The sequence below is a fragment of the Pseudomonas asplenii genome (genome assembly GCF_001293465.1).
Classification (GTDB): domain Bacteria; phylum Pseudomonadota; class Gammaproteobacteria; order Pseudomonadales; family Pseudomonadaceae; genus Aquipseudomonas; species Aquipseudomonas fuscovaginae_B.
The window spans coordinates 399359-456946 of sequence record NZ_JSYZ01000004.1 but is presented as its reverse complement, the minus strand read 5'-3'; the positions used below and the strand labels follow the sequence as shown (position 1 = coordinate 456946).

At 61.2% G+C, this 57588-nt stretch carries 51 protein-coding genes and 2 pseudogenes (1 of these 53 running past the window's edge); 35 read left to right on the top strand and 18 right to left on the bottom strand.

Annotated features, from left to right (window positions below; translation table 11 throughout):
* Positions 1-110: 110 nt before the first annotated feature.
* Together PF66_RS08460 and PF66_RS33660 are read right to left on the bottom strand one after the other, a co-directional pair.
* The gene (locus PF66_RS08460) at positions 111-476 is read right to left on the bottom strand and encodes a DUF6124 family protein (RefSeq protein WP_054062421.1); all 366 of its coding nucleotides are present in this window, start codon (positions 474-476) and stop codon (positions 111-113) included.
* 397 nt (positions 477-873) lie between these two features.
* The gene (locus PF66_RS33660; RefSeq protein ID WP_152972984.1) at positions 874-1560 is read right to left on the bottom strand and encodes a TolC family protein; all 687 of its coding nucleotides are present in this window, start codon (positions 1558-1560) and stop codon (positions 874-876) included.
* Positions 1561-1835: 275 nt separating this feature from the next.
* Between PF66_RS33660 and PF66_RS08450 the strand changes: the two genes are divergently transcribed.
* The 25 genes from PF66_RS08450 (at position 1836) to PF66_RS08330 (ending at position 28948) form a co-directional block, all read left to right on the top strand.
* Positions 1836-3335 (top strand): alkaline phosphatase family protein, encoded by a 1500-nt coding sequence (locus tag PF66_RS08450; protein WP_054057958.1) that lies wholly within the window; start codon positions 1836-1838, stop codon positions 3333-3335.
* Complete coding sequence (locus tag PF66_RS08445) at positions 3336-5150, top strand: B12-binding domain-containing radical SAM protein (RefSeq protein ID WP_081005934.1); 1815 nt, start codon at positions 3336-3338, stop codon at positions 5148-5150.
* Between the two features lie 3 nt (positions 5151-5153).
* Positions 5154-6281, top strand: a complete 1128-nt coding sequence (locus PF66_RS08440) for a radical SAM protein (protein ID WP_054062418.1) — start codon at positions 5154-5156, stop codon at positions 6279-6281.
* Positions 6250-8484, top strand: coding sequence for a class I adenylate-forming enzyme family protein (locus PF66_RS08435; protein ID WP_160320655.1), 2235 nt, complete (start codon positions 6250-6252; stop codon positions 8482-8484). Before PF66_RS08440 ends, PF66_RS08435 begins: the two co-directional genes overlap by 32 nt.
* Before the next feature lie 2 nt (positions 8485-8486).
* A complete protein-coding gene (locus PF66_RS08430) occupies positions 8487-8741 on the top strand; it encodes an acyl carrier protein (protein WP_054057962.1) in 255 nt (84 codons plus the stop codon).
* A 70-nt stretch (positions 8742-8811) separates the two neighbouring features.
* On the top strand, positions 8812-10137 hold the full coding sequence (locus PF66_RS08425) for a trans-sulfuration enzyme family protein (protein WP_204375729.1): 1326 nt from the start codon (positions 8812-8814) through the stop codon (positions 10135-10137).
* Positions 10134-11192: an OsmC family protein gene (locus PF66_RS08420; protein ID WP_054057964.1), complete on the top strand. Its 1059-nt coding sequence runs from the start codon at positions 10134-10136 to the stop codon at positions 11190-11192. Before PF66_RS08425 ends, PF66_RS08420 begins: the two co-directional genes overlap by 4 nt.
* Positions 11182-11547 (top strand): VOC family protein, encoded by a 366-nt coding sequence (locus PF66_RS08415; RefSeq protein ID WP_054057965.1) that lies wholly within the window; start codon positions 11182-11184, stop codon positions 11545-11547. Before PF66_RS08420 ends, PF66_RS08415 begins: the two co-directional genes overlap by 11 nt.
* A gap of 40 nt (positions 11548-11587) precedes the next feature.
* The gene (locus PF66_RS08410) at positions 11588-12229 is read left to right on the top strand and encodes a sulfotransferase domain-containing protein (RefSeq protein ID WP_160319832.1); all 642 of its coding nucleotides are present in this window, start codon (positions 11588-11590) and stop codon (positions 12227-12229) included.
* A complete protein-coding gene (locus PF66_RS08405) occupies positions 12222-12893 on the top strand; it encodes an HAD-IA family hydrolase (protein ID WP_081005938.1) in 672 nt (223 codons plus the stop codon). The genes PF66_RS08410 and PF66_RS08405 overlap by 8 nt, the downstream gene beginning before the upstream one ends.
* Complete coding sequence (locus PF66_RS08400) at positions 12871-13305, top strand: type II 3-dehydroquinate dehydratase (protein ID WP_054057968.1); 435 nt, start codon at positions 12871-12873, stop codon at positions 13303-13305. The genes PF66_RS08405 and PF66_RS08400 overlap by 23 nt, the downstream gene beginning before the upstream one ends.
* Positions 13298-13606 carry an acyl carrier protein gene (locus PF66_RS08395; protein WP_054057969.1) on the top strand — a complete coding sequence of 103 codons (309 nt, stop codon included), beginning with the start codon at positions 13298-13300 and terminating at the stop codon, positions 13604-13606. The genes PF66_RS08400 and PF66_RS08395 overlap by 8 nt, the downstream gene beginning before the upstream one ends.
* Complete coding sequence (locus tag PF66_RS08390; protein ID WP_054062416.1) at positions 13603-17634, top strand: non-ribosomal peptide synthetase; 4032 nt, start codon at positions 13603-13605, stop codon at positions 17632-17634. Before PF66_RS08395 ends, PF66_RS08390 begins: the two co-directional genes overlap by 4 nt.
* An 83-nt stretch (positions 17635-17717) precedes the next feature.
* Positions 17718-18452: a 4'-phosphopantetheinyl transferase family protein gene (locus PF66_RS33010; RefSeq protein WP_160319871.1), complete on the top strand. Its 735-nt coding sequence runs from the start codon at positions 17718-17720 to the stop codon at positions 18450-18452.
* Complete coding sequence (locus PF66_RS08380; RefSeq protein WP_054062415.1) at positions 18449-18841, top strand: VOC family protein; 393 nt, start codon at positions 18449-18451, stop codon at positions 18839-18841. The genes PF66_RS33010 and PF66_RS08380 overlap by 4 nt, the downstream gene beginning before the upstream one ends.
* A gap of 43 nt (positions 18842-18884) precedes the next feature.
* On the top strand, positions 18885-19238 hold the full coding sequence (locus tag PF66_RS08375) for a DUF1801 domain-containing protein (protein WP_054059626.1): 354 nt from the start codon (positions 18885-18887) through the stop codon (positions 19236-19238).
* A 105-nt stretch (positions 19239-19343) separates the two neighbouring features.
* Positions 19344-20084, top strand: a complete 741-nt coding sequence (locus tag PF66_RS08370; RefSeq protein WP_054062414.1) for a class I SAM-dependent methyltransferase — start codon at positions 19344-19346, stop codon at positions 20082-20084.
* Between the two features lie 27 nt (positions 20085-20111).
* Positions 20112-20729, top strand: coding sequence for a sugar O-acetyltransferase (locus PF66_RS08365; protein WP_054062413.1), 618 nt, complete (start codon positions 20112-20114; stop codon positions 20727-20729).
* 17 nt (positions 20730-20746) lie between these two features.
* On the top strand, positions 20747-21364 hold the full coding sequence (gene cysC / locus PF66_RS08360; protein ID WP_054059629.1) for an adenylyl-sulfate kinase: 618 nt from the start codon (positions 20747-20749) through the stop codon (positions 21362-21364).
* A 2-nt stretch (positions 21365-21366) separates the two neighbouring features.
* Positions 21367-23691 (top strand): efflux RND transporter permease subunit, encoded by a 2325-nt coding sequence (locus PF66_RS08355; protein ID WP_160320654.1) that lies wholly within the window; start codon positions 21367-21369, stop codon positions 23689-23691.
* A 40-nt stretch (positions 23692-23731) separates the two neighbouring features.
* The gene (locus PF66_RS08350) at positions 23732-24535 is read left to right on the top strand and encodes an outer membrane lipoprotein-sorting protein (RefSeq protein ID WP_054059631.1); all 804 of its coding nucleotides are present in this window, start codon (positions 23732-23734) and stop codon (positions 24533-24535) included.
* Entirely contained in the window at positions 24532-25743 is a 1212-nt protein-coding gene (locus PF66_RS08345) for a hypothetical protein (protein ID WP_054059632.1), read from the top strand. Before PF66_RS08350 ends, PF66_RS08345 begins: the two co-directional genes overlap by 4 nt.
* Positions 25744-25802: 59 nt before the next feature.
* Complete coding sequence (locus PF66_RS08340) at positions 25803-26993, top strand: hypothetical protein (RefSeq protein ID WP_054062411.1); 1191 nt, start codon at positions 25803-25805, stop codon at positions 26991-26993.
* A gap of 33 nt (positions 26994-27026) precedes the next feature.
* On the top strand, positions 27027-28172 hold the full coding sequence (locus PF66_RS08335) for a bis-aminopropyl spermidine synthase family protein (protein ID WP_054062410.1): 1146 nt from the start codon (positions 27027-27029) through the stop codon (positions 28170-28172).
* Between the two features lie 44 nt (positions 28173-28216).
* Positions 28217-28948 (top strand): PIG-L deacetylase family protein, encoded by a 732-nt coding sequence (locus PF66_RS08330; protein ID WP_160320653.1) that lies wholly within the window; start codon positions 28217-28219, stop codon positions 28946-28948.
* On the opposite strand, the gene PF66_RS31860 is transcribed toward PF66_RS08330, so the two are convergent.
* The 4 genes from PF66_RS31860 to PF66_RS08310 are packed head-to-tail and all read right to left on the bottom strand — an operon-like array spanning position 28903 to position 33452.
* Positions 28903-29760 carry a glycosyltransferase family 2 protein gene (locus tag PF66_RS31860; protein ID WP_160319873.1) on the bottom strand — a complete coding sequence of 286 codons (858 nt, stop codon included), beginning with the start codon at positions 29758-29760 and terminating at the stop codon, positions 28903-28905. The two genes, PF66_RS08330 and PF66_RS31860, sit on opposite strands and share 46 nt — an antisense overlap.
* A gap of 16 nt (positions 29761-29776) precedes the next feature.
* A complete protein-coding gene (locus PF66_RS08320; RefSeq protein WP_054059637.1) occupies positions 29777-31132 on the bottom strand; it encodes an MATE family efflux transporter in 1356 nt (451 codons plus the stop codon).
* A 50-nt stretch (positions 31133-31182) separates the two neighbouring features.
* Positions 31183-32244, bottom strand: coding sequence for a Gfo/Idh/MocA family protein (locus PF66_RS08315; protein WP_241494298.1), 1062 nt, complete (start codon positions 32242-32244; stop codon positions 31183-31185).
* A complete protein-coding gene (locus PF66_RS08310) occupies positions 32244-33452 on the bottom strand; it encodes a DegT/DnrJ/EryC1/StrS family aminotransferase (protein ID WP_054062407.1) in 1209 nt (402 codons plus the stop codon). The genes PF66_RS08315 and PF66_RS08310 overlap by 1 nt, the downstream gene beginning before the upstream one ends.
* A gap of 510 nt (positions 33453-33962) precedes the next feature.
* Here PF66_RS08310 and PF66_RS08300 point away from each other — a divergent pair.
* Genes PF66_RS08300 through PF66_RS08280 form a run of 5 tightly spaced genes read left to right on the top strand, consistent with a single transcriptional unit; the run spans position 33963 to position 38647 of the window.
* A complete protein-coding gene (locus PF66_RS08300; protein ID WP_081009819.1) occupies positions 33963-35246 on the top strand; it encodes an alkaline phosphatase family protein in 1284 nt (427 codons plus the stop codon).
* The gene (locus PF66_RS08295; protein ID WP_160319874.1) at positions 35246-36205 is read left to right on the top strand and encodes a transglutaminase domain-containing protein; all 960 of its coding nucleotides are present in this window, start codon (positions 35246-35248) and stop codon (positions 36203-36205) included. Before PF66_RS08300 ends, PF66_RS08295 begins: the two co-directional genes overlap by 1 nt.
* A gap of 15 nt (positions 36206-36220) precedes the next feature.
* Positions 36221-36964, top strand: a complete 744-nt coding sequence (locus tag PF66_RS08290) for an SDR family NAD(P)-dependent oxidoreductase (protein WP_081009818.1) — start codon at positions 36221-36223, stop codon at positions 36962-36964.
* Positions 36964-37896 carry an ROK family protein gene (locus tag PF66_RS08285; RefSeq protein ID WP_054059644.1) on the top strand — a complete coding sequence of 311 codons (933 nt, stop codon included), beginning with the start codon at positions 36964-36966 and terminating at the stop codon, positions 37894-37896. Before PF66_RS08290 ends, PF66_RS08285 begins: the two co-directional genes overlap by 1 nt.
* A gap of 49 nt (positions 37897-37945) precedes the next feature.
* On the top strand, positions 37946-38647 hold the full coding sequence (locus PF66_RS08280) for a YczE/YyaS/YitT family protein (protein ID WP_152972981.1): 702 nt from the start codon (positions 37946-37948) through the stop codon (positions 38645-38647).
* A 58-nt stretch (positions 38648-38705) separates the two neighbouring features.
* On the opposite strand, the gene speD is transcribed toward PF66_RS08280, so the two are convergent.
* Both speD and PF66_RS08270 read right to left on the bottom strand, forming a co-directional pair.
* Positions 38706-39068: an adenosylmethionine decarboxylase gene (speD, locus tag PF66_RS08275; protein WP_054059646.1), complete on the bottom strand. Its 363-nt coding sequence runs from the start codon at positions 39066-39068 to the stop codon at positions 38706-38708.
* Between the two features lie 400 nt (positions 39069-39468).
* Entirely contained in the window at positions 39469-39753 is a 285-nt protein-coding gene (locus PF66_RS08270) for a hypothetical protein (protein ID WP_192842750.1), read from the bottom strand.
* A 927-nt stretch (positions 39754-40680) separates the two neighbouring features.
* On the opposite strand from PF66_RS08270, the gene PF66_RS08265 reads away from it, so the two are divergent.
* Positions 40681-41547, top strand: a complete 867-nt coding sequence (locus PF66_RS08265; protein WP_054062403.1) for a hypothetical protein — start codon at positions 40681-40683, stop codon at positions 41545-41547.
* A gap of 87 nt (positions 41548-41634) precedes the next feature.
* On the opposite strand, the gene PF66_RS08260 is transcribed toward PF66_RS08265, so the two are convergent.
* Entirely contained in the window at positions 41635-42171 is a 537-nt protein-coding gene (locus PF66_RS08260) for a hypothetical protein (RefSeq protein ID WP_054062402.1), read from the bottom strand.
* Between the two features lie 147 nt (positions 42172-42318).
* Between PF66_RS08260 and PF66_RS08255 the strand changes: the two genes are divergently transcribed.
* Positions 42319-42870: a hypothetical protein gene (locus tag PF66_RS08255; RefSeq protein ID WP_054062401.1), complete on the top strand. Its 552-nt coding sequence runs from the start codon at positions 42319-42321 to the stop codon at positions 42868-42870.
* A gap of 123 nt (positions 42871-42993) precedes the next feature.
* Here PF66_RS08255 and PF66_RS08250 read toward each other — a convergent pair whose 3' ends face one another.
* The 4 genes and pseudogenes from PF66_RS08250 to PF66_RS08240 form a co-directional block, all read right to left on the bottom strand.
* Positions 42994-44529 carry a diguanylate cyclase gene (locus tag PF66_RS08250; protein ID WP_054062400.1) on the bottom strand — a complete coding sequence of 512 codons (1536 nt, stop codon included), beginning with the start codon at positions 44527-44529 and terminating at the stop codon, positions 42994-42996.
* A 312-nt stretch (positions 44530-44841) separates the two neighbouring features.
* A pseudogene (locus PF66_RS33865) lies at positions 44842-45288 on the bottom strand (methyl-accepting chemotaxis protein); the annotation flags it as partial.
* A gap of 99 nt (positions 45289-45387) precedes the next feature.
* Positions 45388-46074 (bottom strand): annotated as a pseudogene (locus tag PF66_RS33860) (PAS domain-containing protein); the annotation flags it as partial.
* A gap of 234 nt (positions 46075-46308) precedes the next feature.
* Positions 46309-48219 carry an ATP-binding protein gene (locus PF66_RS08240; RefSeq protein ID WP_081009817.1) on the bottom strand — a complete coding sequence of 637 codons (1911 nt, stop codon included), beginning with the start codon at positions 48217-48219 and terminating at the stop codon, positions 46309-46311.
* Between the two features lie 209 nt (positions 48220-48428).
* Here PF66_RS08240 and PF66_RS08235 point away from each other — a divergent pair, with 209 nt between their 5' ends.
* A complete protein-coding gene (locus PF66_RS08235) occupies positions 48429-50198 on the top strand; it encodes a sensor domain-containing phosphodiesterase (RefSeq protein WP_054062397.1) in 1770 nt (589 codons plus the stop codon).
* Between the two features lie 26 nt (positions 50199-50224).
* Here PF66_RS08235 and PF66_RS08230 read toward each other — a convergent pair whose 3' ends face one another.
* A complete protein-coding gene (locus tag PF66_RS08230; RefSeq protein ID WP_054062396.1) occupies positions 50225-50665 on the bottom strand; it encodes a helix-turn-helix domain-containing protein in 441 nt (146 codons plus the stop codon).
* 69 nt (positions 50666-50734) lie between these two features.
* Between PF66_RS08230 and PF66_RS08225 the strand changes: the two genes are divergently transcribed.
* Together PF66_RS08225 and PF66_RS33655 are read left to right on the top strand one after the other, a co-directional pair.
* Positions 50735-51964, top strand: coding sequence for an MFS transporter (locus tag PF66_RS08225; RefSeq protein WP_054062395.1), 1230 nt, complete (start codon positions 50735-50737; stop codon positions 51962-51964).
* Positions 51965-52221: 257 nt separating this feature from the next.
* On the top strand, positions 52222-53127 hold the full coding sequence (locus PF66_RS33655; protein ID WP_054062394.1) for a methyl-accepting chemotaxis protein: 906 nt from the start codon (positions 52222-52224) through the stop codon (positions 53125-53127).
* Positions 53128-53170: 43 nt separating this feature from the next.
* Here PF66_RS33655 and PF66_RS08215 read toward each other — a convergent pair whose 3' ends face one another.
* The 4 genes from PF66_RS08215 to PF66_RS08200 all read right to left on the bottom strand — a co-directional run.
* A complete protein-coding gene (locus PF66_RS08215; protein ID WP_054062393.1) occupies positions 53171-54121 on the bottom strand; it encodes a copper resistance protein B in 951 nt (316 codons plus the stop codon).
* A 125-nt stretch (positions 54122-54246) separates the two neighbouring features.
* Positions 54247-55995 carry a copper resistance system multicopper oxidase gene (locus PF66_RS08210; protein ID WP_054062392.1) on the bottom strand — a complete coding sequence of 583 codons (1749 nt, stop codon included), beginning with the start codon at positions 55993-55995 and terminating at the stop codon, positions 54247-54249.
* A 234-nt stretch (positions 55996-56229) separates the two neighbouring features.
* Complete coding sequence (locus PF66_RS08205) at positions 56230-57294, bottom strand: 2,3-butanediol dehydrogenase (RefSeq protein WP_241494296.1); 1065 nt, start codon at positions 57292-57294, stop codon at positions 56230-56232.
* 64 nt (positions 57295-57358) lie between these two features.
* Positions 57359-57588 carry the 3' portion of an acetoin dehydrogenase dihydrolipoyllysine-residue acetyltransferase subunit gene (locus tag PF66_RS08200; protein ID WP_054062390.1) on the bottom strand. Its footprint extends 883 nt past the window's final position, so only the last 230 of its 1113 coding nucleotides appear in the window; its start codon lies off the right edge, out of view — the gene reads right to left on this strand; it ends in the stop codon at positions 57359-57361.

Here is a 57588-nt window from a genome sequence, read left to right as displayed (position 1 = left end):
CGTGCATGCATTGCTCCAGGAGCTGGTACTGATCTTGATCCGTACCGAGTGCCTCTTGCTGCTGGGCAAAAAACGGGAAGCTGGGCTTCCCGCTCCACGGCAGAATGACGTCAGCCATTGGCACAGACGATCGACTTCTCCAGCATCGAATTCATCCTCAATTGCGCCAGCTCTATCAGGTGCACCACACCCATCGCCACCTTGCGATTCGAGCCGGTCTGGTTGTCGGCGTTCTCGTAGGCCGTGGCTGCGGCTGACTGCAGAATCGAATGCAGGTCGAGAAGAGTAGCCTCGTGGTTCAACGAGAGCGGAGGCTGCCCAGGTGGCGTGGCTGCCGCAGAGACAGCAAACGTCGGTACGGCTTTCGGTGTTGCCTCTGGCCCCAGGTCATAGTGGGACAGTGCCCGGTCGGCGATGCGCGGATCGATGGCTCCGACGTTGGATCTCGCCGGCGGATTGGGGGTAGGTTTGAACATGTGGCGTGACTCCAGTCAGTCAACTGAGAGAGCCGCATCCATCGCTACTAAACGATAGGGTGGCGGCCGAACGCAGGTTAGTAGACCGGTGACTAGGCCCGGCGCGCACGAAGGCGCCCTGCGCACGGCCACCATAAAGCGAAGGCTGAAAAACGAGCCTGGCAGAAGGGGGCACTTCGCGCCTAGTCATATGGCGGGCTACTAAACCCGGTCACTGAATTGGCAGTGACAAGCCGGAGCCTAGCCTCGTGATCAGGCGCAAAACAAGCGCTCGGGATTTTCTAGGAAATTTCACTCAAGGGAAAGGGAGTTGTCTGGTTTGGCGCTGAGTGGGCAAAAGCTGCTGATCGGTGTGTCCGTGGAAATGGGAAGAATCCCGGCTGCCACTACCGACCCACTATTCGCCGCCTCCATCGACGTAGCGTTTGCGCATGTTGGCGGCCAGGGTCTGCAGGTCCCTGGGCATGCAGTCGTCGGGATCGTGGGCAGGAAGGGGCATACGGATCTTCCAGAGGTTGGCGCCTTCGATCAGGGCGAAGGCTTGGCCTTTGGGCAGGCTCACGACATGGGCGGGTTCAATCAACGGCACGCTGGTAGAGCTGATGCGGTCCTGGGTGTTGCTGTTGAAGTCGGTGTTGCCCTCGATATCGGAGCTGGCTTGCGCTGCCTGCACATCGATGATGGTCGCACCGCCCAGTTCGTAGCGTTTGCGTGCGCTGTCACGTTGGAAGCTGGAGGCGATGCGCAGTTGCTCAACCGACTCGACGACATTTTTTGCGGCCAGAACCGCAAAGTAGGCTTGCGCCAAGCGCAGAATCAACGCCTGGTGCTCCTTTTCCAACTGCGCATCGGCCAGCAGCTGTTGTAAGTGACCCTGCTGGTAGGTGATCCAATTCTGCCAGTGCAACAGTGGTTGTACCAATTGCACGCTGTAACTGCGATTGTTCTGGCTTTGGGCGAGATGACCGTAGCTGACTTCGTATTGGGTGTATTGGTACGCAGACCACGCGAGGGTCGCCAACCGGTAAACGAGGCAATCATCGGCCAGGTCGAGGCCGGCCTCGCGCGGTTGCCTGAAGTCCACCACTACGCAAGTGCTAAATAATTGGCCTATCGCCTGGACTGTTTCAGAAAAATCAAACTCTGTATTGATTTCTAAAATATCGAATGATTTTGTTACATGTTCTTGGATTTAAAAAATGTCCCCGTTGACCCTCGGTGTTATTTTCTTTCAGCATGATCAGTCAGGTGTGGTCTGGTTGATCTTGAGTGTGGAAGTTAATTAAATAATTAAGGTCCGGTTATAAGTCGAAAAACTAAGCTCAAGTCGGCCTGGTTTTCGAGAGTTCAAGGTGGACTATGGATAGTCAGAAGTTGAAGCTTTTGTTCTTTGGCGTGGACGGCGCCTCGTACACGGTTATGAAGGACCTCATGACGCGCGGCCTGCTTCCCAACTTCAGTGCTTTGGCTGCCCAAGGCGGCCAGGGTGTCCTGCAATCGACTTTTCCTCCCCATACGGCACCGGGATGGGCCTCCATGTTTACGGGTGTTTCGCCCGGTGAACATGGCATCTACCAGTTTTGGGCGACCCAGTCGCCGGACTACCGCTTCAGGGCCATGAATGCTGCCGATTACGGTCGTGAACCTTGCTGGCTGGCATTGGAACGCCAAGGCTTGAAAGTCGGCGTCTATAACATCCCCATGACACATCCTCCGGTAGAGCCTGCCGGTGGTTACATGATCAGTTGGCCCTTGGCAAAAACCTTGCGCTATACCGCCCCCAGTGAGTTGATGCACGAGCTCATGCAGGCTGATATGCACTATCACTCCGATATCGTAACCATGTATCGCGGGCAGGAAGATTATTGCGAGCAGGCTGCAAAGTTTATTCGTGGTCGTGCGGAAACCTGCAACTTTCTGCAGCGAACTCGTCCGGTGGATGCACTGTTTGTGGTGTTCACGGAAGTTGACAGAGTCAGTCACTACTACTGGGGCGATCAAGAGCGTCCGGGGCAGGAAGTCGAGGACTGTTACATCGAAGTCGATCGCGCACTGGGGCAGGTCATGAGTCTTGCCGATGACGACACCCTGGTGATGGTGGCTTCCGATCATGGGTTTGGCCTGTGCCATGCGGACTTCAGCATGCATGAGTTTCTGCTCGGGCATGACCTGCTTGCCTGCCGGCACGAGCCCGTCGCACCGGCGAGTACCACTGGCTCGGATGATCCAGGCGTGCGTTCCTGGTTCGATGCACCCGGGCTCTACCGTCGGACCGTCGACTGGTCGCGGACCAGCTTCTACATGCCTACCCCGGGTTGCTTCGGGCTCAATGCCAACCTGCAGGGGCGCGAAGCGCAGGGTTACCTGGACCAAGCGCAGTTGCCAGCGGCCGAGGAGCGTTTGCGAGGCGCGTTGGCTGAACTGGTGGACGAGCAGGGGCAGCCCTGGTTCACCTTGGTCAAGCGTGACGAAGTCTATGCCGGCGATAGCCTGGACCAAGCTCCGGACTACCTGCTCATACCGAAGGATTTCACCGTGATGCCGACCCCCTCGCTGAATGGGGCGATCTGGAACGTGCCCGCGCAACGTGGTGTGCACCGGCCGGACGGTGTGCTCTTCGTGCGCGGGCCGAAATTCCCGCCCAATGGCGCCCTCCAGGCGCGTATCGAGGATGTCTTCCCCACGATCCTGGCTCACCTCGGGCTGGCGGTACCCGAAGGTCTTGACGGCCATTGGCTGATCGACCCCGTTCGGGAACCTGTCCGCGAAGACGGGCGTAGGGCCGCGAGCGGACGACGCATGAGCGAGCAGGAGCAGCAATTCATGGATGGCCAACTGCAGCAGATCGGGTATTTCTAAATGCAAAGTGCACAGTTTACTAATGCTGCAGCCGGGTTGATCCCGCTGACCAACCTAGCGCAAGTGGTCGAGGAACCCGCAGCCAACCCGTTGCATTCAGCGGTCGACTTCCGGCATCCGAGGCCAATGCGGGTGTGCTTTCCGGTATTGCTCGATGGTGACCTGGTGATGAGTTCGGAGCACCTGGGGGTCAGCTACCTGGTGGCCATTCTGCGCAACCTGGGAGCCGAGTGTCGGGTGGTGGAGGTCAAGCCGGTGGTCGGTGGCGATGAACTGGCTATCGAAGAGGTCGTGGCGTTCGCTCCCGACCTGATCGGCTTTTCCCTCACGACCGTGACCGTCAGTCACGCTACGGCCTTCGGTTCGGCATTGCGGGCGGCCTTGCCCGAGCAGGTGGCGTTCCTGGCCGGGGGGCCGCTGGCGACGTTCCTGGGTTCGAAGTTGTTGGACAACCCCAACTGGGCGTTTCTCGATGCGTTGGTACGGGGCGAGGGCGATGTACCTCTGGTGCGCTACGTCGAAGCGTTCTGGGATCACAAGGACTACACCACAGTGCCCAGCCTGAGCTGGCGCGAAAGCAGCGGTGTGGTCATCGATAACCCCATCGGCAAGCCGGTCCCGGAGCTTGACATGCTGCCAGAGCCTGCCCGCGACCAGTTCGAGATCAACAGCGGGAAGCTGCCCTACCTGCGGCTGGCGACTACCCGTGGCTGCACGGCGCGCTGCACGTTCTGCAACGCTCCGCATGCGGGCAACAAGGTCAACCCGGGCAAGCTCTGGCGCGCGCGAACGCCGGACAACATCGTCGACGAGATCGAGCGGCTGTACCACCGGTACAACTTCAATACCTTCGACTTTGTCGACTCGACTTTCGAGGATCCGGGTGGCGCACCGTTCGCCAAGCAACGGATCGCCGACATTGCCCAGGGTATCCTCGATCGAGGCATGAAGATCTATTACAACTGCTGCATGCAGGCCAAGAACTGGCACGAGGAGGATAAACCGCTCCTCGACCTGTTGTATCGATCGGGCCTGGAAAAGGTGCTGATCGGGATCGAGTCCGGCTCGCAGATCGGTCTGGATCGCTGGAAGAAAAAGTCTACGGTCGAGGATAACAAGCGCGCCATCGAGCTGGTGCGTGGGGCCGGTATCTACGTGGCGTTTGGTTTCATTGCCTACCACCCCTGGTCGACCTTCCAGGAGATCCGCGACAACAACGATTTCCTGCGCCAGTACATGGGTCACAACCTGCGCCGCTACACGGTGCGCCTGGAACTCTACCCGGGGGCGGAGGCGGTCGAGACCCTGCGAGCCGAGGGCAAGTTGCACGACGATTTCGATGTCTCACTCAATGCCTTGAGTTACGACTTCGAGGACCCACGCGTGCTCAAGCTGTCGAACGTGAGTGCGCTACTGTACGGCGAGAAGTACGCCGAAGAGGGGATCATCGAGAAAGAGCCGGCAGTGTTCGAGTTCGAAACCTACGACATCGTCATGCACACGTTCATGTCCCGTCTGCGCCGATCGGTGCTCGACTCTCCAAGGGGCCTTGAGATTCTCGAGGCCGGTGAGGCAAAGGCCACCGAGTTGCGTGCGGCGATGAGTGCGTTCAACTACGCACTGGTGTCCGAGATGACCGACCTGGCTGAGCGCGAGGCGCTCGATGACAGCTATGCGAACGCCAAGCGCCCCGAGCTGGAGCAGTTCTATCGGCAAAAGCTCAGCGAGCTGCGCCAGGTGCAACTGGGTATCAGCATGCAACTTCACCGCGCCGGGTTGAGCCTGCGTGACATCCAGTTCAGCAAGGGGGCCTGAACCATGAGCCACGCAGAGCCGGTCAACTTTCTCGGTCATCGCCAGTTGCTGGGTAATGACCTGGTCATCAATGAAGACTCCTGCAACCTGGGGTGTGCCTATTGCCTGACCGGGCAGAGCAACATGAAGTCCTCCCACGAAGGCAAGTTGATCTTCCAGCCGCCGGTGCACGATGTCTACGGTGAAGAGAGCGACCTGGGCCAGCGGCTGCACGCGGTGGTCGAGCGCGTCAATCAGAGCTTCCGTCCCCCCTTGCTCAAGCTCACCGGGGGCGAGATCTTCATCATCAAGGACATCATGACGTTCATCGAACGTATGTCTCCGTTGCATGAAGTGCTGGTGGTCCAGACCAATGGCCTGCCATTGACTGAAGTCAAGGTCCGGCGCCTGGCCGAGTTGGGCAACGTGGTGGTACAGATCTCCCTGGACAGCAGCAATGCCGACGGCAACAGCTACCGCGTCCAGTCGCCACGTATCCATCAGATGATCATGGATCGCATAGAGATGGTATTGCGCGCTGGCCTGCCATTGGAAATCTATGGCGTGCTCAACGACCGTAGCGCCCCCTACCTGCGTGAATTCGTCGAATGGTGTGCGCGGTTCCCGGACAACCCGCCGCAATTGTTCCCTTTTCCGGTACGGGGACCAGACAGCGAGGCTTTCAAGGTCCGACCCGAGCAGCATGTCCATATTGATCAATTGCTCGAACTGAGGGATCGGTATCCCGAAATCCTTCCGCCCAAGGCGTACCTGGAGCGCCTGAGCAGCTTCTACCGGGACGGTCGGCGCAGTTGGCGTTGCCACTTGCCACGTCTGGTACTGTCGACGTTCAGTGACGGTGTCGCCACGCCGTGTCCCAATATCTGGTTCCACAACATGGGCAACCTGGTCAGCGGCGATTGGCAAAAGGCGTTGGCACCGGTCAATCGGTCGCCGTTCTACCAACTGCTGCTGGCCGAGCGTCCTCGTCTGGATGCCTGCAAGGGCTGTTTCACACCGTGGGACACCCTGAGCCTGTATTTCGAGGATGCCATCAGCCTCGATGAACTCTGCCGCGCGCCGTCCTATGCCCCGCAGGTCATCAGGACCCTGCTCGAACGTGCCAGGGAGGACTACCGCCGTGGTGCTTGAGTCGTGGTTCGAGGCGGTGCTCGAGGGGCCGATCGTGGCTGCGGTCGCTGCCGATCGCCGAAGCGCCTGGGAACGACAACTGGATGAGCTGGCGCAACGGGGCCCACGCCGTGTCCTGCTGCTGCTGGACAGCACGGTCGAGCATGCCGCGCTGATGCTGCTGGTGCTCAAGAGGGGCCTTTCACCGCTGCTCGTGGCGGGCGATACCCCGTCGGACGAGTTGCAGCGTTACGCCGTACGTGGCAGCACACGGCAGGTGCTCCAACTGGGCGATGGCAACCTGCTGGTGAGCGACATGCCCGATGTACCCGACGGGCAGGCGGCCGATCAGCCGCTGGGGTTGTGCCTGATGACTTCGGGTACGACGGGTGAACCGTCACTGGTGATTCGCGAGCTGTCCAGTTGGCGGGACGAGGGGTTGCGCTACTGCAACCTGTTGCAACTGGGACCGGATGACCGGGTGCTGTTTGTCGCGCCGATCTACCATGCCTACGCGTTGGGGTGGCTATGGGGGGCGATCCTGGCCGGAGCCGGAGTCGAGATCTGCAAGCCCATGGAACTGGGCTTGGCGCAGCAGGCGTTGCGTGAGCGGGCCACGCACTGCGTGCTTACGCCGATGCTTGCCGGGTTGCTGGCGCAGCGGGCGGGTACGGGTGGGCGATGTGCCCGGCTCAAGGTGGCCATGTCCGGGGCCGGTCCGGTGGACCAGGTATTGGACAGCCAATTCGAACAGGCCTTTGGCGTGGGGCTTTCGCGCAACTACGGCAGCACCGAGAGTGGTGCCTTGTTCGGCGGTGTGGCGCCGCTGCCGGCCTTGTCGATCGGCTTCCCGCTGCCCGGGATCCGGGTTCTTGATGAACCGCCGGCGGGTGAGCCATTCGTGTTGCGGACCCTGCTGGAGAACGGCAAGGTCCATGACACTGGCGATATCGTCGAGCGGACCGCTGGCGGCTACGGCGTGGTCGGGCGGCAAAGCAGCGCCATTCGCCGTGGCGAGCGCTGGATCTCGCCATTCGAGATCGCCTCCGTGATCGCGAGCCACGTTGCGGTGATCGACTGCACGGTACGTGCGGTCAGGTCGCGGCAGGTGGGCAATGATCATATTTTCGCGTTCGTGGTCTGGTCGGCGGAGCGGGCCTGGGACGAGGCACAGTTGCGTGCTCACTGCCAGCAGCGCCTGGGTGCGGGCAAGGTGCCCGATCGCTTCGAGCGCGTGGTGTCGATACCACGCGCAAGCACTGGCAAGCCTTTGCTGAGCCGGCACTACCGGCCGGCTTCGAATGAGGCGCTGGCCTCGGTCGCACAGGCCTACAAGCGTTCGCAACTGCTGCTGGGGCTGTGGCAGAGCGGTGCACTCCAGTTGAGCGCCCAGGGGCTGAACATCGACCAGGTTGCCCAGCGCACGGGGCTCAATGCCTCGATGCTGGCGAGCGCCTTCGACATCGCCGCCGCCTGCGGACTGGTCTCGGAGAGTCGTGAGCCGCTCGATGAGTCCCCGCGACTGGAGGCGCTGGCACCAATGCTGGACCTCGAGGTACTGAGCGCCCAGGGTTACAACCAACCCGGTAGCCTGACCGAGGTGCTTGCCCGTGGGGCCTGGCAACGATCGTTCGAGCGAGCCGGCGAGCAGCCAGCCGCGTTGCGCGAGGCGTATCAGCGAGCGGTGGCCGGCCCGCAAAAGCGCCTACTGGCTCAACTGGCCTGGCGCAGTGTGCAGCGCGTTCGAGCCGGTGCCTTGCGGGTGCTGGACGTCAGTGCCACGGGTGCGACCTACACCCGGGTTCTGCTCGAGCGCGCAGGTCTGGACCGTGCCGCCAGCCGTGTCGTCCTGCTGGGCGGGCTCAACCCACCGGACCTCGATATCCCCGTGGCGATCGACCCGTGCCTGGCGAGCGGCAAGGCCGATCTTTTCGACGTCATCGTCCTGGACAACACGCTGCACCAGGCCCCGGTTGCCCAGGATCTGGCCGGGCTTCTGGCGCGCCTGGCGCCCGGCGGAACGCTCATCGTTGATGAGATTTTCCTGCAGGACGGCGAGGCGGCGGGCGTCGGCCTGGACTGGCTGACCCATGGAGGGACCGCCTACCTGCGCCTGGTCGACCTGATGTCCGCCCTGGGCCGCCTGGGTTTTATCGGTCGCGAACTGTCGCGGCGCGAGTCAACGATTTTCCAATGCACGATTTCATTCACCAAGGAGCTGTGAAAATGAGCGATACCGACCGTTTGATCAAGGTGTTCTCGACGACTGTGGGCCGGGAACTGAGCCGCGAGGAGCTGACGGGGGGCAATCTCATCAGCAGCCTGGGGTTGAACTCGATCGATGCCCTGCAGTTGCTGATCCAGGTGGAGACCGAGTTCGGTTTCAACATCGAGGACGAGGAACTTTCCATCGACCTGGTCGATTCGCTCGAACGTCTGGAAACCTTTGTTGCCAGCAAGCAGCCGGCGAGGACTGCCTGATGTCGCCCATTTGGACTGACGCCGGGCCTGCCCGGCGCGATGTCGGATCTCGATCTATGGAGGCCGCCGCGTGAGAGACTCCAGACAGATGCAAGAGACGTTCGCCAATCGTCCAGGCACCAATGATCAGTTGCCCTGGCTCAACCAACTGAGCCGCCAGCGGCTGGCCGGGCCGGCAATGGAAAACAATCGGCGCATGACGCTCGACGAAGGCCAGAGCACGTTATGCGTGCACGCCGGAACCTATGAGGACCCGGTTACCGGGGCCGTCGGGACGCCGATTTTCTCCAGTTCCACCTTTCGCTTCAGCCAGACGACCTACGAGTCGTTCCTGGAGGGTTATGTCCGGGACATCCCGACCTACAGCCGTTACGGCAACCCCGGGCAGTGGTCGGTGCAGTTGAAGGTGGCCACGCTGGAGCGTGCCGAGAGTGCGCTGGTGCTGTCATCGGGTATGGCCGCCATCGCCTGCACGCTGTTCGCCCTGACCAACCGCAACGGCCACATCATTTCCTCCCATGACCTCTATGGCGGCAGCTACAACTTGCTGCATGCCGACATCAGCCAGGCCGGTCGTTCGGTCAGTTACGTCGACCCGCTGGACCTGGAGCAGATTCGCCAGGCGATCGGCCCCCAGACCCAACTGGTGTTCTTCGAGCTGATGTCCAACCCGCTGATGAAGGCCATTGACCTGAGAGCGATTGCGGCCTTGTGCCAGGAGCACAATATCCTGCTGGTCGTGGACAACACCTTCCTCACGCCCATCAGTTGCCGGCCACTGGAGTGGGGCGCCGATGTGGTGATCCATTCGGCCACCAAGTATCTCAACGGGCACAGTGATACCACCTGCGGGGCGGTGGCCGGCAGTCGCAAGCTGGTCGATCGCATCTGGGCGCAGATGCTGCGCTTTGGCGGCAACCTCGACCCGTTCGTGTGCTTCCTGTTCGAGCGGGGCATGAAGACCCTGGCGTTGCGCATGCAGGCGCATGCCGAGGGCGCCAGGCAGGTCACCCGCTTCCTGGAGTCGCACCCGCGGGTCAAGGCTGTGTATTCGATCTACGCGCAGGACTATGCCCATCGGCACCTGTTCGACTACGCCGGTGAAGCGGTGAGCGGCATGCTCGGTTTCGAGGTCGAGGGTGGCGATGCCGCGGCCCTGCAATTGCTCGAACACCTGAAACTGATCACCAGCGCCACCAGCCTGGGTGGCATCGAGTCGTTGATCAGCCTGCCGTTTAACACTTCGCACAGCGGCCTGACCCGCGAGCAGCAGGAGCGCATTGGCATCAGGCCGGGGTTGATACGCCTGTCGGTTGGAATCGAGGATGCGCAGGATCTGTGCGCGGACCTCGAGCAAGCGCTGCAAAAAGTCTACTGGCAGGAGCCCGGCGTATGAGAAACGGCATGAACATTTCGGGCTTCAGCGAGATCGTCCACGAGGTCCAGCGGGAGCCGCAGCAGGCGCTGTTTCGCTATGGCGCCTATGCCCGTTGCTCGCCCACCGGCGACATGCTGGCCGGCGTGCACTCTGCAACCATCGGGACGCTCAGGGCGCCGCGCTGTTTCGAAGTCCCCGTGCGCCCAGGGTCGTCACTGGCGGCCCATGGCATGCTGGAGGCAGCGACCCCGCGAGAGCTGGCACTGATCGCCTTGTCCGGCTGTTTCCTGGTTTCCGCAGTCTCCGGGTTCTCGGCCCGGCGCACCACGGTGGGTCACCTGTCGATGACCACCCGGGCGTCCATGACCGAAGGCGACACGCTGGCCCCGCAGGTCCGGTACCAGATCCGCTCGATGATCGACAAGAAAATCAGCGAGGTGGTGGACGTGATCGAAGCGGTCAAGTCGCACAGCCCGAACCACCAGAGTTTCGTCCAGCCCTTGCCGCTTTCGGTCACCGTGAGCGCGGCGGGCGAACCGTTGCTGGACCTGCAGTTCCCTGCCCAGGCTGAGGCCGGGGCGTCCCTGGATCAGCCACAGAAGCTCGCGCTCGATTGCCAGTGGCTGTACGGCACTCAATTGCGCGCCGACTTCCAGCGACAGGATGCCGGTGACCGCCGCAGTTTCCTCATCGACCAGCCCAAGCAACTGGCCGGTATCGATTGCGGCCCCAACCCCCAGGAATACCTGCTGATGGCGATCGCCGCGGACGTGCTGCAGCAGTTGGCCACGCGTTTCCCACTGCCCGAGACGGCCACGCTCGATGCCCGGGCCATGGTGGACATTCGTGGCATGTGTGACGTCGCTCCGACGCCGGTTCATTTGCAGGACATTGAACTGAAGCTGTCACTGGGCAGTTGGGCGACGCCGCGTGTCGAGGAACTGGAGCAGGCTCTGGCACAGAGCATCGCCCAGTCGCAGGTCTGCGCGCTGATCCGGCGTCCGGTGCAGTTCGAGTTTCATATCGGTCATGACCTGCAGGCCCAGACACGGGAGGTGGTCAGTGCCCAATGACACCACGTTGTGCTTCTGCACGCTGGCGGTGCCGGACCTGGTCGCCGCCGAAGCCTTCTACGTCGACGTGCTGGGCCTGCGTGTCAGTCGTCGGTATGCGGCAACGGTCTGGATCAGCCTGGATGTCGATGAACAACGCGGTGCGGGCCTTGGGCTGATCGAGGACCCGGCCATGGCCAGGCCCTCGACGAAAACGATGATCGACCTGCAGGTCACTGACCTGGACCAGATCTTCAATCGCCTGGCCACACGGGTCGAGGTGATCGAACCGCCTGTACGCACCGGCTGGGGTAGCTACAAGGCGACCATCCAGGACCCGTTCGGCAATCGCCTGGGGCTGGTGGCGCGCGGCTGATCGGCGCGCCACCCAACTGATGAGCTGGCAAGGAGTAGGCATGCTCAAACGATTTGGTTGTATGGACGTACCGGACTGTGTGAGCGGTGACGGTGGATACGTGACGGTGATCTCCGGCTTACCGCGTTCTGGCACCTCGATGATGATGCGTGCCCTGTTGTGTGCGGGCATGCCGGTGCTGACCGACAACGTTCGTCGACAGGACGATCGCAATCCCCACGGCTACTTCGAATGGGAAGCGGTCAAGAACCGGGATGGCTATCAGGCCTGGATGGCCCAGGCCAGGGGCCGGGCCGTCAAGTTGGTGTCGCGTTTCCTCCCGCACCTGCCGGCCACCCATGGTTACCGGGTGGTATTCATGCACCGGCAACTGGAGGCAGTGATTCGCTCACAGGGCGATATGGCCCGGCACCACAGCGGCCAGGAGTGGAACGAGGAGGAGGGCCAGGCCCTGTTCCGCCTGTATGCCGAACATGTACCGAATGTACTGCGCTGGGTCCGCTCGCGTCCGAACATGCGCCTGCTCGAAGTGGATTACGACCAGGTGCTGCATGATCCCCTGGGCAGTTTCGGTGCGGTTGCGCGGTTCCTGGCACCGACTTCACTGGATGTCGGTGCCATGGCTGCAACGGTGGACGCCGGCTTGAACCACCAGGCAATGGAGGTGCGTGCCCATGGCTAACCTACCTGTTCAGGCCGTGATCTTCGATCTCGATGGCACCCTCATTGACAGCAAGCAGGTGATCGCCGAGGCCTACCATGCCGCTCATGCCGAGGTACTGGGAGCGGACGCCGTACCACCGCCGTTCAGTGAGTACTGTCGGTACCTGGGGCGCAGCTTCCCGGAAATCATGCGGCAGATGGGACTGCCGCTGGCCATGCACCCGGTGTTCATGCGCGAGAGTAATGCGCGCATGCACCGCATCCAGGTGTTCGACGGGGTCAGGGCACTGCTCGCCACCCTGCATGAACGTCAGGTGCCGATGGCCATCGCCACCGGCAAGGACCATGCGCGGACTGAGGCGATTCTCGGCAGCCTGGGGTTGCTCAAGTACTTCGGCGCCGTTGTCGGCAGCGATGATGTCGCTCGACCCAAGCCGGCGGCCGACATGGCGTTGAAGATCGTCCAGGCGCTGGCGTTGCGCCCGGCAACGACCCTCTTCGTCGGCGATGCCGTGGCGGACCTGCAGTGCGGCCGCAGCGCCGGCATGCAGACGGCGCTCGCGCTCTGGGACAACCCGGTCGAGGAGGTCCGCGCCCACCCCTGCGACCACCATCTGGTGGAGCCGGGACAATTGCTGAACCTGCTGGAGGTAGGCCGGCATGCCGACGTTGCTACTGCTTAACGGTCCGAACCTGGGGCGCCTCGGCCTGCGCAAGCCGCAGGTCTATGGGCATCGCACGCTGGCGGACATCACCGACGAGGTGACGACGGTCGCGGCGGCGCATGGCTGGACGGTTCGTGCGCTGCAAAGCAACCACGAAGGCGAGTTGATCGACTTTATCGAGGCCAATCACACGGCCGAGGCCATGGTGATCAACCCCGGTGCGCTGATGATGGCCGGCTGGGCGTTACGCGATGCACTGGAGGACTATCCCGGGCGCTGGATGGAGGTGCATATCTCCAATCTGTTCGGCCGCGAAGCGTTTCGTCACGCTTCGGTCACGGCCCCGCTGTGCCACGGGTTCATTGCCGGCATGGGCACCGATGCCTATGCGACGGCGGCCGCACTGCTGATCGAGAAATACCATGGATGAACGACAAGGGACGCTTCCCGAGCACGTACAACTGCTGGCTGACGTCTTGCGCCTGTGTGCCGAACTCCTGGCAGTGCCAAGCGAGACGCTGTCGGCGCAGCACAACTTCTTCGAACTGGGCGGTAACTCGCTCAAGGCGCTGCAACTGTGCGCGCTGCTGGAACAGCGCTATCCCCAGTTGGCTGGCGAGAGCGGCATCGAGCTGACACGAGTGACCAGCAGTGCCGACCTGCACAGCTTCGCCGGCGCCTTGCTGGACGACAGCCGGCAGTTCAGGGGCATGACGGAGGGGGAGCTGTGAGCCAGTCGATCGTCAGCCTGATCGAACACTGCGAGGCCTGTGGCGTGCACCTGTATGAAGAGGCCGGTGCGCTCAGGTACTACAGTGAGCAACCCGAGCTGCCCGAGCACATTCGTGAGGCCGCCCGGCGCGAAAAAACGCGCTTGCTCGACCATCTTGCCCAGCCCGACCCGTTGGCCAGCGAACTGTCCGGCCTACGCCAGGCCTATTGGCTGGGTGAGCACTCGGCGTTTTCCGAGGGGGGAGCGGCTTATCTGCACCTGGTGTATGCCGGTGATATCCCGAGGCAGGAGACCCTGCAAGAGGCCCTGCGACGGCTCGTGTTGCTGCACCCGATCCTGGGTTACACGCTGGATGCCGAGGTGCCACGTTTCAAGCTCATGCAGGTCGGGCCAGGCGTCGTGGAGCGTGTGCAGGCCCATGCCGGGCATCCCCCACGCAGCTGCGCGGCGCTGGGGGAGGGGCTGCCGGTGGCGGCGCTGTCGGCCGGGCGCGCCCTGGTTCGCCTGGTCCTGGTCGAGGGGCAGGGGCAGCGGTGCCTGCATGTGGTCTACCGGCTGGCACTGTTCGATGCGCCGAGCGTGCAGATCTTCATCAACGATCTGGCAGCGCTGCTCCGAGACCCTGAATACAGGCCCCACGTGTCAGCCGGCTATCGGTCCGAGGTGGTGGCGGAGCGGGTCCGTGTGCAGCGCCTGGCCCGTTTCAAGGCCCGGCATTACTGGCGCGAGCGGATTGCCACGCTGGCCGCCGGGCCTGACCTGCCCAGATCTTGCCGGCGTTCGCCGACCGTCAGGCCAGGGCGCTTCATCGAGCACCGGATGCCCTTGCAGGCCGCCCAGGTGCAGGCGCTGCGGGCCCAGGCCCGGGCGCATCATGTTTCACTCAACGCGGTGCTGCTCACGGCTTACCTGCAGACCTTGGCTCGCTGGTCCGGCGTGGCGTCGGTGACCAGCAGTGTGATGTACAGCAATCGGGCGGCGCTCGGGCAGGCGGTGCAAAGGTGCCTTGGCAATCATTCCGACACGGTGCTCATCGATCTGCCCGCCACGCAGTTGCCATTTGGCGAACGGGTGCGGTTGTTGCAGCAAGACCTGCATGCGGCCATGCAGCACGGCGCCTACGACGGCACCAGCGCGGTACGCGAGTGGATCCGCCGGCATGACACCCGCAGCAGCAGCGCCGAGCCTCCAATGCCCTACGTGTTCTCTTCGCTGCTGGACATGCAACTGGCACCACCGGCGTTCGAGCAGGTCGATCACGCCATGATGACCCCGCAGATCTGGATCGATGCGCAGGCATTCGAGCAGGACTCGGTCCTCTGGCTGACCTGGGACGAGCGCGAGGGCGTCTTCGAGCAGGGCGTGATCGCCGAGGCGTTCCAGGCCTATTGTGATCACCTGCTGTACCTGGCGACCGACAGCGCGGCCTGGGGGGACGTCGAGATGCGCCTGCCTGCCGTGTTGCAGGAGCGGCTCCTGGCGTTCAATCGGACCGAGCGCGTATTTGCCCCCATGACCCTCTGGGAAGGGCTGCTGCACCAGGCCCGGGAATGTCCCGATGCACCGGCGGTGATAGATGCGCAGGGCAGCCTGGGCTTCGCACAGTTGTTGCGTCAGGCCAGCCTGCTGGCCTGTCACCTGAACGAGAACGGCGTGGGCCCTAGCGATCATGTGGTGATCCGCGGCAGTCACGACGTGGCGAATGTCGTGGCCATTTACGCCACGCTCATGGCTGGAGCCACTTACGTGCCGGTCAGCAAGCGTTCGCCGGTGCAACGGGTACGGGCGATGATCAGCCAGGCGGCGGCCACCACCGTCCTGGGTGATGACGATGACGATATTGCCGCGATCCTGGCCTCGCCGGTCAACTGGTCCCTGAACTACCGCTCCTGGCTGCGCGGCGACGAGGCACAGGGAGACTTCATTGCGCCGACGTATCCGGCGGTGAACAGCAGCGTGGCCTACATCATGTTCACTTCCGGGACCACCGGGACGCCCAAGGGCGTGAGCATCACCCATCATGCGGCCGTCAATACCCTCCAGGATTGCCAGGCGCGCTGGGATATCGGCCGCGGCGACCGGCTGTTCGGCGTCAGCGAGTTCAGTTTCGACCTGTCGGTCTTCGATCTCTTCATGCCGGCCCTCAGCGGCTGTGCGCTGGTGCTCGCGCAGGAGGGCCGCGAGGCCGATCCCCAGGGCTGGGTCGCCCTGGCGCGCGAGCACCGGGTGACCGTGTGGAATTCGGTACCGGCGATCATGGAGATGCTGCTCGACTACGCCCAGGCCATGGCGCTGGGGGCGCCGGCGCCCAGCGTACGCTTGTGGATGGCCAGCGGCGACTGGATCGGCCTCGGCTTGCCCGGGCGATTGCGCCAGTGTGCGCCACAATCGCGCTTCATCGCCTTGGGCGGTGCCACTGAAGCGGCGATCTGGTCGAACAGCTTCGAGGTTCATGCCGTGGACCCGGCGTGGCCGAGTATTCCCTATGGCCGGCCCTTGGCCAACCAGCGTTTCTACATTCTCGATGCATTGGGACGCTGCTGCCCGCCTGCCGTCAAGGGCATGCTGTTCATCGCCGGGCAGGGCCTGGCCACTGGCTACGTGCAGGACCAGCCACGTACCGATCAAGTGTTCACACAGCACTCGGGCCTGGGACAACGCCTTTATCGCACCGGGGATCTGGGGCGCCTGCGCATGGATGGAGAAATGGAATTGCTGGGACGCGAGGACCTGCAGGTCAAGCGCAATGGTTTTCGCATCGAACTGGCGGAGATCGAGGCGGTATTCTGCCGAGCCGACGGGGTACGCCAGGCTGTGGCATGCCTCGACCCCAACGGTGGGCTCACGTTGTTCGTTGTTTCGGAGCACGGATCGGCGGTGGACACGCAGGCCCTGCGGCATTTCGCTGGGCAGTACCTCAATGACTACATGCTGCCATCGCGCATGGTGCAATTGGCCCAGTTGCCGCTGACGGCCAATGGCAAGCTTGATCGCAAGAGCCTGGCCGGATTGGCTGCGCAGGCGGCAGACGCGGTAGAGACAGACCCAAGCTTCTGTCCCCAGCAGGAACTGGCGCTGCAATGCGTACGCCAGGTGTTGCCCGCGGTTCGCGACGCCCAGAGTAGCTGGTTCGAACTCGGGGCCACTTCCTTGCACGCGGTGCGCATCCTGCAGGCGCTCAATACGCAACTGGGCATGCAACTGAGCCTGGCTGATCTCTATGCCCATCCCAGCGTTTCGGCCCTGCTGGGCCACCTGCAGGCAGTGGTTGGACGTTCGCGCAACCTGGTGCGCTTCAGTCACGACAACCAGCGTGCTCTGCTGGTGCTGGTACACCCGGTCGGTGGTGCGCTGTCCTGCTACCTGCCGCTGGTCGAGAGTTTGCGTGGCGTCTTCGATATTGCCGGTGTCTGCGCCGATGCTGAGCAGCACTTCGCTTCGATCGAGGAACAGGCCCGTGAGTATGTTCGACAACTGTGCCCACTGATCGTTGACTGCCGGCCGGTGGTGCTGGCCGGCTGGTCGTTTGGGGGAGTGGTGGCCGCGGAAATGGCGCGCCAGATGATCGGCATGCCCGAGGTTTCCCAGCGACTGGCTGTCGTGACGATCGATGCGGGCGCCCGCGGCGGCGACGTTGCGGCATTCCCCCCGGACCTGTTGCAACAGCTGTTCCAGCAGGACCTGCAACAGACCCGGCAATGGCTGCTGGCGCCAGAGGAGGACGATACGCTGGTGGGGCGCGTGCTGGAGGAGCGTTTCACCTTGTTCTGCCGGCACTACGCGGCCCTGCTGGCCTACCGCTATGTACCCGTCGACTGCTACACCTGGCACCTGCGGGCCAGCGCGCAGAACCGCTCCAGCGGCCTGCAGCCACTGGCGCAGTTGAACCCGCAGGCCGGCTGCACGACGATCGACGCCGACCACTATGGGATGCTCGGTGGCGCTGCCATGCACGTTGTCATCACCACGTTGCGCCAGGCGCTCGAGGTCATCGCACCGTCGTCGAGGGAGGAGCTGACGGTATGATTGCCTGCCCGCTGGTACCTGTGGCGATGACGCTGCCAGGCCCAGGATGCGTCGACCTATGGCGCCTGTCCTTGTCCGAAGGGATGCATCGTCCTGCGCGTGCGCGTTATCTGCAGTGGCTCGGTCCTCAGGAGCAGGCCCGCTACCAGACCTGCGTCGACCTGGGTTGGCGCGAGCAGTTCCTGACCGGTCATGGCTGGCTCAGAGAGGTGCTGGCCCGCTACCTGGAATGTGAGCCGGCGCGCATCACCCTGGGGCAGGGACCGCATGGCAAGCCCAGGCTGTTGGGGCCCCAGGAGCCGTCGCTGCACTTCAACCTCTCGCATAGCCAGGGCTGGTTGGTGCTTGCCGTGTCGGCGAGCCCGGTCGGGGTGGATGTGGAGGTGCATCAGCCACGCGATGTCCAGGCACTGTGTCGGCGATTCTTCAGCGTTGGCGAGCAGCGGGCGTTGAGTCGGACCGCACCGTCTCGGCGCCTGGCGTATTTCTACCGGTTGTGGACCCTCAGGGAAGCCTGGGCCAAGGCCACCGGCCTGGGCATCTGCCAGCACTGGCGGCAGGTGCGGATCGCTCGAGGGCACGGCACGCGCAAGCGTTCCGAGCAGGCTTGCTGGCATTTGGCCGCGAGCGATTGCCTCGATGGCTATTCGCTGGCCGTGGCCGGCTGGTCGTCCCGAGCGATGAGGATTCGTACATTTGTTGACACAGCGCTGGCGGGCTACGGCTTATGCCGGGACAATCCACGCTGGCTCGAGCACCATCCGGGTGACGATGAGACGGGCCACATGAGATACACCAATCAAGGAGTGACACTGTGAAATTTGGATACACGATCGTTTATGTCCCTGATGTCGCTGCGACCCTGGCGTTTTTCGGCGATGCCTTCGGCCTGGCCACGCGCTTTCTCGATGACTCCGGTGACTATGGCGAGCTGGAGACCGGGGCGACGACCCTGGCCTTTGCCAGCCGGGAACTGGCCGACTCCAACTGCGAGGGCGGCTACCACTTCTGTGAACCGAAGCATAAACCGCTGGGTATCGAGATCGCGCTGGTGACCGACGATGTCCAGGCTGCCCACCACAAGGCCCTGGCGGCCGGTGCCAGCGAGCATGCGGCGGTCACCCGCAAACCCTGGGGGCAGGTGGTGTCGTACGTACGCTGCCCGAGCGGCACCCTGATCGAACTGTGCTCGCCCGTGGGTCAGTGAGCGCTACGTCCAAGGAGGAGTCAGACATGCAAGGAAACCGATCATGACGCGTCAGAGCGATGAAGCCGTTGCGGCGCTGCTGCATGACCTGGCCACGACTCACGAGTCCATGTTGGAGATCGTCCAGCGGGTGCGTACGGTGGTGGAGGAGGTGGCCGGGACCGTGTCCGAAATGGTCAAGTATGGCGGCATCATCTTTTCCCATGCGGCGCCGTTCTGCGGCGTCTATGCCTACCAGGAACACGTGTCTGTGGAGTTTGGCCAGGGCTACACCTTCCAGGACCCGCACGGGGTGCTCGAAGGCGGTGGCAAGTTTCGTCGCCACATCAAACTGCGCAGCGTGGCCGACGTGCAGGACAAGCACCTCGGTGACTACGTGAAGCAGGCGCTTTCCTAGCGTCGAACCGAGTTCGACAACCACTGAACGTTGAACCCAGCGGGGGATGAAAATCCCCCGTCGGGGAGGCTTTTGCCCAGGAAAACCCAAGACATGAATAAATCAATGAACGATCCAAGCTTCTACGGGGAAACCCTGGCTCCGGTCTACGACGAGTTGTATGGCGAAGCGGCGGACAATGCCATCGATACGCTGGTCGAGCTGTGCACAGGGCAGGGACCTGTCCTGGAACTGGGCATCGGCACCGGGCGCTTTGCCTTGCCGATGCGCGAGCGTGGTGTAGACGTGCACGGGGTCGACGCCTCGCCAGCGATGCTCGACAAGCTGCGCCTGAAACCCGGTGGTAACGCGGTACCGACGACCCTGGCCGATTTTTCAACCCTCGAAGGTGTTGGCGGCGGCCCCTTCCAGATGGCGTTCTGTACGTTCAGCTCGCTTTTCCTGCTGTTGTCGCAGGATGACCAGGTCAACTGCTTCCAGGCAGCCAGCGGTCTGCTCAAGCCTGGTGGGCGGCTGGTGATCGAGGCCTTCAACCCCGACCTGAGCCGTTATGGCAAGGACCAGCCGGTGTATGTCGGTGGCCTGGAGCGCAATGAGGTGCTGCTGGAGGCCTCTCGCCTGGAGCCGATTGCTCAGCGCATCAGCTGTCGTTTCATCCGCCTGGATGGCCAGGGGACGCAGGTCATTCCGGTGGAGTTGCGCTACGCCTGGCCCGCCGAGCTCGATCTGATGGCGCGTCTGGCGGGACTGCGGCGGGTCCATCGGTGGGCCGGCTGGGACAGGAGCCCGTTCGTGGCCGGGGCCTTCAAGCATATCTCGGTCTTCGAAAAACCCTTTACCCCTTGAAGCAGCCCAGTGCGCAGGAGCTCCAGCATGGATGTCCAGGAAACCGAGGTGAGCGCCCAGGCGTTCGCCAGCACACGCCAGCGCATGTTGGCGGGCCAGTGGTTCCACTCGCCCAGCCTTGATCTGACCCGCCTGCATCTGCGGGCCCAGGGGCTGATTCAGCGTTTCAACCAGGCCAGCCCCTCGGCGTACGACGAGCGGCAGGCGCTGCTCGCGCAACTGCTGGGCCGCTTCGGCCAGGGCAGCTGGATCGAGCCGGGGTTGCAGTGTGATTACGGCGCGCACATCGAGATCGGCGACGACGTGTACATCAACGTCAATTGCACGCTGCTCGATGGCAACCGGATCGAGATCGGTGACCGGGTCTACGTCTCGCCCAATGTGCAGATGATCACCACCCGTCACCCCGTGCACCCGGCACAACGCACCGTGGAGGTCGAGGGAGAACGCAAATGTGTGCTGCGAGCCGACCCGATCAGGGTGGGCAACGATGTCTGGATCGGCGCCGGCGCGATCCTGCTGGGCGGTGTCGAGGTGGGCGAGGGCAGCGTGATCGGCGCCGGCAGCGTCGTCACCCGTTCGATCGCACCGGGCGTCGTCGCTGCGGGCAATCCCTGCCGGGTCATCCGCTCGGCCTACGAATGAACGTACAGGAAATCTCAATGAGCAACGTGAAAGCGAGCGGCAACCTGCACCCTTGGCCGGAGGCGGCACTGGCGGGCAGCCACCTGCCCCTGTGCGTGTGGTTCACGGGTTTGTCCGGTTCGGGCAAGACCACATTGGCGCGGGGTATCGAGCAGCGCCTGTTGCAGTCAGGGGCACGTGCCCGAGTGCTCGATGGTGACGACCTGCGCGTCGGTCTCAATCGTGATCTGGGCTTCAGTGCCGGGGATCGCAAGGAGAATGTCAGGCGCCTGGGCGAGGTGGCCAGGCTGTTCCATGACAGCGGTTTCATTGTCCTGGTAAGCGCGATCTCGCCTTTTGCCGAGGATCGCCAGGCTGCCCGGGCGCTATTTGCAGCGGGGCGTTTCATTGAGGTGCATGTGGCCACGCCACTGCAAGTCTGCGAGTCACGTGACCCCAAGGGGCTGTATCAGCGCGCCCGTCGCGGTGACTTGCCCGGTTTTACCGGAATAGACAGCGCCTACGAACCGCCACGTGACTGCGAGTGTGTTGTGCAGAGTGAGCGGTGTACGGTCGATGAGGGCGTCCTGCAGGTACTCGCCATCATCGAGCGTTGCTGTTCCCCGGCCCCCGTTGGCGAAAGGAAAGGTGCCTGATGATGTCCGGAGAAAAATTCGAGCTCCTGCTCAAACGCTACCGCCATGTGTTGTTCCTGGCGGTCACCGTGCTGGTGCTGGCGATGTCGTGGGGGATGACGCAAATACGGTTCGCTGCCGACTATCGATCGTTCTTTCCGGAGGGCGAGAAAACCGTCGAACAACTGGATGCCTTGCATCGTCAATTCGGCAAGTCCGACACGCTCCTGTTCGTGATCAAGAACCCCGAGGGCAGCCTGTTCAACCGCCGAGACCTGGAGCAGTTGCATGCGCTGACTGAACAGGCCTGGATGATCCCGCACGCCTATCGTGTCGATTCGGTGACCAACTTCCAGCATGTCTTTGCCGAGGGCGATACGGTCCATGTCGATGAACTGGTACGTGAGCCGGCGGATCTGACGGACTCGCACATCGCCTTGATGGAGCGCCTTGGGCGCAACGACATTGAGTTGGTCAAGCGCCTGGTCTCGGCTGATGGCCAGACCGCTGGTGTGCTGGTCACGCTGCAGTTCCCGCCCCAGACCCTCGATGCGGCCATCGACGCGACCACCCGGGCGCGTACGATGGTCGATGCCTTCCGTCAGGCCAATCCCCATCTGCAGATCCACCTGACCGGACTGGCAGCCGTCGAAGCGGCGTACCCCGAAGCTTCGCAGCAGGACATGGCCGTCCTCACGCCGCTGATGTACGCAATCATCCTGCTGGCCAGTGTACTGATGTTGCGCAGTCTGGGTGCCTTGCTGGTGGTGTTGGTGGCGATCACCATGGCCACTGCCGCGACCCTGGGCGCCAGCGGCTGGCTTGGATTCGAGGCCACGGCGCTGACCGGGCTGCTGCCAACCATCGTGCTGGCCACGTCGGTGGCGGAGATCATGCATATGATTTCGGCCGCTCGACAGAAGAGTGGCCAGTACGGAAACCGCCGTGTGGACCTGGCCTGCGCGGCCATTCGTGAGACGGTCAAGCCGATTGCCATCGGTACCGCGACCAACGCCGTCGGGTTCTACTCGTTGGTGTTTGCCGCCTCACCGCCCTACAAGGAGTTCGGGGTGCTGGCCGCGATCGGTGCGGTGATGGCCCTGGTCGTCTCGGTTGCGGTCTCGGCGGTCCTGATTCCGTTGTTGCGCCTCAAGCCGCTCGAGGGGGCCGCCAGCCGTCGCTACTACTTGTACATGGAGCCTTTGCTGCGTCGGCCCAAGCTGTGGTTGCTCGGCTTCGTGGCCGTGTTCCTGCTGGCGCTTGGTCCGGCCAGCAAGAACCTGATCAACGACCGGATCGTCGAGAACTTCGATACCAGCATCCCGGTGCGCACTGCGACCGAATTCGCCATGGACAACCTCTCGGGTATCTATCGCCTGGAGTATGTCGCCACGTCCAGTCGCGGGGACATTTCCGACCCCCGTTTCCTGGCCGAGCTTGATCGTTTTGCCCAGTGGTTGCGCACGCAGAAAGAGGTCGACTCGGTCACCACCCTCAGCGATGCCATCAAGAAGCTCAACCAGACCATGGACGGTGGGCGCGCCGAGGCGTACCGACTGCCGCAGGACCCGGCGCTCGCAGCGCAGATGCTGCTGGTCTACGAGATGTCACTGCCGTTTGGCCTGGACCTGAGCAACCAGATCAACATCGACAAGTCGGCCACGCGGGTGGTCATTACATTGACGCGCCTGGATACCCAGCAGATCCGCGATATCAAGGCCCGTGCCGACGCCTGGTGGAACACCCATGCCGACCGTACCGCCCTGGTACCGGGCGTGGGCACGGGCGAGGCGGTGGTCTTTGCCAACCTCACCCACATCAGTATCGAGTACATGGTCGATGGCCTGCTGTTCGAACTGGTGAGCATCACCTTGATGGTGGCCCTGTTCCTGCGCAATGTGCCGCTGGGGTTGATCAGCCTGCTGCCCAACGTGTTTCCGTTTTTCGTCATGTTCGGTCTCTGGGGGCTGATGCGGGGCGAGGTCAATACCGCCGCGATCAACGTCTGTGTCGTGGCCTACGGGCTGATTGTCGAGGCCACCATCCACCTGATGAGCCACTACAAGGCCCAGCGCCTGGAACATGGCCAGCCGCCGCGCGAGGCGCTGCGCTCGACCTATCAGCACGTACTGCCGTCGGTGTTCGCCAATGCCGTGATTCTGGCCTCGGGCTTCCTGGTCATGACGCTTTCGCCGTTCTCCATGAACGCCGATTTCGGCCTGCTGGCTGCCATCGCGATCTTCCTCGGCCTGATATTCGATGCGTTGTGCCTGCCATTGGTGCTGTTGACCTTTGATCGCTACCTCTGGGGACGAGCCGCAGCCGGGCTCGCTGTGCGCCAGGCATGAATCGTTCTCCCAGTCGCCACCCTATACAAGGAAAGTCAGAATGAACCGCAATCTCTTCATGGTCGCCTGCCTGTCGATGGCAACCGCGCTGTCGTCTGTTGCCGCCCATGCGGGACAGGCCCAGGACCTGGGACGGCATTACGCCCAGAAGTGGCGCGACAGCGATGAGGGCTACCAGGACACTTCAGCCAGGATCCGCCTGACCCTGGTGGAGAAGGGCGGTGCCAGCACCGATCGCTTCATGCGCATGAACAGCTTCGAAATGGCCGACAAGCAGGTGGGCGACAAGGTACTGCTGACCTTCGAAGCCCCCGAGAACATCAAGAATTCCCGGGTGCTGATCCATTCCAAGATCATGGAGGGTGACCAGGTCTGGCTGTACCTGCCAAGCCTGCGACGGGTCAAGCGAGTCGCTGCCGCAGACCGCTCCGGTTCGTTCTCCGGCAGCGAGTTCTCCTATGAGGACATCGGCTCGATGGAGGTGGGCAACTACGACTACGAGTGGCTGCGTGACGAGGCGTGCGGTCAGTCCGAGTGTGCGGTGGTCAAGCAAATCCCTCTTTATCCCTACTCGGGTTATTCCGCGATCGAGGTCTGGTACGACAAGCACGATTTCCGGCAGATGAAGACCCAGTACTACGACCGCAAGGGGACGCTGTTCAAGACCCTGAGCCTGGATGGCTACCAGCTGTTCCTGAACCGCTACTGGCGGGCGCTGAAGATGAGCATGGTCAACCATATCACCGGTCGCCAGACGGTCCTGGTCAGTTCCGACGTGCAATTTCGTACCGGGATCAAGGAGGAGGCGTTCGAGCCTGCCCGGCTGGGGAACCTGACCCAATGACCGACGGCGTCCGCCACCCATGGACCTGGCCACTGGCCGCGGCGCTGCTCATGTCCGGGTACGACGCGGCTGCGCAAGCGGAGCATTCGCTAGCCGGCAAGCTCGCGATCAAGGGCTACTACTTTCCCTCCGACCCGGCCACTGAGCTTGAGGAGAGCGAATTGCCGGTCACTCGGGAGTTTGGCGTGGATTACCAGTACGTGGACAGCTGGGATTCGCTGCGCATGCGGGTGGTGGCCAACCCACGCTATCTGTCGAGCAGTGACCGGGACCCGCGCCCGTCGTTCTATTGGGACGAGCTGTATCTGCTGCTGGAACAGGAGGGTCGCGAAGCCAAGCTGGGACGGATCAAGGAGCATTGGGGGGTGATGGAGACTCGCCAGTTGGTCGATGTGATCAACACCTATGACAACCTCGATGGCCTGCAGCCGGAAGAGAAACTCTCGCAGAAAGCACTGAAGCTGGGCAGCCTGATGGGGCCCGGACACCTGAGTCTGTACCTGCTGGACGGCTTCGAACCGACACAGTTCTATGCCGAACCGTCGCGGTTTGCACCCTATCGGGTGCGGCCGACGGCCGAGTACATTCATGGCGGCAATCCGGACAGCCTGGACATTGCCGCACGCTACTTCATGTCCCTCTCGGACCTGGATATCGGCCTGAGTTACTTCAAGGGCACCAATCGCACGCCGGCGTTTCGCCAGGAGGGCGAGAGCCTGGTCGCCCAATACACCGAGGTCAGCCAGTGGGGCCTGGATGCCATCTGGGTGGACGGCCAGTGGCTGTACAAGCTGGAGGCGCTCGACCAGCGGGTCTCGGACAGCGACTACAACTCCAGGAAGCTGTCGGTGGGTGTGGAGTATGCGATCAATCGGGTATTGGGCGAGGCTGACCTGAGCCTGATCGGGGAGTACCACCGTGACCGTGACAAGGCGCTGGCACCGGTGAGCATCTTTGATCGCAAGTTCCTGCTGGGGGGGCGCCTGCAGTTCAACGACCGCTATCTCTCTTCGGTATTTCTTGGATTTACCGCACAAGCCAGCGATGCGAAAAACAACATGATCAACGCGTCTCTGGACCTTGGCTTGAGCGATGCCCTGCGTGCCGGCCTGAGTGCCGTCTACATCGACAGTTCCGGCAGCGATGACACCTGGGAGGCGCTCTCGGGCGATTCCCATGTCAGCGTCGAGTTGTCCTACTCATTCTGATTGACCGTCGCGCAGGCCGGCCAGTGTTCCGGCCGCCTTCGACAGAGGTATGCAAGCACATGGATAGACAGCTTCAGATTATCGGCTTCGGCCCCGCAGCCCTTGGCCTGTTCATCGCCGCCGATCGTGAGCGCAAGTTGCCGGCGCTGCTGTCGCTTGGCGTCGAGGTGCATGAGCGCAGTGCTTCGTTGGCCCAATGGGATTGCCTGGCCTACGACATCCAGGCCAACTCGCCCATCCAGGACTTTCTGAAGGGTATTCGACCTGACGGTGCCTTTGCCCAATGCCTTCGCCAGCGCGATGTACAACGCTGGTTGCAAGAGCCTTCCCGGATTCTGTCGCTCGACAGCGTTTCGGCTTTCCTTCGGCAGTTGGCGCAGGTAGTGCTCGAGCTATGCGCTGAGCACCCGGCCACCACCGTTGCATTCGGTCGGCAGGTCGACGCGGTGCAACAGAGCGACGCAGGTTTCACCTGCTGGGGAGACTGGGGGCAGTTGACCAGCCGTTATCTGGTGCTGGCTTGTGGCGCCCAAGGACGTGAATTGCAGGTGCCCTGCGCGAAGATGCGCCAAATGATCGAGCAAGATTGGCCGGCGCCATTGGGTTCCGATCCGGTGCTCAGGGGCCAGGCTGATGCGCAACTGCGCGATGCTCTCGGCCAGGGCCGCCAGGTACTGGTACTGGGTGGCAGCCACAGTGCCTTTTCCACCGTCGAGTACCTGCTCAGGCGATTCAGCGATGCATGGGCGCCGCGCTCGCTGCATGTGTTGTGCCGCAAGCGCCCAGGGCTGTGGATGGCATCAGGAACACCGTCGGCACTGCTGCAACCAGGCGATCTGGTGGATGAGGTGACCGGCGAGGTCAACCGCTTCCGGGGATTGCGTGGATCGGCCCGGCAAACCTTGTTGGACATCGAGTCCGGACGATCTCCAGGCGTTGTGCTGCACATTGGTGATCCCGACTTCCATCTGTGGCAACGGGCAGCGCCGCTGTTGATAAACGCCACCGGCTATGAAGCCCGGATGCCTGAGCTGCGTGACCCGCAAGGGTGTGCCATGGCGCTGGATACCCTCCAAGGCAACCTCTGCAAGCACCCGTTGAGCCATGAGCTGACCTGCGCAGGACAGGCGGTGCGCGGGCTGTTCGGCACCGGCCTGGGATTCTCAGACCGCCGCGGGGAGACCGTTGAGGTCGGGGTCAATTTCTTCCACGGACGTTGCGCCAGCAACATCCTCGACGCCGTGCTCTGACGGCGCCATTCACTCGCATGAACAGGAGGTTGCATGCACAACCTGGTACAACTACGTGAACGCCTGCTGGCACACCTGCCCGCTCGTCTGGCAGCACCCGTCCAGGAGCAGGCCGCACTGGACGACTTGCTGAGCAAACTGACCCGCCCGCGCCGAATCCATCAGCTGCTGTCCTCCCGCCTGACGGTTCGTCAGATCCTGCATTGCCTGGTCGAGTTGCTGGCCGAGGGGCAACTTCAGCTGATCCGGGAGCAGGCGGTGCCACAACTGGTGCTGGGCACCCCGGTGGGGGCCTTGCCTGGCCATGGTCTGCACCTGGTGGACGATGCCTGCCTGCGCCTCGAACCCCGCTATCGTGAGGTGATGGCTGACCTGCTCAGTGACAAGAAGTCCATCTATGACCAGTCCATCGAAACCTTCGAAACCCAGATCCGGCGCTACAAGATCATGCAGAGCCTCGGTGATCTGAACCACGGTAACCTGCTGCTGCTCGGAGATGATGCCCTGTTCTCGCTGTTCCTGGCACTGCACGGCTATCGTCAGCGAATCGTCGTGGCCGATATCGACCGTGACCTGCTGGCAACCATCGAGCGGACTTGCCGGGCGCAGGCGATCGACACGATAGAAGTGGTCGAATATGACGTATTCCAGCCGCTTCCAGAGCAACTGCAGGGCCGTTTCGACTGTTTCGCGGTCAATGGTTTCAAGGACCTGGGTGGCTTGCTCACGTTCATCTGCCGCGGCGTGCAGTCGCTGGCGCCGACGGCGGATGTGGGATACGTGAACTTTGGCAATCATGAAGTCCAGGACGCCACCCAGCTTGCGATGGAAGTGCAGATCCACCAGGCATTGCTGCGTTTCGGCCTCTACATGGATCATTGCGTGCCTTGCGCCGAGACCCACGTCAGCGAAGCCTTCGAGCAGGCCATGTTGCACGGGGTTCTCGAATGCGCGGCCCTGCCTGGCGAACGACGCGCGCAGGCCTGCGAGCAGTGGCTGGAGACATTGGCCGAGCGCTTTGCCGACTTGTCCTGGGTGCGCATGCACAGTTTTCCGGACATCCAGTTGTCACCGCTGAAACTGGGGCGTTGCCGGGTGGCCAGCGATAATCGCCGCGAGGTGTCACGATTTTTGCGCCTGAGCCAGCTCTATGCCCGTAGTACTCCCGAGGTGGCTTGAGCATGGGGCCGATTACCCGGAACGGGCTTGAGGGGCGGTTGGTCGTGCTGTCAGCCCATCCGGACGATGCTGTCTGGTCGTTGGGCAGTGGCATGACCGGCCTGGCCCGGGGGCGCGATGTCTTGTTGTTGACCCTGTTCGACGGTGATGCGACGGCGGGTAGCACGCTGGCGGTTGGCGATGCGCGCTGGCGGCGATTCGCCTCACCGCCGCTGCGCCGCGAGGAAGATATCCGGGCCGCGATGAGCCTGGGCATCGAGCGGGCAGGAGCGGGCTTTGATGATGCCGCATTGCGCCTGGACGGTCGCGACCGGTTCGCACATGCCGACATCAATGCCTTGTTCCTGCCGGCCCGGGTTGACCCGGCGCTGTGGCCAGAACCGGATGCAATGCAGCTCGCCACGGTGCGGGCGATGCTCAGGCCCGCCGATATCGTCTGCGCGCCATTGGGCATCGGTGGGCACGTGGATCACTGCCTGACGCACCGGCTGGCCCGCCAGTTGGACAACCCGGTGTGTTTCTACGCCGACTTCCCCTATGTGGGCCAACTGGATGAACAGGCCCTGGCCAGCCACGTCGAGCGCCTGGGGCTCGGGCTTGTCAGCCACTCATGCCAGTGCTCTTGGGATCGCTGGCTGAAGGCTGCCCTGATGTACCGCAGCCAGGTAATGATGTTGTTCGCCAGCCAGGCGCGCTTCGTCGGCGCCTTGGCGGCTCACGCACAGGTGTCTCAAACAGGGGCTTGCTGTCGGATCTGGTCGAGCCGTTCGATGTAGCGGGCCAACGAGCCGGTCGGGGAAAGCAGTGCGTCCAGAGCCAGGGCCTCGGCAGTGTTGGCACGGGCCTGGAAATGGGCAAGGTTGGGCGCGTGCTCTTCCCAACGGGTTGGGTTGTAATGTGAGAGATGGTAGGCGCAGGCATCCCTCTCCATGCTGATAGGCACGCCCGCACGCCACAGGCGCCATCCCAGATCCAGGTCCTCCATACCCCAGCGTTTGCCATAGGCTTCATCGAACCCTCCGACTTGCTGCCAGTGTTCACGCTGGATCGACAGGTTGGCGCCGGCGCTGGCCAGCCAGGGCCATTCGTTGCATCGCGGGTGCTCAGCTGCCTGCTCCAGGGGGCTGGTGGCCAGTCGCGAAGATTGAGGACTCCAGCGCCCCTGCAACAGATCCTGTGGCAGGATCGGCGGGCAACCGATCGTACCAAGGCGTGGATCGCCTCGTCCGCACAGCGCGATCAACTCTCGGATACGCCCATGTACCAACCCGGGTCGTTTTGTCTGGGCTTGCAGGTGGGCCTCGAAGAAGCCATCGAGCACCAGTACGTCGTCGTCGATGAACAGCAGCACTTCGCCCTGGGCTGCGCTCGCGCCCAGGTTTCTTGCGCCCGCGCGGCCTAGCCCGGGTGTGCTCAGCACCCGGGCATGAGGCTGTTCGGCAACTTGGGCCAGCACGGCTGGACATGCGGCATCGGCGACAATAAGGGTCTCAAAGTCACAACGCTCCTGCTGTCGGTGCAGGCTTGCCAGGCATAAACGCAAACGTTCTGGCTTGGCATGTACCGGCATGATGACGGACAGTTTCATGGGCATCCCTCGCCGATCAGGCCAGTGTGGGCTGGCGCATGCCTTGATTGAGCTGGCGATGTCGCAAGGTCATCAGCGAGGCTGCCAGCACGTTGGCCACGAGCATGGCCTCGACGATACCCACCAGGCCTCGCTGCCACTGGACGGTCAGAAGCCAGCCGAGTGGGGTCATGACCACCAGATAGGCAATGGCGTGGATCAGCGTGGGGGCCATGGCATCTTCGCGCCCACGCAGCGCATTGGACATGACGCCCTGCCAAGCGTCCAGGGGCAGGGCCAGGGCCAGCAGCAACATGGCCGGTACCGCAATCTGCAGCAACTGACTGTCAGTGCTGTACTGCGCCAGCAGCGGGCCGGGAAGGATCGCCAGCACGATTGCGCAGATTGCCGTCAACGACACGCCAAACCACAGACCGCACCACGTGGACAGGTTGATCTCTCGGGTATCGCCCTGACCATGGGCCATCCCCACCTGGATCGAGGTGGCGAAGCCGATGCCCATGGGAATCATGAATAGGATCGAACGGATATTCACCACCACGGCGCAGGCCGCCGCGATCAGTGGTGAAACGATGCCGGCCATCACCGCGATCAGCATGAATGCACCGGCTTCAATACCGAAGCTCAGACCGCCCCCGTAGCCGATATGCCGCTGCATTTTCCATTGCGACCAGGCCCAGGCAAACCGCGTATTGATACCGTATTCCTGGCGTTGAGCAAACAGGCGATGCACATAGAAGATGATCGCAACGGCCATCAGGATCCGTACGAAGGTCGTGCACCAGGCGGAGCCCAGCGCGCCCATCTCATCGAAACCGAACTTGCCGTAGACCATCGCGTAACACAGCACGCCATTGACCAGGTTGCCTACCAGAATCACGCACGTCGCCGGCAGTGGGCGCGATATGCCTTCCAGGAAGAACGAGTAGGCGATGTACAACAGGATAGCGGGCAGTCCGAGTGCCACGACCTGCATCAGCTCGGCGATCGCACCTGCCAGGGACGCGTCCACGCCGAACCTCACCAGCAGCGGCAGGCTCGCAAGGCTGGCAACGATACAGACCAGGCCCAGGCCCAGGGCGTGTATCACGCCACGTTGCAGAGCCAGCCCCGCCTCCCGGGGTTGTTGCTTGCCGACGGCAATCGAGCTCATGACCAGAATCCCGAACAGCAAGCCTGCCGCGATCAGCATGTAGGTATCGGCAATGGCGTGGGTGATCGAGATGGCCGCCAGCGCGTCGGTGGCATAGCGACCGACCAGAAGCGTGTCGACCAGTGAGAGCAGGAGAAAACCGATACGCGAAATGACGATCGGCAGTGAAAGTTTGGACAGTTGCTTCAGCTTTTCCGTGATCGCCTTGTAACCGGTCATGGTGATAGCTCCTTGCACGAATACTCAATGAACTGCCGGGCCGGGCCCGGTCAGTTCGGCAGGTTCGGATACATCGCGGACATGGCACTGGTCAGCGAGCGCAACTTGCAGAACTCCAGCTCGTTGCCGGCTGTGCTCCTGCCTAGATGGGGCAGTGTGTGGCCCAGGTACGCCGAGTAGGGTGCCAGGTTGTCTTCGGCCTCGAACCTCAGATGCCGTTGGCTTCCCTTGGTGCTCAGGACCAGGCTGGGAGCTTGCACACGGTTTTGACTGAAACCGAACGTGGTATGCAACCGCAACTCGCCGGCAGTGCCGTAAAGGGTGATGGTGGTTTCGTCACAGGGCTGATGGGACGACCAGGCGGTGCGCAGAAAGACCATGGCACCGGCCTGCGTACGCAGTGCGCAATATGACTGCGACTCGACCTCCAGGACCGCGTTCTTGTGGTCGTCGGTGTCGGCTCGCCAATTGGCCCGTTGCGCCGCTTCGCTACCGTCGGCGGGGACGTGATTGCACAGGGCGCTGTCCACCAGGGGATAGCCCAGTGCCTGCAGGGCCACCTCCAGCAGGTGCCAGCCCAGATCGGCGCCTGATCCTGCCAGCGCCTGATCCGCCTGCGTGAACCACGACCCTGGACGAGGCACTCCATTGCGCCGACGCCAGGCGACGTCGATGCAGTGCACCTTGCCGATAGCCTGGCTTGCGACGGCATCCAGCAGGGTTCGCACGTCACTGCGATGGGAGGCCGCCCCCGTCACTGACAATTGCACCCCCATGTGCTGACTGCGCTCGATCAGGTCCTGAGCGTGACGCAGCGACAGGCAAGCGGGCTTTTCCAGGATGACGTGCAGTCCCTGCTCCATGGCCCGCAGTGCCTGTCGAGTGTGGTGGGCGTTGGGAGAACAGATCAGGGCCACGTCACACCCCAGCAGGGCCTGATGGCTCATACAGGCATGCTGGCGCGCTGTGGGTGCCAACTCCGCGAGTGCCTGACCTGCCTGCGGATCAGGGTCGATGATCGATACGATCCGACCGCCATGTCGCTGTAGCAGCGGAGCCCAGATCGTCCTGACGACCCAACCCGAACCAACTAGCGCGATGCCGGGTCCCATCATCGCGAGCCAGCCAGGTGCTGGACCACCTTGCGCACGGCAAGGGCGATATCCAGCGTGTCCTGCTCGCTGCCAAGCAGTGCACGGTGATGGATCCAGATCCCTCGGCTAGCCACCCGCTCAGTGACAGGACAATGGGTGATGAAATGTGCCTGGTCGTAGTGGGCTGGCGCCGGTGCTTGCCAGAAGCTCGGGATGCGGTAGATCGCCTGATAGGCACGGAACGCCGGGATGCCCTCGGCAACCAGTGCATCGACCACCTGATTGCGGTCCAGTTGGCCAAGATCACCGTCTTCGGGAAGGGTGAACAGCACCATATAGTACGGGTGCACATGGGCATCAGCCGTACGGCCTTGTGGAATCACCAGCGCATCATGGTTCAGGGCGTCCATCAGTAACCGGGCGTTGTGCTGGCGAAGTTCGTTCTGTGCCGGGAGGCGCTCAAGCTGGGCACTGAGCACTGCGGCGTTGAACTCGCCCAAGCGAGCATTGGTACCGACCACCGTATGCTGGTAGCTGCGATCGCCCAGCGGACGTCCGCAATTGCCATACAGGAAGACCTTCTCTCGCAAGGCTTCATTCGGACACAAAACCAAGCCACCTTCGCCAGCAGTCATCAGCTTGAAATTCTGGAAGCTGAAGCAGGCCAGCGTGCCGTAGTCGCCGATTTTGGCACCACCCAGACCCTGTGCACCATGAGCATGAGCAGCATCCTGGATGAGCACCAGGCGATGCTGATCGGCGATACGGCTCAGGCTGGCCATGTCACTCATGTGCCCGGACATGTGCACCGGGATGATGACTCGCGTGCGTGGAGTAATGTTGGCCTCGATCGCAGCCGGGTCAATGCAAAGCGTATCGGCACACACATCGACCGGTATGGCCGTCGCGCCAATGCGCTGGCAGGCCATCGAGGTGGAAATGAAGGTGAAGGCCGGAACGATGACTTCATCACCGGGCATGACCCCGGCCGCCTGCAGGGCGATTTCCAATGCAACCGTGCCGTTGGCTACGGCGAAAGCCGAGTGACCACCGTGCACTTGGGTGAAGCTCTGCTCGAAGGCCAGGTTTTCGTTGCCTTGCATGCGCCACCAGTGTCCCTGGCGCAGGCTGCGTAGCAGAGCCTGTTCTTCTTCGGGGCCGTAATGCGGCCATTGTGGATATGCTGTTTGGCGTAGTGGTGTACCGCCGTGAATTGCGAGAGTCATTGTTTCCGTCCTTGGTGAGGCAAGCGCGCAGATACGCCGCTTGAATACGGTTCTAATGGTGGAGTTTGTACACTAGTGCCAAACTTAAAGAATAAAGATGCTTGGCAATTAAGCGCGTGGCAGACGATAGCATGTGAATTTAAGTCGGGCGCAAAAGTTTTTTTTAGAAATCATTTGTAATATTATGAAATAACCTCGGAATTACACTTCTCGTTACATCGCCAATCACTGTGCTAAAAAAGCACCAACAAATTCCGCCTCCAGAGCTTTTCGGGGAGCCACGGTTGGCGTGGCATAGGCACGCTGTCACAAAATTTTTATCCGCTTTCCCTTACGCTTTGGACGTGTTGAACAGAGTTGCGTAGGTGCCCCTTTTGGGTGCCTGGATGCGCTTTGAATTCATAGAGATATTTTGGAAGTTTGTGGCGCTGTCATGTCGAAGACATCGATAAAAGATGTACTTGGCTGTGCTCGACGTTATTTCAGGGAAGAAAAGAGGTGATTGGCAGCATGAGAACTCTCATTGTCGTTGCGGAGGGTATGGATCCGCTTGTTCTCGAGAAAGAAGTTGCTCAGGGCCGACTGCCGTGGTTTGCAAAACACTTGGGCGTTAACAATTATCGCCATCTGGACTGCGGCCCGGTTCCCTATGAGCCGAGCAACTTGGCAACTGCCTTTAGCGGTGTGAACCCCGGTCGTCATGGCTGCTTCTCCTACTGGAGTGCGCACAGTGCCGGGGAGATGCCACGGATTCTGGAAACCACCGATGTGATGGCGCCCAGGTTATGGGAGTGGCCGCAGATGGCGCAACAGCGTTTTGCCGTGGTCAATGTGCAACTGACGCATCCTCCCAAGCCGCTCAATGGCACCTTGATCACCTATCCGATGCTCAATGCCATGAACACCAGCTACCCGAGAAGCCTGCTGCGAGACCTCAATGCTCGCGGGGTCAGGTATGCCCACGACGTTTCACTGTTCTACACCGGTCAGCCACTCGAAGATTTCGCCGAGCAGGCCTACCGGATTGCGTCGCTGCAGTTGGATAGCGCAATGGCGCTGGGCGCTGAAGCCGATGTGATGATCGTGAACCTCACACTGGCGGATCGCCTGTCGCATTTTCTCTGGCATGAGGTGGAGCAGGCCCAGCCCGGATACCGTCCCCATGTGCTGAGGGCCTACGATTTCATCGACCAGGCCTGCGCCCGACTGCAAGCATTGGCGCCCGATTCGATGCTGGTATTTTCCGAGATGGGTTTCGGTCCGCTCGATGGTTTCTTTTCCATCAATGAGCACCTGCGTGCCGCGGGTCTGCAGGTGCTCGATGAACACGGACAGGTGGACCTTGAGCGCAGTGTCGCGCTGGAGACCGTGCAAGGCTCCCATGGGGTGATGCTATGTGCCGACCTGTGCAACTCCGGTCGCTCCGACCTCACACTACGCCGGGACGTCGAGCAATGCCTGCGCGAAATCCGCTTTGCCGATGGCCGCCTGGCGTTGGCTGATGTCCGCTCGCGAGAGAGCATGTATACGGGGCCCTACACTGATCGAGCGCCAACCTTCATCGTCAGGCCGGCCGATGCCCGGCGCCCCCCCTTGGGGGACCCGCGCTGGGCCAATCATGTTCGGCGCACCTCGCAATCGGGCTGGCATCGCGAGCGTGGCTTCGTGTTGAGCGTTGACGCATGCATTCAGGCACCCGAAGGGCCGTTGCACCTGCAGCAGATTGCGCCTTCGATCGCGACCTTGAGTGGTTGCCAGGCTCATGAACAATGTGAGCTGCCGGGCTTTGTATGATGACGCTGGCGCAGCAGGCTCAAGGCGAAGCCCGGCGTGTGCTGGTGGAGCTGGCCAAGGTGAAGGACGGTCACCGCCGCTTTTGTGTGGACGAGCAGGGTGCGGCGCTCTACGGTATCGCACCGCAGTTGCTGGCAGAGCTCAAGGCATTGGGGCTGGCCTCATGTCAGGGCAAGGACGGCGAATGCTTCGACCCTGATGACCTGTACAACCTTTCCCTCTACCTGCGCTTGCCATCGCTGCACAAGTTGGCCATGCGCAGTTGGTCTTCAGCCTTTCGTGACAGTGAGCGTGATCGGTGCATCGAGCTCAGCTACGCACTCGATGCGGTGCCAGAGCACGCCATCACGATCTTGCTCCCCAGTGGTGAGTTGCGTGTCTGTGATACGCCTGACCAGATGCAGGTGCACCAGGAGCAGTTGATCCTGCCGGGGCACCAGAGGCTGCTGCCGTCACCCTTTATCGAACTCATCGAACACACCTGTGCCGATATGCGCTTTTTCATGCTGCACGACGCCTTGCGCTGGGATCTGGCGTTCATGGTCGAGCACCGGGTGGCCGAGTGTGGCGGCTTCTCCAAATTGCTGGTGCAGCAGGCCCTGATGCGTGGGATGCCCGCACGACAGGTGTTTGGTCTGTTGCTAAGCGCTCCCTATGCCACGGGGCACTACTGGGCCGAGCTGCTGGTGGAGGATCAGTGGGTCGCCGTCGACCCCTTGATGATTCGGCTGCTCTGCAGCCAGGCCGGTCTTGATGAAACTCGTTGGCCACTGCACCGATCTCCAGCAACTGCCTTGTTACGACTTTCTTGCGTCGATGCCTATGACCAGGACGGGGCGCCTTGCCTGAGTTGTTTCGAGGGTCAGCAATTTCGTCAGTTGCCTGTCGTGACAGCGGGGGACAGGCAGCACCCGGTGTCATTCAAGGTGGCTGTACAACCACCAATATCAAAGCTGTAGCAGATAGGGAAAATCATGCAGGAATCAAATAGACAGGCATGCCTCGTGACAGGGGCATCCGGTACGCTGGGCCTTGCCATATGCGAAAAGTTGCTCAGCCTGGGCGTCACCGTGGTTGCGCTGTTTCACCGCAATGAACAACCGTTGCAGGCTCTGCTCGAGCGGACACGGGAGTGGCCAGGTCGCTTGATCATTTTGGCCTGCGACCTGACGAATGCGCAGCAGACAACGCGATTGATGTCGATCTGCTCTGACAGGGGGCTGGTCATTCACTCGGTGGTTTGTTGTGCGGCGAATCTGTTGCGCAAATCGGCCCTGTTCAGTAGCCCGTCGGACAGCGAACGGCTGTTTTCGCTCAATTTCGAGAGCGTCACGCGTTTGTTGCGTCAATTCATGCGCCCAATGCTACAGCGGCGCCAGGGGCGGGTGGTGCTGATCGGATCGCGTGCTGGTGAGACCGGAATGCCGGGCCAAAGCCTGTATGCCTCAACCAAGGGTGCACTGCATGCCTATGCTCGTTCGTTGGCTTTCGAAGTAGGCGAACAGGGCATCACGGTCAATGTAGTTGCCCCTGGTGCGATCGCCGGCCCCTTGACTCACTACAGCGAAACCGAAGCCAGCGAGATCTGTCGGCACATCGGCTTGCGTCGTTTGGGGCAGCCAGCCGAGGTGGCCGGGGTGGTCGCCTTTCTGCTCGGTGCGGAGGCCTCCTACATCAACGGGGCGGTGATTGCCGTCGACGGTGGAGGGCGCTTCTGATGCATTGCGCAAGCGTAGATCTGGGTGGTAGCAAGATCGCCCTGTGCTTCAGTTTCTCGGGACGGATCATGCAGCGTGAGCGTATCGAGATTCCCTCCGGTCTTCATCCTCAGGTCATCCTGGACCAGGTGAAGGCACTGATCGAATCGCAGATCCTGCTCCATGGTCCGATCAGTAGCCTGGTCATCGCCAGCGCTCCGACGCTCAACGCCGACGGCACCATCATCCGCTGGCCCAATCGGCCCGACTGGGAGGGGGTCGCCTTGGCACATGTCTTTCGTGTCGCCGGCGTCGATCGGGTGATCTGGTGTGATGATGGTACCGCTGCGACCTACGGTGATGCCACGGTCATGCGGGCCTCGAACCTGCTGCATCTGTCGCTGGGTACCGGTGTGGGCGGTGGCGTGGTCTACCAGGGACGCATCCTGCCCAATCGGGAGCTGGGGCATCTGCTTGTCTGGCCAGGAGGGGCTTTGTGCAGTTGTGGCCGCAGCGGTTGCCTGCAGGCTTACGCCTCGTTTCGCTCACTGGACAAGTTTGTCGCTTCGATGGGGTTCTCTGACGAGGCCGCGCTCAGCCATTGGCGTTTGCGGGCCGTTCAGGCGCTTGCACTGACTGTGGCCAACCTGGTCGAGCTGTTCCGAGTCGAGGTCGTCTGCCTCGGTGGCGGTCTGCTGGGGCGTTTTCCTGAAATGCCGCAGATGGTCAGCGTTCTGCTGCGCGAGCCCGGCTATCTCAAGCCGTCTCTGACTGCCCCGTTGGTCATGCAGTCCCCCCAGGGTACCGAGGCTTCCCTGTTGGGAGGACTGTACCTGGCCGAGGCCAGCCATGAAGTACAGAACGAAATCTGTGAAGGCGGCCAGGGCAACAGCAAGGCAACCATCCGCCACGTCGGCAACGGGTTGAGCTTCATCTCCATGAGCACACGCTGAGGGGATGGCCTTGGACAACCGAAAGTTTCAACGAAGGAGCGTACTTGGAATGAGAAACAGAAGTGACCGTAACAGCACCGTTCGACGGGTATTGATTGAAAGTGCCAGGGCCTGGTCGGCGGTGGATCGGCTGAGCATGTACCTGGGAGGGGTGGTGGTATTTTCGTTGGGGGCGTTGTTCTTCATCACCAGCCATCTGGGGACTGACCCGCTAGACGTGTTCGTTATTGGTTTGAACGGTAAGTTGAATTTGGGATTGGGTGCCTGTTCCGCGATTTTTTCCATCGCCATGCTGGCCTGGTGGGCCCTGTGGAACAAGCGATGGCCTCCCATCAGTCCGTTTGTCACCACCACGCTGACCGGTCTGTTCATCGACTTATGGCTGCTGCTGGAGATCGATGACCTGCTGAGCGCCAGGTTCACTTCCTATGTGATGCTCGCCATCGGCCTGGCGTTGTGCGCCTATGCTTCTGCGCTGATTATCATGAGCGGGATTGGTATTCGTGTCATCGATCTGATGGTGATCACCATCATGCGCAAGGTGGGCTGGTCCTTCACCTTTTCCAAAATGGTTCTGGAGATCTCCATCTTCCTGGCTGGGTGGGTATTGGGCGGGCCTTTCGGTATTGGTACGATTGCATTTCTGCTCATCATCGCACCGCTGATTCGGCCGTTCATGAACCTCAATGAACGCTATTTGCGCCTATCCAACTATGGACTCAGCCAGCGTCAATCCCTGTCGGTCGAGTGACACCGGTTACCTGCTCAAGCAACGCCTGCCGCCTGGGGAAAACCGGGCGGCATTCTTATCAGATTGCACCGCGCTCCACGACCTTCATCGCCGATTCGCCACACTGCAAATGCTCACGAATGAAATCGAAGGCCTTGGTGGGGTCGCAGCTTGTTCCACAAGTAAAGATGTCGAGAAACAATGCACCATGTTCTGGATAGGTGTGGAAGGAGGCGTGCGATTCCTCCAGTAGCACCAGAATCGTTGCGCCTTGAGGTTCGAAACGTTTGGTCAGGGTGCCACAGACTGTTGCACCGGCCTTGGCTGCTGCATTGCAGAGCAATTGTGTCAGGCCGTCGATGTCGTTGAGTTTGTCCAGGGCAACGTCATAGAGTTCGCCAAGGGCGTGCTTTCCAAAGAAAAAGTTGGTGTGGGTGTTCATTTGACATCCGTGTTCAGGGGAAGCGACAACAGCGTGTCGACCAGGTTGAGTTCACTTGCCGATCATGCAGCAGCGTTTCGCTGGACACTAAAAAAATCAGGCGGGGATTGTTTGAAGTTGTGATTAGTTGATACCAAATATTACCGTTTGCCTGTGTTCAACCTGCGTGATTGTTCCATGCTTGCGCCCCCCATGATATTGCGCCAGAAATGCACCGCTCGGGTGCTGGTTCAGTGTGTGGAAGGAGTGGGTTTGCGAAATGCCAACACCTACGAGAGCCATCTGCAAGGTGTGACAGGCGGCTATCTCGAAGGCGAGAGGGATCTTCTTGCGTTGACTGAGATGGCGCCGGGGATGTTTAGTAAGGCATTTTTAGTAGCCCTCCCGCTTGGTCGTGCTGCTAAGACTTAGCTGCGTCCGTCCAACGCTGGTAGCTTTGCTTGGCATGTTCTGGGGTATCGAATTTTGGCTTTGACCGCAACGCGAACGTCTTTTCGGCCAGGGCTTCCAAACGTTCAGCTGCCTTGGGTAACCAGCCATTCTGGATTGCCCAGAGCTTGATGTTTTGAGCCGGTTCTTGGTGATTGCGCGAACGCAGGATTCGCAGAATGCGTTTGGCGTGATCCTCATCGGACGGGTGCAGAATACTGTGAGCGCGGTTGACTATCGCGGTCAGCGACATCATGGCCTGTTCCACGATCGGATCAGTAATCAGCTTGTCCGCAGAAACGGTGGACCTGCAAAGCTTTGTAGGCTTGCCTGGGTTCTACCCCACTAACACGGACACTTTCGAGTAAGCTCACACCGAGCTGAAGGAGTGTTCATGAAGCGCAAGAAATACAGCCCCGGGTTCAAGCGGGAAGCCATCGAGCTGGGTGGATGTCACTCTCACCCGCGATCACGGTCTTTGGCGCTTCGACTTCAGCGCCAAATGACCTGAGGCTGCGGTGAGGCTCGGTTGTCGCCGCGTGCCTTCATATGGTTAAGCAGGAAGCCTGGCTTCCCGTTTTTCTACACAGCGCGGTCAGTTGCTGGCACTGGCGGTCTGCTTCTCCAGCATCCAGTCCATTCGCAGCTGCGCCAGCGATCATTTACCTTGAAGCTGCGCCGGGGTCGTGAGATACGGCTATATTTCATCGACCTTCCTGGACACGACCTCAAAGGTGAACCCTTGCTCCTTGAACGTAGCACCCCACTCGAAGTTACCGGGTGGAGGCCCGCAGACCAATTGCAGAGATCTGCCGGAGGGGCTGTCATACAGGTGCAGGACTTGGGCAATGTCTCCCGGCGCTGCCTACCTGAAACTCAGCCAATCCCTATAGGTGATCTCGGCCAGATCAACGGTGATGAGCCTGATGGTGTCGCCTTCGCAGAGTGTCATGGTGGAGTGGGCATCGTGTTGGGCTAGAAGGGCGCCTCTGTCGCCGATGGCGAGGGACTGAGTGCGTTCAGGGTGCCCTCAGGGTCATACGCCAGGGGTTAGCTGGCAGATAGCCATAGGCAATCCGGGAACCCCGGCTTATGCTCTGGCCGTCGCCTGTGCTGGGTGCCCAAGGACCAGAAGCTGAGGTGCGCAGCACGGGCTGATATCCACTCACACCAGGAGCGATGTATGGGACAGTCGAGAAGTGTCGAACAGTTGCTCAAATTGAACGCCCGATTCCAGGTTTACATCGATCAATCCTTTAATGAGTTGTATAGGCGCCTTGACGGCCAAGCCGCCGAGCTCAAGCAAAGGATCGAAGCCCATTACCGCTCATATGGCGACGACACCTCCCTCATATCGGGCGACTTTCGGCACCTGACCTTGGTCAGTGAGTGGTCGCTTGAGTCGGTCGAGCAGATGATCGATGCCTGCTGCAAGACCCTTTTTGGTGCTCCGCCCCCGGTCGGCGTACTCTGGGGACCGTTTGCCAGCGAGACGAGCTACGTGCTTGGGGAAATGAGCAATCTTGACGTATTGATCTCCAATGCTGCATTCGACACCGTACAGGGGTTATTGACCCGTTCCGGCTCGCCAACCGAGGACCTTGTTACCATCAAGGCGGATAAGAGGACACTGGCACCCGGCATCACCTTGTTTATGACCGTGCTGGAGAGCGCATGCCGTCGTAAGGACTTCTTCAATAACGAGCCGATTGTTCAGACCCACTTTTTGTTTGATATCCGGTTCTCTCTCAGGGAGGGCCGGGCCCTGAACCGGGTCAATGACCTGCAGACCTATCAGGACCAGCGACAGTTTACGCTCCAGCAGATAATGAAAATTGCTGGGGCGGTCGACGCCCTCAACCCTACCGCTGACGACTATCTGCTCCTGCTGGCCAAGTACGCAGCCATCAGTGGCTCGCTCTTGTCTCGCCTGAGCAGCATTGAGCGAAAACTGAAAGGTATTTCGCCACGGGCCACTGCGGCGCCCCACGATTTCAACATTCCTGCCATTGTGGCGGGCATCAAGGAGCGCTTCGAAAGCGCCTTATAGGCCCCGCGCAGCCGAGCGGCAGCTGCATTCCCGACTGACGGCCAGAGCAGAGGAACGCTATCCATTCCTCCGCTCCAGCTGCGTTCTCTAAAAATCGAAACGCTGGTCAAACACTTTTTGCTCACCGACCGCCACGGTGCATTGGCGGGCCACTTCAACCGGCGTCACTTTCCCCAACAACGACACCAGCGACTTGTAGAACACCTTGTCGCAAGCGGCGTCTTTGCTGAAGGCCTGGGCATTTCCGGCCGCGTCGGCGGTAATCCGGCAACCGGCCACCAATTCGGCGGGCAACTGGTTCAAGAGTACCGGCTTGGAACCTGAGCCCTGCAATTGCATCAGCTCATCGCACCCCCCTTTGGCCGGGCCTTCCTTGATGGTTTTGGTGAAGGCTACGCGTTGGTAATCCGTACCGGTGAACAGCACCTGGTCGTTGACAGCCACTCGGTATTGCGAGGGTTTGAAGGCGATGGACTTGATGCAGAACTGCGTGGTGACCGGTTTTCCGTTGACCTCAGTGGTGGACGACTTGCAGCCTGGGGTGGCCTGGGTGAAGGTGGTATCGGGCGAGCTGACGCAACCGGCCAGTGAGAGCAGACACACACCGAACAGCATTTTTTTCATGGGACTTCCTGTGCTCAAACACACCGCCTCCAGCGGACGGCTTCGGGCGCGTATCATACCCGCGCAGCGGGGCCCAACTGCGCAAAAAAGCGAGGTTGGGATTTTATCAAGGGTTCAGCATTTCACTGGCCCAAAAGGATACGAAACATGAAGACGGACCTGCTCAACGATTTCTCGACGCTGTTTGCCTATTGCTGGTACCGCGACTTCCCCCTGGATGGCTACAGTCGGGACTGGGGCTCAACCTCGGATTGGAACATCCATACCGGCTACACCGTACGCCGGGTCGCCGACCTGATGGGGTACTACGCTCATTTTGAGTCCAGTGGCCGTACCGATGCGGTGATCCGCGACGCGCAGAAAAGCGCGGTGGTCTTTGCCGAGTGGGAGTGGGAGAGTCCCCTTGAAAACGAGATCAACGAGCCAAAAAAGCTCTCTGATGCAGCCCTCAAGGAGCGCCCCCAGTTCTGTTTTCTGTTCAGCTATGCGCCCACGGGCACCCTCGAAAAACAGCTGGCTTACATTGAGCAATATTGGGAAGCCGACGTTCCGCTGCTGGTCACGCTGATCGAGTACGAAGGGTTCAATAAGCGGATCTTCAAGACGATGGTCATGTACCGCCTGGACCACGGCACCTGGAGTCACGTGAGAGAGCAGCAGGCGCTGTCATGGGATGTGGCGGGGACACGATGGGCCTAGTACGGGTGAAGCCTCACCTTATCGTCGGGAAAAGCCGCAATGGTCCCCTCGGTCGGCGGGCTGTTGGTGAAGATGATCTTCCGGCGTGCTGCTTGGTGGTGTTGGACCCCGGCAGCCGCTCTGCTACACCTCGGCAAGCTGGACTTGATCTCTACCACTTGATTTGGCTCTGTACATCGCGGTATCGGCACGCCGGACGAAGGCGTCAAACGATTCTGATGGAGTCCACGTCGCAACGCCGAAGCTACAAGTCACCTGTCCAATATCGTCAAACGGCAGGTTGCTTATCAGAGCTCGAAGCTTTTCTGCCAGCAGTCTCGTATCGTCCAGTTCGGTATCCGGGCAGATCAATGCAAACTCTTCTCCGCCCGTTCTGCACAACAGATCGGTTTTGCGTGTGGCCGAACGTATCCGTGTGCACAACGACTTCAGAACGTTATCACCCCACTGATGGCCGTAGCGGTCGTTGATCTGTTTGAAGTGATCGACGTCAAACATGATCAGCGACAGAGGGCGGTAGTGCACGGTAGCCTCGACGAGCAGGCTTTCCATCAATTCTTCGAAGTGTCGGCGGTTATAGACGCCGGTCAGGTGGTCGGTGATGTTCAACAGACGCAAGTCTTGTGTGCGTTCATCAACCAGCGAGAGCGCACGGGCCCGCTGCGTGATCAGCATGTACACCATCGAGGTCAGCAGCAGTGTCAACCCTGCTCCGAACGCGATAATCAGGTTGGTGGACAGGGCGTAGCTGTTGCTGAGCAGAAAGGTCGAGCTGGGTCTGAACTGGATCAGGTAATTCTGGTCGGCTACTTTCAGCAGCCGCTGCGCGTACAGCCCTGAAGGGGCAGCAGGGGTCGAGCTGTGATAAATGGTTTCCCCTTGATGCTGCGTGTCGCTCAATGAAAGCGCCACGTTCAGTCGTTGCAGACTTGGCAATGGAATCCCTTGTTCCATCAAAGAAGCCAAGCGCACGGTGGAGACAACGAATCCCTGCAAATCATCATCGTTCAAGGAAGCCTTGCGGGACTCGCGGAAGACAGGTGCGACAAAGAAAATTCCCGACTGCCCATTGGTCATTTCCAACGGTTCCGACACGGCTATTTGACGTGTTTCTCGTGCCTTGCTCATCAAGGCCTGGCGGCCCGGGCGAGCCAGAACATCCATGCCGGGCATGATCGTTACGTCATCGCGCTTCAATAAGTAGAGCAATATCAGGTGTTCCGGCCGGTGGGTGAGGGGGGCTCTCTCGCCGGTGACGGGATTCATTTCATGATATGAAAAATCACTGGTGCCGTTACCAAGCGCCTTGGCGCGAAAAGCCTGGAGGTCCTTCTCGAGAATCCTCGGTACCCAGCCACAGGATTCGTCCTCTCCGACCAGGGGCGTGACGAATCCCAAAAACTCCCTTTCAGTGACATCGTCGGCGTTGATAAAGAAACGCCTCACAACGTCCAGTTTCAGGACCTGGGTATTAAAGCGTCGTTGCAGGCGACTGAATCTCTCGTCGACCTCCAGCTGAAAAGCAACGCTAACGGTACGCTGCTCTGACCTTTCGAACAGAGTCAGTACCAGAAAGGTGATGGCCAGCCCTGCCAGGCACACCAATCCGCACAGGATGACGTCTGCTGCTTTGAGTGCGTTCTGACGAGTAGACATCATTTTGTGTTCCTTGCTCATCGTCAAAAACAGCGTGCAGTGACTGGAGTGCTTTTGGAGTATCGGCACGCTTGCCGTTATCTTTATGAACAAGGTGTTGGAACAAGACACTTCATGAAGGTGTACAACCCGTGAGCATGCATTACGAGCGCTTCAATAGCCTGCATCGTCAGGGCCACTGAGTGGCCTGCTCTTGGGTCAAGGTGGAAATGCCTTGGTGAAGTCATCGGCGGGCTTGCCCGCCTGATGACGTGGGTAATGAGTGCCTGGGCGTCAGTACCGCAGTGATGGGAGGACCGCTACAGTATTTTGCTGTCACCCCTCGTTAGAGAGATGGTTGGCAAATCTTCCTACCGCGCTGACCACTTCTTGTGCTCCTGACTGGATCTCGACGATGACGTTTCCTGCCTGGCTGGCCAGTGAAAGCCCTATTTCCGCTTGCCGACGGCTTTCACTCATGCTGGTCACCGCCTCCGCCACCAGGGCATTGTTTCGTTGGACAACTTCGACAATTTCTTCCGTTGCGGTACTGGTTCTTCCTGCCAGTTTTCGAACTTCGTCCGCAACGACTGCAAACCCGCGACCCTGGTCGCCCGCGCGAGCGGCCTCGATGGCAGCATTCAGGGCCAGCAGGTTTGTCTGTTGCGCGATACCTCCAATCGTCGAAACGATAGAGGTGATCAGGTGTGACTGATGACCAAGGGCTTCAACGCCCTCTGAGGCGTTGGAGACCTGCGCGACTATCTTGTTCATTGTGTCAACGGTGTCCTGAACGGCTTCCGCACCTTTTTTGGCCGAACTGTCCGTTTTGCGCGAGACCTCGTAGGCAATCCCGGCTGCCGAGCTGACTTCCCTTTCCCGGTTTACCTGGTCGGTGATGGCTGTGGCAAATTTCACGATTTTGTAGAGTTTGCCGGTAGTGTCGCGAACGGGGTTGTAGGAAGCCTCCAACCAGAGTTCTCGGCCTGAACTGTCAATTCGCTTGAATCGTTCGGCGACAAAATGACCGTCATTCAGCCTTTTCCACAGTTCCTGGTAGGCGGGTGAGGAGGCATATTCGGGGTCGCAGAATATCCTGTGGTGTTTTCCTGATAGGCTCTCGAGCGAATACCCTACGGTATTCAGAAAGTTCTGGTTGGCATTGATTATTGTGCCGTCCAGGTTGAACTCAATGACTGCCGTTGATCTATACAGCGCTTGAATGAGCTCTTCGTTCTCTCTTGACTTGTTTACATTCTGCGTCACATTGCAGCCATAGGCTGTCATGTGGGTAACGCTGCCGGTCTCGTTTTTGACAGGGCACCACATGGCTCTCATCCAAACCATCTGGCCGTTGGCTGCAATGTACCGATATTCATCTGTAACGCTTGTGCCAAGGCTCATGGCTTTTTGAAAGTTCTTGAAACAAGGCAAGTCTCTTACGTAACTGGGCGTGAGATTTCCCAGGGGGTTACCTAAGAGCTTGTCTGGATCGTGGCCAACAAAGCTGGAGAAGTTGCTGTTGACGGCCGTGATGATCATGTTGCGATCAACTGTAACTTCCAGCATCTCGTTTTTTATGAGATTTCGTCTGCTGCGGAGCTCGTTAATCTCCTCCTTGAGTAGCTGTAGCTCCTTTTTAAGGTGAGAGTTAAACATTTTTCACTTCCGCATCGTTAGCTGGTTCCATTTTATCGGAAGATTTCACAGAAAGTTTAATCGTTCGGCGTCGTGGTAATAGTATGGCTAGCTATTTTCCTGGCTTGCAGGTGAATCGATGATCCCCCCGACGAAGCCGTCGGGCTAACTGAGCAGTCGTTCAACGCCTGTCTTGAACTCCTGAATGGTAAAGGGCTTTACCAGCAGCTTGGCCTTGCCCTGCTGTTCGTGAATACGGGTGGTGGCATCGACGAAACCTGATATGAACAGAATCTTGAGGGCGGGTCGCATTGCCCATGCAGCCTTGGCGACGTCGTGGCCATTCACGTTACCGGGCAATATGATGTCCGTCACAATCAACTGCAGATTCTGTAGCTCATTGATCTGCTGTAGAGCCTGACTGGGTGTACTCGCTTCGACCACCTGGTAGCCCATGTCCTGCAATGCCTCTCCGACCAGTTCGCGTATGGCGGCCTCATCGTCGAGGACCAGCGCCGAGCCCAGGTTCGTCTGTCCGGCCCTATCGATCCTGTCGACGGGGGTATCTTTCGCAGCCGGCATCACGCCGCTGTATACCGGCAAGAACAGGCTGACCGAGGTGCCTTCACCCAACACTGATTCGATTTGCGCATGCCCGGATGCCTGACGTATGAAGTCCTGCACCACCGAGAGTCCCAGGCCGGAACCCGAACCCAGCGGCTTGGTGGTGAAAAACGGCTCGAACGCATGCTCGGCCACACTGGCCGGCATGCCCTGGCCGGTGTCCGTGACCCGTATCTGCACATAGTCACCCCTGTGCAGATCGGAACCCGGCGGGGGAGCGTCCAGAGTCAGCCTGAGCACCTCGACGGTCAGGCAACCGCCGTTGGGCATGGCATCGCGTGCGTTGATGCACAGGTTCAACAGGGCATTTTCGAATTGATGGGCATCGCAGTAGCACAGGGCTGAGTCTGAAACTGTCAGCAACTGGAATTCAATCTGCGGTGTCAGCGTTCTGGCAATCAGCTCTTTCATGCCCTCCATGAGCAGGGCGAGGTCGACCGTTTCACTCGCCAAGGGTTGCTTCCTGGCGTAAGCCAGCAGCCGATGTGTCAGTGAACTGGCCCTGTGGGTGGCGTCTCTGGCCAGCGTGACATAGCGCTCGACTTCACCGAATCGCCCCTGGAGGAGGCGCTGCTGGATCATCTCCTGAGTACCATTGATGATGGTGAGCAGGTTGTTGAAGTCGTGCGCCAGCCCCCTCGTCAATTGTCCGAGCGATTCCATTTTTTGACTCTGCTGCAACTGGGTGCTGACCCGTTCCAGTGCCTGCTGTCGCTCACGGTAGAGGGTGATGTCCCGTGCGATAGCAAAATAGAGGCCTGCACGCTCCGCGATTCTCCAGTTCAGGAGCAGGGGCTGGCCATTGCTGCGCACACTCTGGGTATCGAGTTCCGCTATGGGGCGATCACCGAGACTGCGCAAGGCGTCCGATAACTGTGCCGGTGAAATCAGACTGGAAAACGCGCCTTCCCTGAGCTGTTGCTCGCTCCAGCCGGTTTCGACCTGCCAGGCGGGGTTCATCGCCAGCACTTCACCGCTCTCGGACAGTGTGCAGATGAGGTCGGGAGACGCCTTCCAGATACCATCGCGCTCATCCGTGCGCCGTTGCACTTCGCCTTCAAGGTTTTTATTGACCTTGTCCAGTGCTCTGAGGCTGCGTCGCAACAGGGCGCAGACGATGGCTATGCCCAAGGTGACCAATCCGAAATTCAGGCTGTTGAGCCACGTCGTCGGGTCGTCTTCAAAACCGATCGGCCCTATGAAGAAATATTGTGCCGCGAGCACTGCCAGGACGCATCCCAGTACGGAGGGTCCTACACCAAACCAGAAGCCGATGAGCATCAAGCCGGGTATGAAGAATAGATAAGGGAGCGCCGTGGCTGACATCTGTGCACGCACAACACAGCACAACGCAACCACCAGCACAGCCCCCAGGTAGCGTGTCGGGCGCTTGAGATGAATTCGTTCCAAACGTTGAAGAACGTTGGCGGCCCGTCTAAAAAAACTGGACAAGAATGACTCCGGTGTTGAGGTTTCTGGCCATCATCATAGCTGGCAAGCGTCTAGGGCGCTGCCTGGAGGCTTTCCCCGTCAGTAACGGTCTGGCATTAGTTCCTTTGAAGGAGCATGAGGTTCCATCTTGCGGAGCCCTCAAGGATGAACAAACCGGCAATGTGCCACTCTTAAGGGCATGCGCCTTTCACACTGCAACTGGAGTTACCATGGACAATACGACAATCGAGCAGGATGAACGCTTGCGTCTGGTCGAGGTCGACCGTTTGACGTCCGAGCTTTCAAGCGGCTCGGACCCTGTGCTGAACAGCGTCGTATCCATGCTCTGCGCTTATTTCAATGTGCCGATCGCACTGGTCAGCATCATTGATCGCGACTATCAGATATTCAAGGCACGGATAGGTATGGCCCTGGAGCGTACGCCGAAGGAGCTGTCCATCTGTGCTCACTGCCTGGGGCAGGAGACGGTGCTGGAAATCTGCGATGCACAGACAGATTCCCGTACTGTCGATAATCCGTTGGTGACGGGGGACCCGTACATCCGCTACTACGCCGGGGCTGCCCTGATGGTCAGGCCCGGTGTGAGTGTAGGCCGCCTGTGCATCATCGACCGGAAGACGCGAGCGGCTCTGAACGAGCGCGATCAGGAGCTGCTGCGCAATGCCGCGCAGATTGTGGTGTCGCGACTGCAGTCCATCCACCAGCAACATTTTTACGACCCGATCACCGGGTTGCCCAATCGGCGGCGCTTCGAGGCTGACCTTCATGACGCCGATGCATTTGCCGGCCAACTGGCTGTATTGATCGAGCCGATTTCGGCATCTGGCATGGACAGACAGGTGAAGGCTCTGGGTGTGGAGTTTTTCACCGATTTCATGCTCGCGGTCAAGGAAGTCCTGTTGGAGGTGCTGCCTGCGTCCGCACGTCTGTATCGGGTCAGTACCCTGAGTTTCCTGACCCTGGTCGAGCCTTGCGAGGCGATGGCCTTGTCCGAACAACTCAATAAAATCGTCCTGGCGCTGAGCAGGCCGCTGCACTGTGGCAACGTGCCGGTGTTCGCGGACGTGGCTATCAGTGTTCTGGAACTGGGCGTAGAGGTCGATGCCTCACTCGACAGCCTGCGCCTGATGGCTAGCATGACCGACGCCGCACGTCAAAGCGAACATCGCTGGCTGGGTTATGACCCTGTGGTGGATGCCAGCCTGCGTCGCAGCACCACATTGCTCAACGACCTCGAGGCGGCGCTTATCGCTTCGGATCAATTGCGCCTCGTCTACCAGCCCAGGGTCGGCCTGGCCAATAATCGCTGTGTGGCAGTCGAGGCACTTCTGCGCTGGACCCATCCCACCTTGGGTCCGATCAGCCCTGCGGAATTCATCCCCTTGGCTGAAACGACCGCATCGATTCGTGGCATCACACGCCTGGTGGTCCGGCGTGTCTGCGAGCAACTGGCCCAATGGCAGGCTCAAGGGCTGCAGCTGTCGGTATCGCTGAACATCTCTGCGCTGGATCTGGGTGACGGCCACCTGTTCGAGGACTTGACCCGCGCGTTGAGCGAATACCGCCTGGACGCTCGCCATATAGAACTCGAGTTCACCGAGAGCGCACTCGTGACCGACTTCGATATGGTCCACCAGCAACTGCAACGCTTCCGAGACCTGGGTGTGGCGATTGGCATCGACGATTTTGGCAGTGGCTACAGCAACTGGGTGTATCTGCGCAGAATCCCCGCCACCAGTGTGAAGCTCGACCGTTCGCTGCTGGCCAACCTGCAGCCGGGGAACAATGAGTGGCACATTGTTCGAGGCCTGATCAGCCTTCTGCGCGACTTGAGTCTCACGGTCGTGGCGGAAGGTATAGAAACGGATTTACACCATCATCTCCTGCGTGGCTGGGGATGTGATCAGGGGCAGGGGTATTACTACGCCAAGCCCATGCCGCCCGAGGACCTCGTGGCCTGGCTGGCGAGACCGGTGTGACGCCTTGAGCGGGCCCGCTTCCAGGGTCACCGGTTGGCCTTGAAGGCGGGTGATTTCTTCTTTGCCTGCTTGATGTCGCGCTTGCCGGCCATCTCTACCAGTCGCCGAAAAGTGGGGCATTCCAGGTGGGATGGCGCAGGGCAGTCGGCAACGTGGCGAAGGGTGTCGCGCAGGGCCGTCAGCTCGCGGATCTGGCGGTCAATCTCGTCAGCCTTGTGATGGAGCAAGGGGCGTGACAGGTCCGGCAGGCCATCCCTGCCGAACATGCCGGCAATCTCCCCAAGCGAGAAACCCGCTGATTTACCCATCGAAATCAGCTTGAGCTGCAACAGCACCTCGGGCGAAAACTGCCTGCGCAGCCCATGCCGTGCGATGGACGCGATCAACCCGGCTTCCTCGTAGTAGCGCAGCGCCGAGGGCCTGATCCCGCTCTTCGCCGACACCTCGCCAATATCCAGAAGTTTCATGCTTGACCTCAAGTTGACTTGAAGTTGCAAACTACTTTGAGTCTGAAATTCTGGAAAGGGGGCAAGGTGATGAAATGGGCGCAATCGCTCGTATCGAAGAGAACACAAGCAGGCATCACGTTCACGCTGGCATTGTCGATGCTGCTGACCTCGCTCGGCACCAGCATTGCCAATATCGCGCTGCCCACGCTGGCCGAGGCGTTTTCGGCACCGTTCGCCCAGGTGCAGTCGGTGGTCGTCGCCTACCTGGCGACCCTGACGATCGCGGTCCTGATCGCTGGCCGGCTCGGCGACAGCTTCGGGCTGAAACCGATGCTCATGGCTGGACTGGCGATATTCGGCGTTGCCTCGGGGCTGTGCGGCGTTGCGCCCAACCTGTGGCTGCTGATCGGTGCGAGGGCGCTCCAGGGTATCGGCGCCGCCTTCCTGATGACGCTGGCCATGGCGTTGATGCGCCAGACGGCCAGTGAGGCGCGTATGGGGCGTGCGATGGGCCTGCTCGGTACCGTCTCGGCACTCGGAACAGCGCTGGGCCCCTCATTGGGAGGGCTCTTGATCGAGGTGACGGGATGGCGCGGGATCTTCTGGGTCCAGTTCCCGCTGGCGTTTATCGCCTTGATCCTGGCTGCCGTGACGCTGCCGGGCGACACCGGCGAGGGCACGACGCCTTCTGCAAGCGTGTGGTCGGTGCTGGGCTGGCGCCTGGTGCCCAACCTGCTTGTCAACGGCCTGGTGGCCGCTGTCATGATGACGACGCTGGTGGTGGGGCCCTTCTTTCTGGGCGTCGGTCTGGGCCTGAAGGCGGCGCAGGTCGGCTGCGTCATGGCCATGGGCCCGGTGATCTCCATCTTCAGCGGGGTTCCCTCGGGACGGCTCGTCGATGCCTGGGGCTGTGACCGTGCACTGGCCCTGGGACTTGCCCTGTTGGCGGCGGGCGCTTTCTTGCTCGCGTTTGTGCCGAACATGATCGGCGTTGCGGGCTACCTGATCTCCATCATCGTCCTGACGCCGGGCTATCAGCTCTTTCAGGCGGCCAACAACACCACCACACTGGCAGACGTGCCCCAGGATCGGCGCGGCACCGTGTCGGGACTGCTCAGCCTGTCGCGCAATGTCGGCCTGATCACCGGGGCATCCGTGATGGGGGCCGTTTTCTCGTACGGTGTCGGAACGCAAGCGTTCTCGCACGCCAGCGCTTTGGCGATCGCTTCCGGCATGCGCCTGACCTTCATACTGGCTGGCGTGATGATGATCGCCTCAATCGTGATCACCTTCGGTCGCGCCTCCTGTCGTTCGTGATAACAACACACCCCTCAGGCCCGGATAACATCGTTTTTCAAAGGGCCACGCTGTCCCCTGTAGTCCTGAAGCACCACGGTGTTTCATCGATGCGAGACCGTGATCCTTGCACCTGCCTGGCGAACCCCTCTTGTCGACAGGGTGCTGTCCCCTTGCCTGGCAGGCATGGGCAAGACCCGCTTCAGGCTCGTACAAGTAATCACCCTGGGCCTGCGATTAGATTCAGTGTTTCGACGTGACGCACAAAGGGCAGGCGCATGTTCTTCAAGAAGCACAAACAGCCACAAGGGTCCGGCGAGGCCCGGCAACTGGAGCAGTCCACGCAGGAAAACGCGCGTCTTACACAGCAGTTGCAGGCGGCCACGCAGTTGGCCGAGCAACAGGCCATTCGTCTGGCGCAGGTTGAGCACGCGCTTGAAACCCTGCATCGGCAACTGGAGCCGATGCGCCAGCGGGAGCAGGTTCTCGACCTCGAGGTGCAACAGCACCTGCAGCGGGCTGGCCAGCATCAGTTGGAGGCCAGGGTCTGGGAACTGTTGCAGTCGACCCTGACCGAGGGCTGCTGGGACATCGCGGTGGTCAACGGCGATGTTCAGGACCCGGCCAGTTGCATGCGCTTTTCCAATCAGTTCCGCGTCCTGCTGGGGTACACCGCCCAGGAGCTGCCCGATGGCTGGGAGGCCCAGGTGGGTATTACCCATCCGGACGACCTGCCGAAGATGATGGCAATCTTCGACCGCGAAATCCTCGGTCTCCACGGCAGTGGCGAGTATGTTTTCGAGTACCGGATGCGGCACAAGAGCCGGGGCTATATCTGGTGCCGCGAGCGTGGCCGCGGGGTGCGCGATGAGCAGGGGCGATTGACCCGGGTGATTGGCGCGGTGCGCGACATCAGCGATGAGCGATCGGCCCAGTCAGCCCATCAGCAGATGCTGACGCAGAATCAGGCGACCTACGACCAGATTGCGACGGTGGTGGGGGTGATCAAGGGGATTGCCGACCAGACCAATCTCCTGGCGCTGAACGCGGCGATCGAGGCGGCCAGGGCGGGGGAGGTGGGACGTGGATTTTCCGTGGTGGCCGATGAGGTGCGCAAACTGGCGGAAAGTACCCGCCAGGCGACCCACCAGATTCAGACCATGTTGCACCAGCACAAACAATGAATGGCATCGGCCACTGCCACGGCGGCGCGGGCACGGTTCATGCTCAGAACCACATCCGGATGCCGGCAACGAAACGCGCCTCATCCACGTCCCCATCCTCGTCGCGGATGAAGCCGGCGGTCCTGCCGTAGGCGCGGCTCCAGGTGACGCCGATGTAGGGGGCGAACTGGCGCACGACTTCATAGCGTAACCGCAGCCCGACTTCGGTATTGGAGAGGCCGGAACCCACGCCGCGTGCCGGGTCGTTTTTGCCATGGAAATTGGCTTCAGCGGTTGGCTGCAGGATCAGGCGATTGGTCAGGAGGATGTCGGACTCGCCTTTCAGCCGAACGGCTGTCCGACCGTTTTCACCGATGAAGGCGGTGGCCTGGGCTTCGAAGTCATAGAGCACCATGCCCTGGACGCCGAACGCCGCCCAGGTCTGGGGCGATTGCGGCTTGAAATCCTGGCGTACCCCTGCGACGGCGTCCCACCAGGGGCTGATCGAATGCCCGTACAGCAGCTGCAGCTCGGCGTCCTCGGTGGTGCGATCGGTACGCTGGCCTTCGGAGCGAAGCCAGAGCCGGTCGGTGTCCGTGCCCACCCAGCCCGAGGCTTCCCAGGCCAGGGTGCTGCCCTCGTTGGCAGCCTGGTACTCGAGCTGGTCCAGCAGGAAAAAGCTGTTGATCCGGTTGTCATGGATCTGGTGCCCGCCCACTGGGGGGAAGGCGGCCTGGCGGTCGGCGTCGGTCAGTGCCGGAATAGGCGTCCGGCTGGTCGCCGCCGGCGTAGCCGGGCCAGGGTTCATGCCGGAATGATTCATGGCGTCATGATTCATGGCGCCGTGATTCATGCCTGGCATCGATCCCGGCGAGGGTGCGCTATCCGTCTGCATGTTGCCGTGTCCCATCGCCGAATGGTCCCCCTCTTGAGCGGCGAAACCGCTCGCTCCACTCAGCAGGCCGAGGGCAGCGGTCAAGGTCAGCAGCGCGGGTCTTGCCAGGTTATTGCTCATGTTGCCCTGCCTTGGCCTGGTCACGGTACCAGGAGAATGGGGTATTGGCTGCAAGCGGGCCTGCCGCCGCCGCCGTGGGGAAAAGGGCGTTACGCTGCATCGGTGGGTTCATCTCGAATCTCCCGTCATTCTTCCACGCGGACTTCCCGGAACATGCCCATTTCCATATGGAACAGCAGGTGGCAGTGATAGGCCCAACGTCCCAGCGCATCGGCCGTTACCCGATAGCTTCGTTTTGAGCCGGGCGGCATGTCGATCGTGTGCTTGCGCACCCGGAAACGGCCGTTCTCATCCTCCAGATCACTCCACATGCCGTGGAGGTGGACGGGGTGAGCCATCATGGTGTCGTTGACCAGGGTGATGCGCAGGCGCTCGCCGTACCTGAGGCGCAGCGGTTCGGCATCGGAGAATTTGATGCCGTCGAAGGACCAGGCGAATTTCTCCATGTGGCCGGTCAGGTGCAACTCGAGCGTGCGGCCCGGCTCCCGGCCATCCGGGTCGGGGAAGGTGCTGCGCAGGTCCGCATAGGTCAGCACGCGGCGTCCGTTGTTACGCAGCCCGATGCCCGGATCGTTCAGCTTCGGTAGCGGGTTCGTCGCCTGCATGTCGACCAGGGGATTGTGCTTCTCCGAATCCGGATGGCCCTGCCGCGTCGTGCTCATGCCGGTCATGCCGGCGTGGTCCATGCCGGCCATCGTGCCGTGGTCCATGCCCGGCATACCGCCCGGCATGGCGCCGTGATCCATCCCGCCGTGATCCATGCCCATGTCATTCATGGACAGCAGGGGGCGCGGGTCGACCGCCGGCACCCGGGCTTGCAAGCCTTCGCGGACGGCCAGGGTGCCCCTGGCGTACCCGGTGCGATCCATGGACTGAGCGAAAATGGTGTAGGCCGGCTGGTCTTCAGGCTCGACGATGACATCGTAGGTTTCCGCAACGGCGATGCGGAACTCGTCGACCGAAACCGGATGGACGGGTTGCCCATCCGCGGCGACCACCGTCATCCTGAGGCCGGGAATCCGCACATCGAAATAGCTCATGGCGCAGGCGTTGATGAAGCGCAGGCGGATTTTCTCGCCGGGCTTGAATACGCCGGTCCAGTTGCCGTCCGGGGCCTGGCCGTTCATGAGGTAGGTGTAGGTGTACCCGCTCACGTCGGCCAGGTCGGTAGGGTTCATCCTCATCTCGGCCCACATCCTGCGATCGGCTAACGCGGCCGACCAACCCGTCTCGCTCACATCGCTGATGAAGTCCGCGACGGTCCGCTTGTGGAAGTTGTAGTAGTCGGACTGTTTCTTGAGCCTGGAGGCAACCCTCGCCGGGTCCTCGTCTGTCCAGTCGCTGAGCATGACGACGTAATCACGTTCGTGGGTGAATGGCTCGGGGTCCCTGGCATCGATCACCAGTGCGCCGTACACGCCCACCTGCTCCTGGAGGCCGGAGTGGCTGTGGTACCAGTAGGTGCCGCTCTGGCGGACCTTGAACCTGTATTCGTACAGGCCATCAGGCGCGATGCCGTGGAAGCTCAGGCCTGGCACGCCGTCCATGTTCGCCGGCAGGATGATGCCGTGCCAGTGGAGGGAGGTATCCTGCCTGAGGCGGTTATGCACGCGCAGCGTGACGGTATCGCCTTCGCGCCAGCGAAGAGTCGGCCCGGGCAGGGAACCGTTGATTGCCATTGCCGTGCGTGGGGTGCCGGTGATGTTCACCGGCAGCTCACCGATGTAGAGATCGAAGTCGGTGCCCGTCAGCACATTCGGCTGGCCCGGGCTGGTCAGCGCCCAAACCGGGGCGCGCCACATGCCCAGCCCGCCCAGCAGGCCGGTGGCGGCCAGGCCCTTGACGAAGGAACGTCTCGTGGTTTTGCTTTGCATGCCGTTGCGTCCAGTCAGATGATTCGCGGGTCTCCAGGCAGGCCAATGCGGCCGGCCTGGTTCCTGGCTTCGTGATCAAGTTAGTGATCCCGTGCTGTCAGCGACCTGAGCCCGACATTACTTTTCCGTCAGCTTCTGGAGGGGAGATTCTGCTGTTCACCGATGTAACAGGTGGGGTCTGATACCGGCTGCATGACTGAAGAGGGCCGCAACCTGCGGCCCTCAAGGTGAAACTCAAGGCACTTGGGGTGAAACGATAATCTTCACGTTGTGCTCCTTGTTGTTCACGAGCTCCTGGAAGCCCTTCTCGACGATGTCTTCAAGCTCGATGCGTCCGGTGACCAGCGGGGCGATGTCCAGGCGGCCGTCGGCAATGAAGGCGATCACATCGGCAAACTCGCCGTTGTAGGCCAGCGAGCCGAACACCTGCTTCTCGGTCGCCACCAGCTCGAAGAAGTTGAACGAACTGGGTTCCTCGAAGATGCCCACCAGCACGCAGGTGCCGGCCTTGCGGATGGCGTCGATGGCCAGCTTGGCAGTATGCTGGTTGCCGATGCACTCGAAGCTGACGTCCGCCCCCAGGCCTTGGGTGAGGCGGCGCACCTCCGCCAGCACGTCGCATTCGTTCGGGTCGAGCACATGGCTGGCGCCGACCTCACGGGCCTTGGCCTTGCGGGCCGAGGACATCTCCAGCGCGATCACCTGCGCGGCACCGGCGGCCTTGGCGCACATGATGGTGCACAGGCCGATGGTGCCCGCGCCGACTACGACCACGTTGCGCCCCAGCAGGCTGCCGGCCTTCTTCACCGCGTGCATGCCCACCGCCAGCGGCTCGATCAACGCCCCGGCTTCGGCGGGGAAGCCCGCGGGCAGCTTGTACAGCAGGTTGGCCGGTACGTTGACCCATTGGGCGAAGGCGCCGTTGTTCATCAGGCCGGTGAAGGCCAGGTTCTCGCAGATGTTGTACAGACCGTTGCGACAGTAATAGCAGGTCCCGCAGTGCTGGCAGGCGTCGGCCGCGACGACCTCGCCGCTGCTGAAGCCTTCGACGCCGGGGCCGAGCTTGACGATTTCGCCGCAGAATTCGTGGCCGAGAATGCACTGGCCCTTGATGCCGGTGAGCGGGTGTGGCGCTTGCACCGGTATGAACACGGGACCGGCGACGTACTCGTGCAGGTCCGAACCGCAGATGCCGCACCAGTGCACGCGGATCTGCACCCAGCCGGCTGGCGGGTCACCCGGCAGCGGCACGTTTTCCACACGGATATCGTTGCGGCCGTGCCAGACCGCGGCACGCATGCTGTTGGTGTTGAGGGTCATGGCTGTCTCCTGGGGCCCGGCCCTATGGGCGGACCCTCGTTGGTCAATGGCGTTTGAGGAAGTCCAGCAGCAGGGCGTTGACCGCCTCGGCGTCTTCGAGCTGGAGCATGTGGGCCTGTTTGGGCTGCACGTGAACTTCGGCAGGCAGCCCCTCGGCGTGGCTGGCCGGGATGATCGCGTCCGCCTCGCCCCAGATCACCAGGGCCGGATGTTCGGCGGTATCCAGGACATGGCGCAGGTCGTGCTGCTGCCGGCCGTTGGCGAAGAGCTGGT

Bases quoted from the DNA above. Each gene is read 5' to 3' on its own strand.
- PF66_RS08335 (WP_054062410.1), top strand. From the start codon at position 27,027: ATGCACAACCTGGTACAACTACGTGAACGCCTGCTGGCACACCTGCCC.
- PF66_RS08230 (WP_054062396.1), bottom strand. From the start codon at position 50,665: ATGAAACTTCTGGATATTGGCGAGGTGTCGGCGAAGAGCGGGATCAGG.
- PF66_RS08225 (WP_054062395.1), top strand. From the start codon at position 50,735: ATGAAATGGGCGCAATCGCTCGTATCGAAGAGAACACAAGCAGGCATC.
- PF66_RS33010 (WP_160319871.1), top strand. From the start codon at position 17,718: ATGCATCGTCCTGCGCGTGCGCGTTATCTGCAGTGGCTCGGTCCTCAG.
- PF66_RS08250 (WP_054062400.1), bottom strand. From the start codon at position 44,529: ATGATGTCTACTCGTCAGAACGCACTCAAAGCAGCAGACGTCATCCTG.
- PF66_RS33655 (WP_054062394.1), top strand. From the start codon at position 52,222: ATGTTCTTCAAGAAGCACAAACAGCCACAAGGGTCCGGCGAGGCCCGG.
- PF66_RS08290 (WP_081009818.1), top strand. From the start codon at position 36,221: ATGCAGGAATCAAATAGACAGGCATGCCTCGTGACAGGGGCATCCGGT.
- PF66_RS08365 (WP_054062413.1), top strand. From the start codon at position 20,112: ATGGATGTCCAGGAAACCGAGGTGAGCGCCCAGGCGTTCGCCAGCACA.
- PF66_RS08430 (WP_054057962.1), top strand. From the start codon at position 8,487: ATGAGCGATACCGACCGTTTGATCAAGGTGTTCTCGACGACTGTGGGC.
- PF66_RS08420 (WP_054057964.1), top strand. From the start codon at position 10,134: ATGAGAAACGGCATGAACATTTCGGGCTTCAGCGAGATCGTCCACGAG.
- PF66_RS08215 (WP_054062393.1), bottom strand. From the start codon at position 54,121: ATGAGCAATAACCTGGCAAGACCCGCGCTGCTGACCTTGACCGCTGCC.
- PF66_RS08405 (WP_081005938.1), top strand. From the start codon at position 12,222: ATGGCTAACCTACCTGTTCAGGCCGTGATCTTCGATCTCGATGGCACC.
- PF66_RS08310 (WP_054062407.1), bottom strand. From the start codon at position 33,452: ATGACTCTCGCAATTCACGGCGGTACACCACTACGCCAAACAGCATAT.
- PF66_RS08295 (WP_160319874.1), top strand. From the start codon at position 35,246: ATGACGCTGGCGCAGCAGGCTCAAGGCGAAGCCCGGCGTGTGCTGGTG.
- PF66_RS08285 (WP_054059644.1), top strand. From the start codon at position 36,964: ATGCATTGCGCAAGCGTAGATCTGGGTGGTAGCAAGATCGCCCTGTGC.
- speD (WP_054059646.1), bottom strand. From the start codon at position 39,068: ATGAACACCCACACCAACTTTTTCTTTGGAAAGCACGCCCTTGGCGAA.
- cysC (WP_054059629.1), top strand. From the start codon at position 20,747: ATGAGCAACGTGAAAGCGAGCGGCAACCTGCACCCTTGGCCGGAGGCG.
- PF66_RS08450 (WP_054057958.1), top strand. From the start codon at position 1,836: ATGGATAGTCAGAAGTTGAAGCTTTTGTTCTTTGGCGTGGACGGCGCC.
- PF66_RS08315 (WP_241494298.1), bottom strand. From the start codon at position 32,244: ATGGGACCCGGCATCGCGCTAGTTGGTTCGGGTTGGGTCGTCAGGACG.
- PF66_RS31860 (WP_160319873.1), bottom strand. From the start codon at position 29,760: ATGAAACTGTCCGTCATCATGCCGGTACATGCCAAGCCAGAACGTTTG.
- PF66_RS08270 (WP_192842750.1), bottom strand. From the start codon at position 39,753: ATGATGTCGCTGACCGCGATAGTCAACCGCGCTCACAGTATTCTGCAC.
- PF66_RS08460 (WP_054062421.1), bottom strand. From the start codon at position 476: ATGTTCAAACCTACCCCCAATCCGCCGGCGAGATCCAACGTCGGAGCC.
- PF66_RS08265 (WP_054062403.1), top strand. From the start codon at position 40,681: ATGGGACAGTCGAGAAGTGTCGAACAGTTGCTCAAATTGAACGCCCGA.
- PF66_RS08260 (WP_054062402.1), bottom strand. From the start codon at position 42,171: ATGAAAAAAATGCTGTTCGGTGTGTGTCTGCTCTCACTGGCCGGTTGC.
- PF66_RS08255 (WP_054062401.1), top strand. From the start codon at position 42,319: ATGAAGACGGACCTGCTCAACGATTTCTCGACGCTGTTTGCCTATTGC.
- PF66_RS08340 (WP_054062411.1), top strand. From the start codon at position 25,803: ATGGATAGACAGCTTCAGATTATCGGCTTCGGCCCCGCAGCCCTTGGC.
- PF66_RS08205 (WP_241494296.1), bottom strand. From the start codon at position 57,294: ATGCGTGCCGCGGTCTGGCACGGCCGCAACGATATCCGTGTGGAAAAC.
- PF66_RS08355 (WP_160320654.1), top strand. From the start codon at position 21,367: ATGTCCGGAGAAAAATTCGAGCTCCTGCTCAAACGCTACCGCCATGTG.
- PF66_RS08395 (WP_054057969.1), top strand. From the start codon at position 13,298: ATGGATGAACGACAAGGGACGCTTCCCGAGCACGTACAACTGCTGGCT.
- PF66_RS08345 (WP_054059632.1), top strand. From the start codon at position 24,532: ATGACCGACGGCGTCCGCCACCCATGGACCTGGCCACTGGCCGCGGCG.
- PF66_RS08280 (WP_152972981.1), top strand. From the start codon at position 37,946: ATGAGAAACAGAAGTGACCGTAACAGCACCGTTCGACGGGTATTGATT.
- PF66_RS08410 (WP_160319832.1), top strand. From the start codon at position 11,588: ATGCTCAAACGATTTGGTTGTATGGACGTACCGGACTGTGTGAGCGGT.
- PF66_RS08370 (WP_054062414.1), top strand. From the start codon at position 19,344: ATGAACGATCCAAGCTTCTACGGGGAAACCCTGGCTCCGGTCTACGAC.
- PF66_RS08400 (WP_054057968.1), top strand. From the start codon at position 12,871: ATGCCGACGTTGCTACTGCTTAACGGTCCGAACCTGGGGCGCCTCGGC.
- PF66_RS08300 (WP_081009819.1), top strand. From the start codon at position 33,963: ATGAGAACTCTCATTGTCGTTGCGGAGGGTATGGATCCGCTTGTTCTC.
- PF66_RS08350 (WP_054059631.1), top strand. From the start codon at position 23,732: ATGAACCGCAATCTCTTCATGGTCGCCTGCCTGTCGATGGCAACCGCG.
- PF66_RS08210 (WP_054062392.1), bottom strand. From the start codon at position 55,995: ATGCAAAGCAAAACCACGAGACGTTCCTTCGTCAAGGGCCTGGCCGCC.
- PF66_RS08445 (WP_081005934.1), top strand. From the start codon at position 3,336: ATGCAAAGTGCACAGTTTACTAATGCTGCAGCCGGGTTGATCCCGCTG.
- PF66_RS08375 (WP_054059626.1), top strand. From the start codon at position 18,885: ATGACGCGTCAGAGCGATGAAGCCGTTGCGGCGCTGCTGCATGACCTG.
- PF66_RS08235 (WP_054062397.1), top strand. From the start codon at position 48,429: ATGGACAATACGACAATCGAGCAGGATGAACGCTTGCGTCTGGTCGAG.
- PF66_RS08440 (WP_054062418.1), top strand. From the start codon at position 5,154: ATGAGCCACGCAGAGCCGGTCAACTTTCTCGGTCATCGCCAGTTGCTG.
- PF66_RS08320 (WP_054059637.1), bottom strand. From the start codon at position 31,132: ATGACCGGTTACAAGGCGATCACGGAAAAGCTGAAGCAACTGTCCAAA.